Source organism: Corynebacterium sp. HMSC22B11 (assembly GCF_001815965.1).
Classification (GTDB): Bacteria; Actinomycetota; Actinomycetes; order Mycobacteriales; family Mycobacteriaceae; genus Corynebacterium.
The window spans coordinates 1-55,879 of record NZ_KV823473.1 but is presented as its reverse complement, the minus strand read 5'-3'; the positions used below and the strand labels follow the sequence as shown (position 1 = coordinate 55,879).

At 65.2% G+C, this 55,879-nt stretch carries 54 protein-coding genes and 3 pseudogenes (1 of these 57 cut by a window edge); 37 read left to right on the top strand and 20 right to left on the bottom strand.

Features of this window, described 5'->3' with window-relative positions; genetic code table 11:
- From murJ to HMPREF3088_RS01540, 3 genes are all read right to left on the bottom strand, one after another.
- On the bottom strand, positions 1–16 hold the 5' end (the start) of the coding sequence (gene murJ / locus HMPREF3088_RS01550; RefSeq protein WP_070757916.1) for a murein biosynthesis integral membrane protein MurJ. Its footprint begins 4,466 nt before the window's first position; the window shows 16 of its 4,482 coding nt (coding positions 1–16); its start codon is at positions 14–16; its stop codon lies beyond the left edge, outside the window.
- A 107-nt stretch (positions 17–123) separates the two neighbouring features.
- Complete coding sequence (locus tag HMPREF3088_RS01545; RefSeq protein ID WP_070757914.1) at positions 124–3,003, bottom strand: hypothetical protein; 2,880 nt, start codon at positions 3,001–3,003, stop codon at positions 124–126.
- Between the two features lie 9 nt (positions 3,004–3,012).
- The gene (locus HMPREF3088_RS01540; protein WP_210401468.1) at positions 3,013–3,948 is read right to left on the bottom strand and encodes an NUDIX hydrolase; all 936 of its coding nucleotides are present in this window, start codon (positions 3,946–3,948) and stop codon (positions 3,013–3,015) included.
- Positions 3,949–3,965: 17 nt separating this feature from the next.
- On the opposite strand from HMPREF3088_RS01540, the gene HMPREF3088_RS01535 reads away from it, so the two are divergent.
- Both HMPREF3088_RS01535 and HMPREF3088_RS01530 read left to right on the top strand, forming a co-directional pair.
- Positions 3,966–5,531, top strand: a complete 1,566-nt coding sequence (locus tag HMPREF3088_RS01535; protein WP_070757966.1) for a CCA tRNA nucleotidyltransferase — start codon at positions 3,966–3,968, stop codon at positions 5,529–5,531.
- A gap of 168 nt (positions 5,532–5,699) precedes the next feature.
- Positions 5,700–6,272 (top strand): NUDIX hydrolase, encoded by a 573-nt coding sequence (locus HMPREF3088_RS01530; RefSeq protein WP_070757911.1) that lies wholly within the window; start codon positions 5,700–5,702, stop codon positions 6,270–6,272.
- Positions 6,273–6,361: 89 nt separating this feature from the next.
- On the opposite strand, the gene HMPREF3088_RS01525 is transcribed toward HMPREF3088_RS01530, so the two are convergent.
- The gene (locus tag HMPREF3088_RS01525; protein WP_070757909.1) at positions 6,362–7,399 is read right to left on the bottom strand and encodes a bile acid:sodium symporter family protein; all 1,038 of its coding nucleotides are present in this window, start codon (positions 7,397–7,399) and stop codon (positions 6,362–6,364) included.
- A gap of 116 nt (positions 7,400–7,515) precedes the next feature.
- Here HMPREF3088_RS01525 and HMPREF3088_RS01520 point away from each other — a divergent pair, with 116 nt between their 5' ends.
- The 4 genes and pseudogenes from HMPREF3088_RS01520 (at position 7,516) to HMPREF3088_RS01505 (ending at position 11,858) form a co-directional block, all read left to right on the top strand.
- Entirely contained in the window at positions 7,516–9,129 is a 1,614-nt protein-coding gene (locus tag HMPREF3088_RS01520) for an FAD-dependent oxidoreductase (RefSeq protein ID WP_070757907.1), read from the top strand.
- Positions 9,130–9,147: 18 nt separating this feature from the next.
- Entirely contained in the window at positions 9,148–9,711 is a 564-nt protein-coding gene (locus HMPREF3088_RS01515) for a hypothetical protein (protein WP_070757905.1), read from the top strand.
- A 26-nt stretch (positions 9,712–9,737) separates the two neighbouring features.
- Positions 9,738–11,276, top strand: a pseudogene (locus HMPREF3088_RS01510) (aldehyde dehydrogenase family protein); the annotation flags it as partial.
- Positions 11,277–11,282: 6 nt separating this feature from the next.
- Entirely contained in the window at positions 11,283–11,858 is a 576-nt protein-coding gene (locus HMPREF3088_RS01505) for a hypothetical protein (RefSeq protein WP_015382116.1), read from the top strand.
- Between the two features lie 100 nt (positions 11,859–11,958).
- Here the strand turns inward: HMPREF3088_RS01505 and HMPREF3088_RS01500 are convergent, their stop codons facing one another.
- Both HMPREF3088_RS01500 and HMPREF3088_RS01495 read right to left on the bottom strand, forming a co-directional pair.
- The gene (locus HMPREF3088_RS01500) at positions 11,959–13,362 is read right to left on the bottom strand and encodes an MFS transporter (RefSeq protein WP_371441281.1); all 1,404 of its coding nucleotides are present in this window, start codon (positions 13,360–13,362) and stop codon (positions 11,959–11,961) included.
- A 477-nt stretch (positions 13,363–13,839) separates the two neighbouring features.
- Positions 13,840–14,919 carry a nucleoside hydrolase gene (locus tag HMPREF3088_RS01495; protein WP_070757899.1) on the bottom strand — a complete coding sequence of 360 codons (1,080 nt, stop codon included), beginning with the start codon at positions 14,917–14,919 and terminating at the stop codon, positions 13,840–13,842.
- A 319-nt stretch (positions 14,920–15,238) separates the two neighbouring features.
- Between HMPREF3088_RS01495 and HMPREF3088_RS10325 the strand changes: the two genes are divergently transcribed.
- Complete coding sequence (locus tag HMPREF3088_RS10325) at positions 15,239–15,505, top strand: hypothetical protein (RefSeq protein WP_141759416.1); 267 nt, start codon at positions 15,239–15,241, stop codon at positions 15,503–15,505.
- A gap of 58 nt (positions 15,506–15,563) precedes the next feature.
- A pseudogene (locus tag HMPREF3088_RS10320) lies at positions 15,564–15,662 on the top strand (cadmium transporter); the annotation flags it as partial.
- A 37-nt stretch (positions 15,663–15,699) separates the two neighbouring features.
- Here the strand turns inward: HMPREF3088_RS10320 and HMPREF3088_RS01490 are convergent.
- Positions 15,700–16,740, bottom strand: a complete 1,041-nt coding sequence (locus HMPREF3088_RS01490) for a ribokinase (protein ID WP_070757897.1) — start codon at positions 16,738–16,740, stop codon at positions 15,700–15,702.
- 184 nt (positions 16,741–16,924) lie between these two features.
- Here HMPREF3088_RS01490 and HMPREF3088_RS10315 point away from each other — a divergent pair, with 184 nt between their 5' ends.
- Genes HMPREF3088_RS10315 through HMPREF3088_RS01475 form a run of 4 tightly spaced genes read left to right on the top strand, consistent with a single transcriptional unit; the run spans position 16,925 to position 19,822 of the window.
- Positions 16,925–17,341 (top strand): hypothetical protein, encoded by a 417-nt coding sequence (locus HMPREF3088_RS10315; RefSeq protein WP_012361225.1) that lies wholly within the window; start codon positions 16,925–16,927, stop codon positions 17,339–17,341.
- Between the two features lie 11 nt (positions 17,342–17,352).
- Positions 17,353–18,081 (top strand): ATP-binding cassette domain-containing protein, encoded by a 729-nt coding sequence (locus HMPREF3088_RS01485; protein WP_015382111.1) that lies wholly within the window; start codon positions 17,353–17,355, stop codon positions 18,079–18,081.
- Positions 18,082–18,137: 56 nt separating this feature from the next.
- Positions 18,138–19,262, top strand: a complete 1,125-nt coding sequence (locus HMPREF3088_RS01480) for an ABC transporter permease (RefSeq protein ID WP_246817984.1) — start codon at positions 18,138–18,140, stop codon at positions 19,260–19,262.
- Positions 19,262–19,822: a hypothetical protein gene (locus HMPREF3088_RS01475; RefSeq protein ID WP_231837680.1), complete on the top strand. Its 561-nt coding sequence runs from the start codon at positions 19,262–19,264 to the stop codon at positions 19,820–19,822. The genes HMPREF3088_RS01480 and HMPREF3088_RS01475 overlap by 1 nt, the downstream gene beginning before the upstream one ends.
- Positions 19,823–19,853: 31 nt before the next feature.
- Here HMPREF3088_RS01475 and HMPREF3088_RS01470 read toward each other — a convergent pair whose 3' ends face one another.
- The gene (locus tag HMPREF3088_RS01470) at positions 19,854–20,486 is read right to left on the bottom strand and encodes an SdpI family protein (protein WP_083317296.1); all 633 of its coding nucleotides are present in this window, start codon (positions 20,484–20,486) and stop codon (positions 19,854–19,856) included.
- A 40-nt stretch (positions 20,487–20,526) separates the two neighbouring features.
- Between HMPREF3088_RS01470 and leuS the strand changes: the two genes are divergently transcribed.
- Entirely contained in the window at positions 20,527–23,562 is a 3,036-nt protein-coding gene (leuS, locus tag HMPREF3088_RS01465) for a leucine--tRNA ligase (RefSeq protein ID WP_070757893.1), read from the top strand.
- Between the two features lie 117 nt (positions 23,563–23,679).
- Here the strand turns inward: leuS and HMPREF3088_RS01460 are convergent, their stop codons facing one another.
- From HMPREF3088_RS01460 to HMPREF3088_RS01445, 4 genes are all read right to left on the bottom strand, one after another.
- Positions 23,680–24,156 carry a hypothetical protein gene (locus HMPREF3088_RS01460; RefSeq protein ID WP_070757891.1) on the bottom strand — a complete coding sequence of 159 codons (477 nt, stop codon included), beginning with the start codon at positions 24,154–24,156 and terminating at the stop codon, positions 23,680–23,682.
- A gap of 187 nt (positions 24,157–24,343) precedes the next feature.
- Positions 24,344–25,576, bottom strand: a complete 1,233-nt coding sequence (locus HMPREF3088_RS01455) for a universal stress protein (protein ID WP_070757890.1) — start codon at positions 25,574–25,576, stop codon at positions 24,344–24,346.
- A gap of 36 nt (positions 25,577–25,612) precedes the next feature.
- Positions 25,613–26,083 carry a MarR family winged helix-turn-helix transcriptional regulator gene (locus HMPREF3088_RS01450; protein WP_070757888.1) on the bottom strand — a complete coding sequence of 157 codons (471 nt, stop codon included), beginning with the start codon at positions 26,081–26,083 and terminating at the stop codon, positions 25,613–25,615.
- 159 nt (positions 26,084–26,242) lie between these two features.
- Positions 26,243–27,370 (bottom strand): inositol-3-phosphate synthase, encoded by a 1,128-nt coding sequence (locus tag HMPREF3088_RS01445; RefSeq protein WP_070757886.1) that lies wholly within the window; start codon positions 27,368–27,370, stop codon positions 26,243–26,245.
- Positions 27,371–27,637: 267 nt separating this feature from the next.
- On the opposite strand from HMPREF3088_RS01445, the gene HMPREF3088_RS01440 reads away from it, so the two are divergent.
- The 7 genes from HMPREF3088_RS01440 to dnaB all read left to right on the top strand — a co-directional run bounded on the left by HMPREF3088_RS01440 (position 27,638) and on the right by dnaB (position 35,634).
- Positions 27,638–29,878: a transglycosylase domain-containing protein gene (locus HMPREF3088_RS01440; protein ID WP_070757885.1), complete on the top strand. Its 2,241-nt coding sequence runs from the start codon at positions 27,638–27,640 to the stop codon at positions 29,876–29,878.
- A complete protein-coding gene (locus HMPREF3088_RS01435; RefSeq protein WP_070757883.1) occupies positions 29,879–31,375 on the top strand; it encodes a glycosyltransferase family 87 protein in 1,497 nt (498 codons plus the stop codon).
- Between the two features lie 18 nt (positions 31,376–31,393).
- The gene (locus HMPREF3088_RS01430) at positions 31,394–31,582 is read left to right on the top strand and encodes a hypothetical protein (RefSeq protein WP_012361212.1); all 189 of its coding nucleotides are present in this window, start codon (positions 31,394–31,396) and stop codon (positions 31,580–31,582) included.
- A 175-nt stretch (positions 31,583–31,757) separates the two neighbouring features.
- Positions 31,758–32,045, top strand: coding sequence for a 30S ribosomal protein S6 (gene rpsF / locus HMPREF3088_RS01425; protein ID WP_012361211.1), 288 nt, complete (start codon positions 31,758–31,760; stop codon positions 32,043–32,045).
- An 83-nt stretch (positions 32,046–32,128) separates the two neighbouring features.
- A complete protein-coding gene (locus HMPREF3088_RS01420; RefSeq protein WP_012361210.1) occupies positions 32,129–32,746 on the top strand; it encodes a single-stranded DNA-binding protein in 618 nt (205 codons plus the stop codon).
- Positions 32,747–32,842: 96 nt separating this feature from the next.
- A complete protein-coding gene (gene rplI, locus HMPREF3088_RS01415) occupies positions 32,843–33,301 on the top strand; it encodes a 50S ribosomal protein L9 (protein WP_070757882.1) in 459 nt (152 codons plus the stop codon).
- Positions 33,302–34,113: 812 nt separating this feature from the next.
- Positions 34,114–35,634 (top strand): replicative DNA helicase, encoded by a 1,521-nt coding sequence (gene dnaB / locus HMPREF3088_RS01410; RefSeq protein WP_070757880.1) that lies wholly within the window; start codon positions 34,114–34,116, stop codon positions 35,632–35,634.
- A 21-nt stretch (positions 35,635–35,655) separates the two neighbouring features.
- On the opposite strand, the gene HMPREF3088_RS01405 is transcribed toward dnaB, so the two are convergent.
- Positions 35,656–36,297, bottom strand: coding sequence for a MarR family winged helix-turn-helix transcriptional regulator (locus HMPREF3088_RS01405; protein WP_070757878.1), 642 nt, complete (start codon positions 36,295–36,297; stop codon positions 35,656–35,658).
- Positions 36,298–36,454: 157 nt separating this feature from the next.
- Between HMPREF3088_RS01405 and HMPREF3088_RS01400 the strand changes: the two genes are divergently transcribed.
- The 3 genes from HMPREF3088_RS01400 to HMPREF3088_RS01390 all read left to right on the top strand — a co-directional run bounded on the left by HMPREF3088_RS01400 (position 36,455) and on the right by HMPREF3088_RS01390 (position 38,356).
- Positions 36,455–36,967, top strand: coding sequence for a fluoride efflux transporter FluC (locus HMPREF3088_RS01400; RefSeq protein ID WP_246817983.1), 513 nt, complete (start codon positions 36,455–36,457; stop codon positions 36,965–36,967).
- Positions 36,967–37,437 carry a fluoride efflux transporter FluC gene (locus HMPREF3088_RS01395; RefSeq protein WP_070757877.1) on the top strand — a complete coding sequence of 157 codons (471 nt, stop codon included), beginning with the start codon at positions 36,967–36,969 and terminating at the stop codon, positions 37,435–37,437. Before HMPREF3088_RS01400 ends, HMPREF3088_RS01395 begins: the two co-directional genes overlap by 1 nt.
- Positions 37,438–37,540: 103 nt before the next feature.
- The gene (locus HMPREF3088_RS01390; RefSeq protein WP_070757875.1) at positions 37,541–38,356 is read left to right on the top strand and encodes an ABC transporter ATP-binding protein; all 816 of its coding nucleotides are present in this window, start codon (positions 37,541–37,543) and stop codon (positions 38,354–38,356) included.
- Between the two features lie 101 nt (positions 38,357–38,457).
- Here HMPREF3088_RS01390 and HMPREF3088_RS01385 read toward each other — a convergent pair whose 3' ends face one another.
- The gene (locus HMPREF3088_RS01385) at positions 38,458–38,970 is read right to left on the bottom strand and encodes a hotdog fold domain-containing protein (protein WP_041628537.1); all 513 of its coding nucleotides are present in this window, start codon (positions 38,968–38,970) and stop codon (positions 38,458–38,460) included.
- A 153-nt stretch (positions 38,971–39,123) separates the two neighbouring features.
- Between HMPREF3088_RS01385 and trxA the strand changes: the two genes are divergently transcribed.
- From trxA to HMPREF3088_RS01370, 3 genes are all read left to right on the top strand, one after another.
- Complete coding sequence (trxA, locus tag HMPREF3088_RS01380) at positions 39,124–39,510, top strand: thioredoxin (RefSeq protein WP_070757873.1); 387 nt, start codon at positions 39,124–39,126, stop codon at positions 39,508–39,510.
- A gap of 122 nt (positions 39,511–39,632) precedes the next feature.
- Entirely contained in the window at positions 39,633–40,379 is a 747-nt protein-coding gene (locus HMPREF3088_RS01375) for a PspA/IM30 family protein (RefSeq protein WP_070757871.1), read from the top strand.
- Positions 40,380–40,463: 84 nt separating this feature from the next.
- Positions 40,464–41,918: an MFS transporter gene (locus tag HMPREF3088_RS01370; protein WP_070757869.1), complete on the top strand. Its 1,455-nt coding sequence runs from the start codon at positions 40,464–40,466 to the stop codon at positions 41,916–41,918.
- A gap of 278 nt (positions 41,919–42,196) precedes the next feature.
- On the opposite strand, the gene HMPREF3088_RS01365 is transcribed toward HMPREF3088_RS01370, so the two are convergent.
- The gene (locus HMPREF3088_RS01365) at positions 42,197–43,705 is read right to left on the bottom strand and encodes a sodium/glutamate symporter (protein ID WP_246817982.1); all 1,509 of its coding nucleotides are present in this window, start codon (positions 43,703–43,705) and stop codon (positions 42,197–42,199) included.
- 561 nt (positions 43,706–44,266) lie between these two features.
- Here HMPREF3088_RS01365 and HMPREF3088_RS01360 point away from each other — a divergent pair.
- The 5 genes from HMPREF3088_RS01360 (at position 44,267) to HMPREF3088_RS01345 (ending at position 47,506) form a co-directional block, all read left to right on the top strand.
- A complete protein-coding gene (locus HMPREF3088_RS01360; protein ID WP_141759415.1) occupies positions 44,267–44,575 on the top strand; it encodes a hypothetical protein in 309 nt (102 codons plus the stop codon).
- Between the two features lie 18 nt (positions 44,576–44,593).
- A complete protein-coding gene (locus HMPREF3088_RS01355) occupies positions 44,594–44,905 on the top strand; it encodes a hypothetical protein (RefSeq protein ID WP_070757865.1) in 312 nt (103 codons plus the stop codon).
- A 64-nt stretch (positions 44,906–44,969) separates the two neighbouring features.
- Positions 44,970–45,191 (top strand): hypothetical protein, encoded by a 222-nt coding sequence (locus HMPREF3088_RS10310; protein WP_141759414.1) that lies wholly within the window; start codon positions 44,970–44,972, stop codon positions 45,189–45,191.
- Between the two features lie 293 nt (positions 45,192–45,484).
- On the top strand, positions 45,485–46,366 hold the full coding sequence (locus HMPREF3088_RS01350; protein WP_070757863.1) for a chymotrypsin family serine protease: 882 nt from the start codon (positions 45,485–45,487) through the stop codon (positions 46,364–46,366).
- Positions 46,367–46,606: 240 nt separating this feature from the next.
- Positions 46,607–47,506 carry a cutinase family protein gene (locus HMPREF3088_RS01345; protein ID WP_246817981.1) on the top strand — a complete coding sequence of 300 codons (900 nt, stop codon included), beginning with the start codon at positions 46,607–46,609 and terminating at the stop codon, positions 47,504–47,506.
- Between the two features lie 189 nt (positions 47,507–47,695).
- On the opposite strand, the gene HMPREF3088_RS01340 is transcribed toward HMPREF3088_RS01345, so the two are convergent.
- From HMPREF3088_RS01340 to HMPREF3088_RS01325, 4 genes are all read right to left on the bottom strand, one after another.
- Positions 47,696–48,454: a decaprenylphospho-beta-D-erythro-pentofuranosid-2-ulose 2-reductase gene (locus HMPREF3088_RS01340; RefSeq protein ID WP_070757859.1), complete on the bottom strand. Its 759-nt coding sequence runs from the start codon at positions 48,452–48,454 to the stop codon at positions 47,696–47,698.
- 32 nt (positions 48,455–48,486) lie between these two features.
- The gene (locus HMPREF3088_RS01335; RefSeq protein WP_070757857.1) at positions 48,487–49,902 is read right to left on the bottom strand and encodes a decaprenylphosphoryl-beta-D-ribose oxidase; all 1,416 of its coding nucleotides are present in this window, start codon (positions 49,900–49,902) and stop codon (positions 48,487–48,489) included.
- Positions 49,903–50,135: 233 nt separating this feature from the next.
- Entirely contained in the window at positions 50,136–50,510 is a 375-nt protein-coding gene (locus tag HMPREF3088_RS01330) for a phage holin family protein (RefSeq protein ID WP_070757855.1), read from the bottom strand.
- A 30-nt stretch (positions 50,511–50,540) separates the two neighbouring features.
- Positions 50,541–50,846, bottom strand: coding sequence for a hypothetical protein (locus tag HMPREF3088_RS01325; RefSeq protein ID WP_210398566.1), 306 nt, complete (start codon positions 50,844–50,846; stop codon positions 50,541–50,543).
- A 116-nt stretch (positions 50,847–50,962) separates the two neighbouring features.
- On the opposite strand from HMPREF3088_RS01325, the gene HMPREF3088_RS01320 reads away from it, so the two are divergent.
- The 4 genes from HMPREF3088_RS01320 to HMPREF3088_RS01305 all read left to right on the top strand — a co-directional run bounded on the left by HMPREF3088_RS01320 (position 50,963) and on the right by HMPREF3088_RS01305 (position 54,040).
- Positions 50,963–51,649 (top strand): hypothetical protein, encoded by a 687-nt coding sequence (locus HMPREF3088_RS01320; protein ID WP_070757962.1) that lies wholly within the window; start codon positions 50,963–50,965, stop codon positions 51,647–51,649.
- A gap of 69 nt (positions 51,650–51,718) precedes the next feature.
- Positions 51,719–52,561 carry a hypothetical protein gene (locus HMPREF3088_RS01315; protein WP_246817980.1) on the top strand — a complete coding sequence of 281 codons (843 nt, stop codon included), beginning with the start codon at positions 51,719–51,721 and terminating at the stop codon, positions 52,559–52,561.
- A gap of 277 nt (positions 52,562–52,838) precedes the next feature.
- The gene (locus HMPREF3088_RS01310) at positions 52,839–53,495 is read left to right on the top strand and encodes a GtrA family protein (protein ID WP_070757851.1); all 657 of its coding nucleotides are present in this window, start codon (positions 52,839–52,841) and stop codon (positions 53,493–53,495) included.
- Positions 53,492–54,040, top strand: coding sequence for a GtrA family protein (locus tag HMPREF3088_RS01305; RefSeq protein WP_083317294.1), 549 nt, complete (start codon positions 53,492–53,494; stop codon positions 54,038–54,040). Before HMPREF3088_RS01310 ends, HMPREF3088_RS01305 begins: the two co-directional genes overlap by 4 nt.
- Positions 54,041–54,120: 80 nt before the next feature.
- Here the strand turns inward: HMPREF3088_RS01305 and HMPREF3088_RS10455 are convergent, their stop codons facing one another.
- Positions 54,121–54,771 carry a Crp/Fnr family transcriptional regulator gene (locus HMPREF3088_RS10455; RefSeq protein ID WP_070757849.1) on the bottom strand — a complete coding sequence of 217 codons (651 nt, stop codon included), beginning with the start codon at positions 54,769–54,771 and terminating at the stop codon, positions 54,121–54,123.
- 274 nt (positions 54,772–55,045) lie between these two features.
- Between HMPREF3088_RS10455 and HMPREF3088_RS01295 the strand changes: the two genes are divergently transcribed.
- Both HMPREF3088_RS01295 and HMPREF3088_RS01290 read left to right on the top strand, forming a co-directional pair.
- Positions 55,046–55,279, top strand: coding sequence for a heavy-metal-associated domain-containing protein (locus HMPREF3088_RS01295; RefSeq protein ID WP_070757847.1), 234 nt, complete (start codon positions 55,046–55,048; stop codon positions 55,277–55,279).
- Between the two features lie 157 nt (positions 55,280–55,436).
- Positions 55,437–55,879: pseudogene (locus HMPREF3088_RS01290) on the top strand (cation-transporting P-type ATPase); the annotation flags it as partial.

Genomic DNA, 55,879 nt, shown 5'->3' with positions numbered 1-55,879 from the left:
TAGTCACAGGATCCATCTTCGCCGAGATTGGGTGCGTTTCCTAACTAGAAACGCGTTCTATGGGCGGGTTTTCGCTGCCTGTGATGGGTTTTACACGGTGTGTGATGGCGTTTGGCCCCGGCCCTAGCGGCGGCGGGTGCGGCGGCGCCTGCGGTCCAGGAGGAGCTTCCCGCCGATGCCCGCGCCCGCGATGATGGTGAGCAGGAGGATCATTTTATCCAGCGGGATATTGGGGCTGGAGTGCACGCTGACCTGCACGGAGTCGCTGATTCGCTTGTTGTTGGGGCTGGCGAGCCACAGATCGAGGTCGCTGCGCCGGTCGGCGGCGCCGAGGTCGATGGGCACGGTGAGGGAGCCGCGCGCCGGGATCATCTGCGACTCGGATTCCAGGATTGTGGCGGGGTGCCCGGCGTGCTCGTCGAGGGTGTCGCGGTAGCGGATCTTCGCCGGCACGGGCAGCGGTAGGCCGTTTTGGGCGGCGACGATCAGCGGTGCGGCTTCGGAGGTTCGGGTGAAGACGTTGCCGGGTGGCAGCAGGGTCACCGAGTTGCGCAGGGTGTCCGCGGTCTCTGCCGCACCGGCGACGCGGGCGGCGGCGCGCTGGCTGGCCCCGTCCTGCTCGGCGGGGTTGCGGGTGCCGTGGTTGCTGGTGGCTCGCGCGAGATCGGCGAGGATCGGGCGGGTGAATTGTTCGCGGGTCAGGGCGATCTGCCGGGAGTTGGACATCATCAGGGTGAGGCTGCGGATGCGGTCGGCCAGGGTCGCCAGCTGTGGCGCGAGGGCCTCGGTGGGTTTCCCGGGGTCGGCGAAGGGCTGGGTGACCTCCCCGAGTGCCAGTTCGGAGTTCTTCAGGCCGCGGGGGCGCAGCGCGTTGGCGAGGGAGGCCGGGGTGGCTTGCCCGGTGGCGAAGGCCTGTTCGATGTAGTCCAGGAGGGCGGTGGCGTCCTGCCCGTTGACCTCCCACTGGCCCGGCGGGACGGCGAGGATCGGCTCGGGGCTGGCGAGTTCCTGCTGGAGCACGGCCAGGGCGCTGGACATGCGGGTGGCCTCGGAGTCCGCGTTGGCGTCGAAGCGGGACTGGGGGTTGGAGTAGCCCGTGGTGTCGGGGTGGGCGCCGGTGGCGGCCAGGACGGTGCCGAGGTCGCCGGAGTAGCGCAGCGCGCGGAGGCTGCCGGCCTCGTTGAGCTTCAGTAGGCGCTCGTTCCACTGCCGGTCAGACTGCTGGGTGGCCGGGTCGTGCGCGTCCCCGTCCCCTGCCTCCTCCCCCGCAGCCTCGGGGGTCTGGGTGGGCTGCTGGGTGAGCACGGTGTTATTCGCGACGAGCGCGGTGACCGGTGCCTTGGGGTCAAGGGTGGGCAGGAGCGCCTGGCCCTTGAGGGTGTTCTCGAAGCGGCGGGAGAGGTCGGCCCCCTCCGAGGCGGGGTCCACCTTCGCGGCGGCGAGGTACGGCAGGGCTTCGGGAGTGAGGTAGCCGCTGCTGGGGATGGCGATATTGGCCACCGGGGTGGTGCCGAGGATCTCATGGATGGTGGCGGCACCCCGGCCGAGGGCGTGCATGCTGAGCCAGGCCGCGCTGGTGGATTCCTCGGTCACGCTGGTATCTGCTCTAGCGGCACCACCGGCCGCATCCCCGCTGGCAGCGGCGCCATTGGCCTGCCCTGCCGCGGCCTCCGGGTTGGTGGGCCCGGTCGCCTGGGCGGTGGTGTTGATGTCCGCCCCGCCGTAGGGCAGCGCGACGGTGCAGCTCTCCTTGGTGGTGTCGCGCAGGTCGCTGAGCCAGGCCGCGGCGGCCTTATCGTGGGCGCCGGGTTCGGAGCGGTCCTTGGTGTTGAAGATGTCCCCCCAGGAGTCGCGGAGCCGCTTGCGCTCCTCGACGGGCTTTGGGACACGCCCGCCCACGCGGTAGCCGCCGGCCATGCGCTCCACGGTCTGCAGGAGGTCGGGGTCGATCGCCAGGCAGCTGGACTCGCGGATCTTGGTGCCCTGCGGGCCGTCCAGTGCGGTGCGGTAGCTGTCCAGGAGGGTGCGCAGCCGCCCGCCCTCCTTCAGTTGCTCACCGAGGGAGTCCTCGTTGAGGTAGAGCTCGGCGGGCTCGGGGGCGTCCCCGACCGCGCCGGGTGTGGCGTGCGTTTCGCCACCGATGGGCCACAGGAAGGTCAGCGGGGTGCCGGAGGTGCCACTGCCCTCCCCTTCTTCCTTATCTTCTTCCGGGGTGACGACGGCCGTCGCGCGGGTCACCGCGAGCAGTTCCGCTCCCTGCGCTGCCTGTTCCCCAGCGGCCTCTCCCCCACCATCGGCACCATCAGCGGCCCCGGGCGTGCCGCCGAGGGTGAACATCAGCGGGTAGGTTCCGGCCTGCGTGGCGTCCGGCAGCCCGAAGCTCATCGGTGCCAAGGCCCCAGCTGGGCCCGCCGTTTCGCCGGTGGGGGTCTCGGGGTGTGGGGTGGCGTCGTCCTGAAAGGAAGGGTCGCGGAAGAGGCGGACGTCCACGTCGGCGGTTTCGCCCGGCCCCAGGGAAACCTCACCGCCGTTACTGCGTTGCAGCGGGCGCGCCGGGGAGCTGTGTGGGTACTCGCCGCTGTTGGAGAGCAGGGAGGTGCGGACCTGGGCGGGGCTGCCGGCGGCGGGGGTGGTTTTCAGGCTCAGCGTGAGGCCCCGGATGGTGCCGGGGCTGGTGTTGCGGATGCGCAGGGTGTAGGTCTGCGGGTCGGTGTCCTCGGGGCTGAGGAAGCGCGGGCTGATGTTGCGAACCTGCAGGTTAATGCCCCGATTGGGGTCGGTGGAGCGGGCGTTCGGGTTGGCCCAGTCCGTGGCCTCCGCGTGGTGGAAGGTGCTCTGATCGGGGGTTTGGGCGTCCGCGGCGGGCTGTGCATTTGCTGCAGGCAGTGCGGAGGCGGCGGGCAGCGCAGAGCCAGCGAATGGGCCGGGCACGGCGGTGACCCACCCGGCGCAGAGGAGGGAGCCGAGCGCGAGGGCGGTGGCGGGGCGGATTTTGGCAGCCATGCAGCCCTCCTAACGCGGGGTGGCGCGGCCTGCTTCCGCTTCCGCGCGGGCGTGGTTCGGCAGCGTGTCGAGGGCGCGGCGGGCCAGGCGGCGCTCGTCGGCGTAGGCGAGGCGTTCGACCAGGTTATTCACGGGAACCCAGGTGACTTCGGTGACCTCGGGGTCTTCGTCGTTGAACTCGCCGTCCACGTAGCGCAGCAGGTGGTGGTGGACGGTCTTGTGGATGCGGGTGCCCTCGGAGACGAACCAGTAGTCGATGGTGCCGAGCTCGTCGATGACGGTTCCGGCGATGCCGGTTTCCTCCCACACTTCGCGTTCGGCGGTGCTGCGGTGGGATTCGTGTTCTTCGACGTGGCCTTTGGGCATGGACCACAGGAGGCGCCCGCGGCGGTCGACGCGGCCGATGAGGGCGGCGTAGATCTTGGACATGTCCACGCTGCCATTGGGGCGCACGGCTTCGGCCAGGCCGGTGAGGACAAGCCCGCCGGCGGAGGTTTCCACCGAGAGTGGCAGGTCGGAGTGCTCCAGGTGGGTGCGGTTCTGCTTGCCCTGCTTGGCGCGCCGGGTGCCGGTGCGTTTCGGGTTGTTGCGGCCAGCCCCGGAGCGGTTGCCGCGGTTCGAGCCACGGTTGTTGCGGGTGCTGGTGCGGTTGTTTTCGCCCTGCTGGCCCTGCTGGTTGCCGCGGCCCTTGCCCTTGCGGTTGTTCTTCGCGTTCTTGGCGTTTTTGGGGCGGCGCTGGTTTTCGCGCTGCGGCTGTTCGTCGTGCTGCGAACGGCGGCGCGTGCTGCGGGGCGAACCGCTGCTCGTGGTGGCGCTGTCGTTCGTGTTCATTCTGTTTATAGTAGCTGCTTGGCCGGGGCTTGGGGGAACCGCTGGCGGGGGGTTGGGCGTGCCGGTGGTGGCTGCCGGGTGGGTGACCGGCGCGGTGTTGGGGTGTTGGGCCATGAAGTAAGGTATTGCGCGTGACTACGAGGGCGAATGAGACTGCAGATGGCGCGACGGCTGGCGCTGCCGCGGAAGCCGGTGCGACGGCGGCCGGTGCTGGGGCTGGCGCTGGGGCGGGCGCTGCCGAGGTAACCGGGGGCACGCAGGCCAAGGAAGCGGCGATGCTGGGGGCCGCGTGGCAGTCCCTGCGCCGCAATGACGCCACGCTGCGTCGGCTAGCTAAGGCCTTCGAGGCGGCGGGCCACGAGCTCTACCTGGTGGGCGGCTCGGTGCGCGATGCGATGCTCGCACGCCTCAGCCACGACCTGGATTTCACCACGGATGCTCGCCCGGATGTGGTGATGGGGATCCTGGAGCCGATGGCCGAGACGGTGTGGGATACGGGCATCGAATTCGGCACCGTGTCCGCGCTGGTCGGTGGCCTGGAGGTGGAGATCACCACGTTCCGGGCGGATCAGTACGACGGCCAGTCCCGCAACCCGGAGGTCACCTTCGGCGACACCCTGGAGGGCGATCTGGTGCGCCGCGACTTCCGCGCGAACGCGATGGCGCTGAAGCTCTCCGCAGATGGGGAGCATGAGTTCTGCGACCCGCTAGGTGGGTTGGCTGATGTGGCCGCCGGGGTGCTGGACACGCCGGATAGCCCGGAGGTGAGCTTCCGGGACGATCCGTTGCGCATGCTGCGGGCCTGCCGTTTCGTCTCTCAGCTGGGTTTCGCGGTCGCCCCCAGGGTGGCTGAGGCCATGGCGACGATGGCGGATCAGATCCAGCGGATCACGGTGGAGCGCGTGGCCGTGGAGCTGAATAAGCTGCTGCTCGGCACGACCCCGTGGGAGGGCCTGGACCTGATGGTGGAGGCCGGCCTGGCGGATTTCGTCCTCCCGGAGCTGCCGCGGCTGCGGATGACTCAGGACGAGCACAAGCAGCACAAGGATGTCTACTGGCATTCCCTGACGGTGCTGCGTAATGCGCTGGTGCAGGAGCAGAACTACGGTGTGGCCCCGGACCTGGAGCTGCGCTGGGCCGCGCTGCTGCACGACTGCGGGAAGCCGGACACCCGGGCGTTCACGGAATCTGGCCAGGTGACCTTCCACCAGCACGAGGTGGTGGGCGCGAAGTTGGTGCGCCGCCGGCTGCGGAAGCTGAAGTTTTCTAAGCAGTTGGTGAAGGATATTTCCCAGCTGGTGTTCCTGCACATGCGTTTCTATGGCTATGGGGATAGCGCGTGGACGGATTCGGCGGTGCGCCGTTATGTGACGGATGCGGGTGATCTGCTGCCGAAGCTGCACATGCTGGTGCGGGCGGATTGCACGACCCGTAATAAGCGCAAGGGGGCGCGCCTGCGCCGTAATTACGACGACCTCGAGCGGCGGATTGAGGAACTCAAGGAGAAGGAGGACCTCGCCGCGGTGCGCCCGGACCTGGATGGCAACGAGATCATGGAGATCCTGGGTTTGAAGCCGGGCCCGGAGGTGGGTCAGGCGTGGGCGTTTTTGAAGGAGCTGCGCCTGGATCGGGGGCCGCTGGGCCGGGACGAGGCGATCGCGGAGCTGCGGGCCTGGTGGGACGCGCAGCAGGGCTAGCGAAGGTTAGCGTCAGCTCTAGCTGCGAAAACGATCTAGTTTCAGGCCGGATGAGCCCGAATATGCTCCGCCGGGTCAGCGCGTTATAAATTTCCGCCCAAGCTGATCTGCTGCCATGTGTCATTTTTAAGCGCCCAACCGCACCGCCCACCCAGCTACACTGCAGGCATGGCAACCCCCGAGTTCATCCTCAACCTGCGCGAAAAAATCGGCAACGACCCACTGTGGCTCCCCGGCATCACCGCGATCGTCCTCAAGGAAGTCCCGCCCGAAGCCCCACTCTGGGAAGTCCCGAAAGTCCTGCTCGTCAAGCGCGCTGACAACGGCGAATGGACGCCCGTCTGCGGCATCGTCGACCCCGGCGAGGAACCTCACGTCGCTGCTATCCGTGAAGTCAAAGAGGAAACCGGCCTGTACGTCACCGTCGCTGCCCTCGTCGGCGTCGGCGCTACCGACCAGGTCACCTACCCCAACGGGGACCAGACCGCATACATGGATACCGCGATGCGGTGCGTCCTCACCGATAAGGACGCCAACCCCCTCGACCCCACACTCCCCGACTACGATTCACTCGCTGAACCCATCGTCGGCGACGAAGAATCCACCGACGTCGGCTGGTTCTCCGTGGCCCAACTGCCCCCGATGAAGCCGCGCTTCCGCCTCATCATCGCGGACGCCGTCGCGCAGCTGAAGCACCCGCAGGGCTTCCGGCCCCGTATCGGCTACTTCAAGCGCAGCTAGGGCTGCTGCGAGGCGGTGTTCCCAGCGGCGTCCCGGCCGGCGCAGCAAGGCAAGCCCCGCAAGCCCAGCGCAGTCAGGCGAGCCCGGCGCTACCAGGTCGTGGCGCGCTCCGGGGCCTCCTCGTACTTCGCGGCATAACTGGAGGCCCGGAAGGAACAAATAATCAGCTGCACCTGGTGGAAGATCATCAGCGGCAGGATCATCATCCCCAAACTTCCCCCGCCGAACATCACCGCAGCCATCGGCAGGCCCGAGGCCAGCGACTTCTTCGTGCCCGCGAACTGGATCGCCACCTGATCCTCATAATTAAAGCCCAGCTTCCGGGCCGCGAACGAGGAGGCCGAGAGCATCAGGTACACCAGCACCACCGAGCCCAGCACCAGGCCGACCACGCTCACCCAGCTGATCGTCGACCAGATCCCGTCCACGATCCCCTCAGAGAAGGACACATACACCACCAGGCCGATGGAGATCTGGTCCACCTTCTTCGTCGCCTTCGAGGCCGCGAAATCCTTCACCCACGGCCGCAACAGCTGACCCACCACAAAGGGCAAGAACAGCTGCAGGCCGATCTTGTAGAAGGTGCTGGCGTCGATATGGAAACCACCCTCCGCGGTGGACATCAACAACAGCACCAGCAGTGGTGTGAGCACCACACCCAGCAGGCTGGAGGCACTCGCCGCCACAATCGAGGCAGCCACATTGCCCCGTGCGATCGAGGTAAACGCCACCGAGGACTGCACCGTGGAAGGCACCAACGTCATGAACAAGATGCCCAGGTACATCTCCTGCCCGATCAGCCCGGATAGCGGCCGCAGCACCACCCCAACCAGCGGGAAGATCGCGAAGGTGAAGGCGATGATCAGTAGGTGCAGCCGCCAGTGCATCAGGCCCTCCAGCGCCTCCCTTGGATGCAGGCGCGCACCGTAGAGGAAGAAGAGGAAGGCGATGGCGATCGTCACCACCCAGTTGCCGATCTCCGCGCCCTGCCCCCGCAGCGGCACGATCACCGCCGCGATCACCGCAAGCACGATCAACACAATCAAAAAGTCCGGGCGGTAGCCCAGGATCTTCTGCAGGACCGTCTGCTTCTTCGGGGTGGGGTTCTCAGCGCTCATTCTTGGCATTGTAGCCTGCGTCACAGTTGCGTCAGCGATGGGAAGAATTGCACCCCGCGGGCAGCTTTAAAACTTTTTCACAGATATAGAATACACAAAGGGTTTCGTCGGGTTAACTAACGAACATGACGAATAACCGAGGGGACCACAGCACCGGCGCGGCAGCTGCCCGCGCACCACAGAACCCGACCGCCGGACCGCAGGGCACGGCAGGCACCGCGACCGCCGCCACCACGCCCGCCGCAGGCACCACACTCGCGACCGCCGAAAGAATCGACCCGACCGCCGCGGCGCAAGAAACCTACGACGTCATCATCATCGGCGCCGGCACCTCCGGGCTGAACATCGCCCGCGAACTCGCCGCCGCTGGCCTCAGCGTCCTCGGCCTGGAAGCCGGCAAGCGCTACGACCGGCACACCTACCCACGCACCGAGATCGACTCCAGCTCCCAGCTGTTCTGGGGCGGCGGCGTGGAACTGACCACCGACGCCGGCCTCGGCCTACTCCGCCCCAAGGCCGTCGGCGGCGGGTCCATCGTCAACCAGGCCCTCATGGACCGCTTCGACGACGTCGCCTTCTCCTCCTGGCGCGACCAGTCCGGCGTCTCCTGGCTCAACGAGGACGACCTCGCCGACTACTACGATCGGGCCGAGGGAAACATGAGCCTCAAGAACGTGCCCGAAGAGTGGCGCAACGGTAACGCCAAGAACTTCGCCGAGGGCTTCGACGCCAACGGCTACCGCTACGCCCCACTGCGCCGCGGTGAGGCCGACTGCCGCTTCGAGGACGGCAACTGCTGCGTGGAATGCCTCAGCGGCTGCGGCATCGACTCCAAGCAGTCCACCGCCATCACCGCCCTACCAGCAGCGGAAAAGCACGGCTTCCACCTCATCGACTGCGCCGAAGCGCGCACGATCACCGAGCACCCCGACCGCGTCACCGTTACCACCCGCGTGCCCGCGGACCCCACCCCGAAGGGCCGCCGCGGCTTCGGCAAGCCCACCTACTTCGAACCCCACGTGGAGCGCACCTTCACCGCCCGGCGCGTCGTGCTGGCCTCCGGGGCGATCGGTAACACCGCCCTCCTGCTGCGCAGCGGCTACGGCAAGCAGCTGCCGGGCCTGGGTAAGAACTTCTTCACCCACCCGCAGTACATGAACCTGGGCCGCTACGCCGAGGACGTCCGCGCCTTCGCCGGCCCCCTGCAGAACTACAAGTCCGACGACCCGAGCTTCCGCCGCCAGGGCTTCAAGCTGGAGAACGTCTTCGCAGGCCCAGGCAACATCGCCCTCCTGCTGCCCGGCTTCGGCGCCCGCCACGCGGAGATCATGCAGGACTTCCCACGCCTGGGCTGCATCGAGGTCTGCGTGCGCGACACCAACCCCGGCGAAATCAGCATCAACCGCAAGGGCAACCCGGTGATCAAGAAGAAGCTCAACCGGGAGGACGCCCGCCGCCGCGACGCCGGCATGGCCGCCATCCGCAATATCTTCAACGCCACCGGTGCCGAGGAGATCCTCCACGGCCAGTTCGGCATCGGTCTGCACCTCATGGGCGGGCTCGGCATGGGCGCCAGCGCCAAGCAGGGCGTGGTCTCCCCCGAGTTCACCCTCTACGGCAGCAACCGCATCCTCGCCGCGGACTCCTCGATCTTCCCGAACGCGCCGGGCATCAACCCCGCACTCACCATCGCCGCCCTGTCCCTCAAGGCCGCCGACCAGATCATCGCCGCGAGCTAAGGAAGGAAGAAAGCAGACATGAACAGCAATAACCTCAACCCCCGCTCCACCGAGCTGCTCTCCGCCACGCAGATGAAGGGCCTGCTGCGCCTCGGCGACGTCGTCATTCCCGGCGTCCCGGCCCGCAAGACAGCGTCCGGTTCCCTGACCTCCGGCGGCGGGGCACTACCGTCCTTCTCCGAGTCCGGATGCGCGGCCGGCATCGACCGCATGCTCTCCTACATGTACGACGACGACCGCACCGCCTTCCTCGTCCTCGCCTCCGTCTGCGCCTACGCGCCCGCTCCCCTGGTCCGCCTGATCGTGGCAATGGCCAACGCGAATGCCAAGTTCCCCGAGCTACTCGCCGGGCTGATGCGCATGGCCAACCTTGGTATCAAGGGTGTCGTCCACAGCCTCTACTATTCCAACCTCGGGGTACGCCTTGGCGAAGAACTCACCGACTCCCCACTGCTTGCCCGGGGCACCAACCCCAACCAGCTGCCCAATATCCACCAGGCCATCGGCTACGAGACCACCATCAACCAGGAGGCCTACGAGGCCGCCCTCGCCGCCGCCGACGCGCAGAACCCACGCGACTAACCCGCGCTCAGCAACCACAAGGAGCACACACCATGGCAACACAGATCCCAGAATCCGAATACGCCCAGGTCGAGGGCGTCGTCGAACGAGCACGCGAAGCACAGAAATCCATCCGCGCCCTGAGCGTCGAGGAACGCCTCGAACACCTCCGCCTCCTGCGCGGAGTGATCGTCAACCGCACCGAAGAGATCGTCGAGCGCGTGTGGCAGGAAACCGGCAAGTCCCGCAGCGACATCCTGATGTCCGAGATGTTCGGCGCGCTGGACGTTATCAGCTGGCACGAAAAGAACGCCGCGAAGGTCCTGGCTCCGCAGAAGGTCGAGACCCCGCTGACGATGATGGGTAAGAAGTCCGAGATCTGGTACGAACCCCTCGGCGTGGCCTTCATCATCTCGCCCTGGAACTACCCCTTCTTCCAGGCGATTGTGCCGATCGTGGCGGCGCTGGCTGCCGGCAACGCGGTCGTCTACAAGCCCTCCGAGCACACCCCACTGGCAGGGCTGATCGAATCCCTCCTGGAGGAAGCCGCCATCGCCCCGAACTGGGTGCAGGTGGTCTACGGCGACGGTGCTGTGGGCGCGGAGGTCATCGACCAGCACCCCGACCTCGTCATGTTCACCGGTTCCTGCGCGACCGGGCGGAAGATCATGAAGCAGTGCTCCGACATGCTCATCCCCGTCGAGCTCGAGCTCGGTGGCAAGGACGCCATGATCGTCTTCGAGGACGTCGACATCCCCCGCACCGCCGCAGGGGCACTCTTCGGCGGTCTGACGGCGACCGGCCAGTCCTGCACCTCGGTGGAGCGGCTGTACGTCCACGAGAGCATCAAGGAGGAGTTCACCGCCGAGCTGGTCCGGCAGGCCCGGCTGCTCACGCAGGCGGACACGGATTCCCGCAACAACGACCTGGGCCGCATGACCGTCGACTTCCAGATCGAGCAGGTCAACGAGCAGGTTCAGGACGCACTAGCCCGCGGTGCCCGCCAGCTCACCGGCCAGGACTGGGACGGTTCATCTGCTCTGATCCCGCCGATTCTGCTGGTCGACGTGCCGGAGGACGCGCTGGTGGTGACGGAGGAGACCTTCGGGCCGGTGATCCCGGTGCTGAGCTTCAGCTCGGAGCGGGAGGTCATCGACCGGGCGAATGACACGCCCTTCGGGCTGACCGGTTCCGTGTGGAGCGCGGACATCGACCGGGCGCGCCGGGTGGCCGGGGCGCTGCGCGCCGGCGGGGTGTCCATCAACAACGTCATGGCCACCGAGGCCACCCCGGCGCTGCCGTTTGGCGGTGTGGGTGATTCCGGCATGGGCCGCCACAAGGGTGCCGATGGCCTGCGAGCCTGGTGCAACCCGAAGTCCGTGATCGTGGATAAGGACGGCTCCCAGGGCGCTGGCCTGGAAGCGAACTGGTACCCGTACACGGAGAAGAAGTACGAGAAGTTCAGCAAGATGCTGCAGGCCTACTTCGCGGAGCAGCCTGCCCCGGTGAAGCTCGCGAAGTTCGGGCTGCTGGGGACTTCGCTGGAATCCTATGCTCAAAAGGCACGGGAAGAGCGGGAGAAGTAGGCGGGAGTGTTTACCCCCGTCAACGGTTTCATCTCCATCGTCCTGAGAACCGAGCTGAGAAAAGGCTACGCGCCATTCGACCCCTGGATCGTGTTCGATCGGTTTCGGCAGCATGAATTGGCATTAGGATTTGCAGATACTGGAAATCAAGACGTCTACTGGCTGGAAAAGGGCCTGTGGGAGATCAACGATGTCACCACTGAAGAATATCGTGGCCACGATCTGTTGAATCTCCATGTCAACACCAGGATCAGCGACAGTCGGTTCCCCATTCGGGAGCTCTTTGCCGTCTGGGACTTGTCCTTGCCGGTAGGAGCGTTGGTTTCAGCCCAGCGATACATGTTTATCCTCGATCCAGGCAATATCAGCTTCTTTGCTGACCGAGAAAATGCGCCGGCGAAACGGGATCGGGATCCATCGGACTTCATAAACCCCCTCGTGAACCAGCGGTTCTACGATGGTGAGTTTCGTCCATCCTCCTTTTCGCAGTACGCCGATGCTCAGATCAACTTGGATTTAGTGTCACTGCTGCGCAAAAGGAGCGTGACAACTTTCACTTGGGACCGAGCAACTTGGCGCTAGCCTCGGGCGGGAGGCCCCCACGCCTTCCGGGGCCCGCACCTCCCGCTGCGAGCGCCCCCCGCGCTCTCCCCCTGCTCCCCCGTTGAACCCTTTCGGGTGCTTAAGCCGCGGCGTTTTCCTGCGCTGCGGCTTCTTGCTCTGCCGTGGTCGTCTTCGGGATAAACAGGCTGGTCAGCGCAGCCAGGCCCAGAATGATGCCACCCACCAGGAAGGCCGTGGTGTAGCCCGTGGCGGAATCCGAGCCCTCTGGGGAGCCCACCACCTGGAACACCGGCAGCACCGCGAAGGAGATACCCGCACCCAGGTTGAAGGCTGCGGAGTTCATGCCCGGCAGGAAGCCCTGGTTATCCTGCGGCGAGTTCACCACACCCAGGTTGTTCAGCACGATATTGCCGATGCCTGCGTAGGTCACGCCCAGCAGGATCACGCCCACGATCAGCACGATCTTCGAGCGCGTCCCCACGAAAGCTAGCAGGAACAGCAGCAGCATGGACGCGATATTGGAGAGGCGCAGCAGGTTCGCATAACCCACCTTCGGCGCCAGGCGACCTGCGAAGGGGCCCACCGCCCAACCGATCAGTGCGTACGGGGTCAACAGCAGCAGGGACGCCATCGTCGCGCGCATGCCGAAACCAGCCTCCGCGTTCTGTGCCAAGGACGGTGCCACACCGTTGACGGCAGCGAACACACCCGTCATCGTCAGGACGGTGGTCAGCAGCAGACCCCAGGTCTCGCGGCGGCGCAGGTACTTCGGGGCAACCAGCGGAGCCGCACCAGCGGTGTTCTCCTGGCGGGTCTCCCAGCGCCAGAAGATGGCAAACACGATCAGACCAGCGGCCACCAGGCCGATGACGTACAGCCAGTCCGCGGCCGCACCCTTACCGGCCTCATTCGCGGCCAGCGTGATGGACAGCACGGAAACGACGAGGACGGCCGCACCGATCCAGTCCATGCGGACGTTATCGGAAGGCTTGGACTCCGGGGCGAACATCGCGACCACCACGGTGGCGACCGCACCGACGGCGAAGATCAGCCAGAACACGGAACGGAATCCCCAGTGCTCAGCCATCCAGCCGGAGAGCAGGACGTCGATACCAGCAACACCACCGTTGATCGCGGCGATCAGGCCCATCAACGTGCCGAGGCGAACCTCGTCCTTAACCTGGCTGCGCAGGATGATCAGCGTCATCGGGATGGTCGGGCCGGAAATGCCCTGCAGCGCGCGGGCCAGCATCAGCACGCCGATATTCGGGGCGAGGGCGGCCAGCAGGCCACCCAGGGACATCACGGCCAGCATGATGACGAGGATGCGGCGGCGTCCCACAATGTCCGAGAGGCGCGGGAGGAACAGGCCGCACATCGCGCCACCGGTGAAGAAGGCCGTCTGGGTCAGGCCCACCGCGGACTCATCGGTGTTGAGCTCCGTGGCCATCGTGCGCAGCACCGGGGAGAGCATCGAGGCGTTGAGCTGGAATGCCACCGCCGCGGTGATGAGCACGAACATGAGCAGTGGCAGGCCGCCCTTGCGCGAATCCACCGGGTCGATGACCGGGGCCGCGCCGGCGGGGTTATTTGGCCCGCCTGAGCGGGGCGTAGTTGCGTTCATATATGCAGGATAAGTGGGCGATTCGTGCGAGTCCACACTTTTTCCTGTGATGTTGGCTGCACGTGCGCGCCGGGCGGTGCGTGCGCTGGAACCCCGGCCGCGCCGGGCGGTGCGCGCGGGTGGGGGGCGTGCGCGGGAGCCAGACCCCGTTCCCCTGCTTGGACCCCGCTGGCGGTGCCCGGCCCCTCGAGTGTGCCCATTTCCCCGTGCCCTGGCCCCCGATTGTGTGTTTTGCAGAGTTTGTTGCCGGAAATCCGCCCAAAAGCGACATCAAACTCTGCAAAACGTGAAGGGCGGGGGCTCGCTCCCGGGCGCGGGAGGGGGCGGGAAGGCGCGGGCGTGGGGGTGCCCCGCTCCCCCGCCCCGCTCCCCGCGCTAGCTGCGGAAGCCCGTGTCCCCGATGCGGGTCAGCGCATCAACCAGCAGATCCCAGAAGCGATCCACGTCCACGTCCACGCCGACGCGGTGGCGCACCGGCTCCACGTGCTCGCCATAGGTATCCATGCCCGCGCAGGCGTAATCATCCGTGCGGCACAGCGCGGAAGGATCGCCCGGCTGCTCAGCCGTCTGATCCTGCGCGCCCCAGGTGCGCCGCAGGTCAACCACGGTCATGCCGCGGGTGTACTCGCCCTTGGTCTCCACGACGACCGGGGCCGCCACGGTGCGCAGCACCTCCGGGTCAGCCACCGCCGCAACGGCCAGCGGGTCGTGCATCGGCGGCCCCGGGTAGCGGCGCTCCTTCATGTACGCGCCGCCGAAGAACTCCACGAGCTCCGCGATGAACTGCGCGACGTCCGTGCCCACGGCCTTGAGCTGCGCCATGCGGGACGGAACCGCGAGCACCTTGTGGGTGACGTCCAAACCAACCATCGTGACCGGCCATTCCGCGTCGAAGACGATCGCGGCGGCCTCCGGGTCGGCGAGGATGTTGAACTCCGCGGACGGGGTCATGTTGCCGGTGTGGTGCCCACCGCCCATCAGCGTCACACCCGCCACGCGGGAGACGAGCTCCGGGTAGCGGCGTGCGAACAGCCCAATGTTGGTCAGCGCGCCGGTTGGCACGATAGTCACGGTGCCGGGTTCCTCGCGCTTGATGACCTCTGCGATCAGGTCGACGGCGTGAGTGTCCTCCAGCTCCACGCCAGCCTCCGGCAGCTGCGGGCCGTCGAGGCCGGACTCGCCGTGGATCTCATCCGGGATCAGCTGCGGCCCGACGAGCGGGCGGTGCGCACCAGCGGCGAAGGGCACGCCGGTGATCCCGCCGACGCGCGCGAGCGCTTGGGCATTCTTGGTGACCTTCTCCAGGGTCTGGTTACCCGCGACAGTCGTGACCGCGAGCAGCTCGAGGTTCGGGTTTCCCCAGGCCAGGAGCATGGCGATGGCGTCGTCGTGGCCGGGGTCGCAGTCGAGGATGATCTTGCGGGGCTGGGTGTTATTGGCTGCAGAAGTGCTCATACCTCAAGTGTGCCACGCACACCTGGGAGGTAGCGGAGCGAAAGCTAGGATATTCCTCACGCACTTTCACGCCCCGCGCATACTCCGCGCCCGACCCTAGGAAGCCCCCTTGTTCGCAACGATCGCCCAGGCTGTTGGCCGTTTCGCCGTGACGAATATCGACGACATCATCGTCCTCTCGCTGCGCTCATTGTATTAAGGACTGAGAGAGTTGACGCCGCATTTATTTGAAGAGGAGCTCAACGTTAGGTGCTCCCGACAAAGGTTTAGCGTAATCAAGTCACGGTTACTGAGGGCGTTGAAAAATAGTCCCATGGTAATGGAAATAATTGACTGCGTTCAAGGGGTTGACCGAGAGAATGAATATAATTTAGAGCTTCCGACGGGGGATGATGGAAGAAGTCCGGATGCGACTGAGGTTAATACGGTCGCTATCTCATTCAGCGCGAGTGCCAATGTTTCAGATTTAGATGAACTGAGTGACGAAGTATATAGCTGCGTGCTGTATGCGCTGAATAATTCTCAGACATTAGATTTTTTCAGCCTATTATCTCCCCTTGAAGATAAAAGGGATTTAGGCGGTTAGATCGGCATTCTGCTTTGAGTATTTGGGGTAAGCAGATGGCGATTGGGATTGATTGGCTGTCGTCGCCGGTGCGGGTGCCTTCCTGCCGCCCAGCGCGATCCCCTATTTCGGTCTGATTCCGCTGGTCGATCGCCTGAAGGCTGCATGGAAGGCCTGGGCGTGGTGATCCTAGTCCAGGGCTACACTTTCGGCCTCTAGCTGCGGTTTTCCTGTTCTGCCGCCAGGTCGCGGATCTCTGCTTCCGTCGCGTACGACGCCGCCGCGCCGGCCTTCTGGGTCGCCAAGGACCCGGCCGCAACAGCCACGCGGGTGGCGTCCACCAGGGAGGAACCGGTGGCCACAGCCGCCGCGAGCGTGCCGCAGAACGCATCCCCGGCACCGGTGGTGTCCACGATGGTCTCCATCTGCGGGGCGGGCACGCGCGTGACCCCGTCCCCGTCGATGACGGCCGCACCCGCCGGCCCCAGGGTGACCACGCAGGTGCGGGCGACGTCCTTGAGCGCGGCGAAGAGCTCCTCGGTGGGGGTTTCGCGAGGCAGCCCGGTGATGTCCGCGGCCTCCAGCTCGTTGAGGACGATTGGGTCGGACGCCGCGACCAGGTCGGCGTCCTTCGTCGTCACCGGGGCGAGGTTCAGGATCAGCCGGGCCCCGATGGCCTCGGCGAGGGCGGGCAGCTCCGCGGAGTGCTCCGGGGTGAGCTCGCCTTGGGCCAGCACAACCGGGATGGGGCGCTCATCGGCCAGCTCGGTGGCCAGGCCCGTGAGCGCGGACGGGCTGACCAGCTCGTTGGCCCCGGAGGTGACGATGATGATGTTCTCGCCGGACGCGTCGTTCATGATGAACGCTTGGCCGGTGGGCTGGTTGGTGCGGGCGATGTGGGCGGTGTTCACGCCGTGCTCGTCGAGCTCCTTGATCGCCAGCAGCGCCAGCGGGTCGAGCGGCTGGCTGGGGTTATCGGCGCTGGTCTCCCCCACTGCGCCCAGCAGGATCGTCTCGACGCCCATGCGGGCGGAGGCGACGGCCTGGTTCGCGCCCTTGCCGCCGAGACCCTGCAGGCCACGGCGGCCGATGATGGTCTCGCCGGGGTGCGGGAACTCATCGAGGCCCACGAAGGTGTCGACGTTGATGCTGCCGCACACGAGGACGGCAGGCGCAGCGTTGCTGTTCGCGTCGACGGATGCAGGAGTGTTCGCCGCGTCGGTGGGCGCGGTGTTCGGGTTCTTACCGGGGTTCATGCCTCACAGTCTAGAAGACGCCCCGGACTTGCCTGGGGTTGTCTCGGAAGGGGGTGGCCAACGCCACAGGTGCATTACAGAAGCCGCAGATTCCGGGCACGCGCTACCCCTGGTTGGGTAATCTATCAATAGTACAATTGAGGAGTGTTAGAGTTGTGGTCCGTACGATTTCGGAGAGGAATACATGCGTAAAATTATGCAGAACCGGCGAGGGGTAACCGCGGTTGCCGCAGCCCTGGCTTTGTCAACAAGCCTCGTTGCCGCCCCTGCCGACGCTAGCGTCATCAATACACGACTTGAGCGCGTTCGCACCGGTTTTCAATCGCAGCGCGTAAACCATGTGGGTGCGCATGCAGTGCAGGCAGGGTTGATCGATTGTACTTCCAATGCCCCCGGGGCTACCCCGTACCTTGAGTTGATGTTGAAGAAAGTTCGGCGACTCCAGCCAGATGTCAACATGGGGCTTCGAAATGTCTCTAATTGCTTTAAAAAGCCGTACCGAGCGTCGTGGGGATTCCCTGGTCATGCGAAGTATTACTGGCAAGTAAAGTCACGGGATTACCAGACAACCAGCGCCCGCATCATGAACCTCTACTTTTAGATTGCCACTCCATGCCTACAGCCTCTTTCCGCTTCGCCTACCCGCAGAGTACCCGACGGATCGACATCCGCGATCTCGCCATCAACGATGCTGCCACAGTCGTTCTCGGTGTCAACGGAGCAGGTAAAACGACCATGTTGCGCTGCCTCGCTGGACAATTCAAACTGCAACGAGGGAAGCTGCCCAGCGCGGATGGCACCGTCTACGTTCCCCAAAAGTTCATGCCCATCAGCGGTTTTAACGTGGCGGATTACATTTCTTACGTCGGTTGGCTGCAAGGGGCTCCCCTGCGACAGGCCCAGAAGGACGCCCTCACCTGGGCCGAGTTCGTGGGTTTGCAGGGAGATGTAACCCGCCAGGAATGTCGACAGCTGAGCGGTGGGCAGCAGGCGAAGCTCCAGCTGGCCGCCGCCTTGAATTCTCAGGCGCGCTGGCTGTTACTCGACGAACCCAGTGCGACTCTGGACCCAATCGCGAAGCAGGAGCTACGGCAGCTCTATCGCGACGTCATCAACCGAGGCATCCGGTTGTGGGTTTCCAGCCACCAGCCCTTGGAAGTCGGCGAACCATTTGAGCAGGTCATCGTGTTAGATCATGGCTGTCTCGCATTTCAGGGGCGAATCGACGACTTCATTGGCTTCAGTGATGACCGAACTGACGCCTCCGATACGACCTGGCGAGGAGAACCTATCTCCCCCACTGTTCTGCAGTTGTCTGCCGTCCACCGGTCGGAGGCGTGATGAGAAAAGCGTTACTTCGAAATGCGCTAATCGTTCTCGTGGGTTTCGCTGTCAGCTTGTGGCTCAACATCAGCATCGAGGGTGCTGAAACCTACCCGAGTTCCCCGCAAGCCACGCTCCATAAGTCTTGGCAGTTGTTCATTGTCCTGGGGCCCTTGCTTGGGTTCCTGAGCGCGTGGGAGGCGTCCCGGTTTCGCGAAATCCTGACTCAGCTGGGCAGGCCACGTTATGCCGGGAAAGTATGGTTGCGGTCGATTGCTCCACTCCAGCTGATTGCATTTTTGCTCGTCACTCTACATTTTGTTCTCAACGATGGATTCGGCTCCAGGGCCTGGCCGCAAGGCGTGTTGATTATCGCGCTGCATGCGCTCGTTTGGGCTTCACTCGGTATGGCATGCGGCCTCTATCTTCCAAGCCTGATCGCCTTGCCCGTGGCAATGTTCCTGAGCTTTGTTCTGCAGGCTTACCCGCCGGCACTGTCGCAGCCTGAATGGCGCTACATGTTCGGCCAGACTGCAGGGCTGTGCTGCGGTATTGACCGCGAACTGAACTCCTCCTTCGTGGCGGCGAGTGCCACGATGCTCGCCGCATTGCTCATGGCAGCGTGGGTGCTCATTTATGTCGGTAGCTCCGGGTGTCGAGGAACGACCGCCGCCGTGGCCGCTGGAGTAGCCGTTGCGCTGTTGGGAGGGTTTGCTAGCTATTCGCAAGTTGCAGGGGCTGGTTATGACGTGACCGTCCAAAGGTCTGAGAAAGACTTGGTCTGCAGCGATAGCCAGTGTTTATGGCCCGAAACGCCCGAGGAGGTCGTGGCTGCTAATCGTGATGTGCTGAGCTCTCTCGGCAAGCCGCAGGCGTCCCTGTGGGACATACACAGCTCAGCTGCACCGGAAGACCTGCAGAAGGAGCAACCACAGCAATATCTCCTTGTGCGATCCACCGACCCCGACACGGTTGAACTCGTGCTCATCCTGCAGCATCTTCAGGCAGATGACGCACTACGCCGCACCCCGAGCTGCTGGTTCGGCGAGGACGGGCCCGTGCCGGTCGCCGATGCCTTTGACGGGGTCTCCCCTGATGACCTCAAGCGCTTGGTGTTGGAGCCATCGGGTCACCTTCGGCAAGAGCTCGATCATGAGGCGCTCATTAGCAAGGTCAACGAGGGCTGCGTGGCGTCGTGATGACCAAGCTGTACCTTCGCGGCCACCGTGTCCCCCAGGCCTTTGGTCTGATTGCGATCGCTGTATGCGGCGCCATTGTTCTGGGGACAACAGCAATACCCTTGCCGTGGGTTGATGGCACGTACGGCGCTGTTGTGCCGTTCAATGTCGTCTTTGCGTTGCTGTTTCTCAGTGCTGTTGTGCTCTTCTACACCAGCGACCTCGCGGTGTGGGAGGAATACAGCCCCCGGTCGTGGAAGACACAGGATTATGCCTTTCTCGGTGCTGCGTATCTCCCACTGGTTCTGCTCGCCTCGTTCGGAAACGCAGGCTTGTGGCAGTTTAGCGCCTTGAGTCTGGCCTGCTTCTGGACCTTAAGTCTTGTGCAGCCCCCACTACATGCGCTGAGCGCGACACTCTTTCTGGCCTTTGCGCAGTGTCTATTGATCGTGGCCCTACCAGCAAAGTTCCTGCCGCTTTTTTGGAAGCCCACGCTGTGGGTCACGCTTGCCGCGAGCGCCTATTCGCTAGTGATTTTTTCCATCGCGCGACCCAAGTTGAAGCGCGCGAACCTCCGCTAGTCTGCGCGCTAAGGTGTACCCGCGTTAACCCCTAGCGACGGTCCTGTTCCGCCATCGCGCGGCGAGCCGCATCCAGATCCAGTGCAGGCTTCGCTGCCGCCTGCTGAGCGCCCTGCCCAGCACCAGCACCAGAACCGGCGTCCCGACCAGCGTCGAAGGCCGCTCCCCCGCCCTCACATGCGCCATTCAGCGAGCAGCTACCGCACGAATTCCCCGACGCACATTCCTCCGCCGACGGCTCACAACCGCCGGCCGAGGCGTCGTCGTCGGAAGAAGAACCAGAAGAACAGCAACCCGCAGCGGACCGGGCCTCCTCGGCCTCCTGACCACGCAGGTGCTCCAGGCGAGCCATCGTGGACGCCGCCATCGCAGAACCCATCCCAATCAGGAACAGCGCCCCCACGATCAACAGCGCGAAGACCAGCCACATCCAGCCACCGATCCCCGTCGTCAGCAGCGCAGCCCCCAACAGCGCCGCACCCGCACCCATCCACGCCGGGCCCGCAATCTTGTGCGCCAGAACCCAGTTCTCGGGGGACTTCCGAACCTCTGGGATACGCAGCCCAACCACCCCGTTACCAGGCAGTTTCTCCATAAACCCGAGCAGCCCCACCGTCAGGACAGCGAGGGCGAGAATAACCAGCAGGATGGTGAGCACGATCATGCGGTTCAGTCTATTACCCCGTCTACTAGAATGACCAACCATGAACACCCCAGCTGACACGTCCGACCAGACCCCGTACCGCTACTCCCCCGCGCTCGCCGCGGATATCGAGCAGCGGTGGCAAAAGCACTGGGCCGAACACGGCACCTTCAACGCCCCCAACCCCGTCGGCGACCTCGCCACCGACGGGCAGAAGCTGCCGGAAGACCGCATCTTCGTGCAGGACATGTTCCCCTACCCCTCCGGCGCCGGGCTTCATGTCGGCCACCCGCTGGGCTACATCGCCACCGATGTCTACGCCCGCTTCCAGCGCATGACCGGCAAGAACGTGCTCCACACCTTGGGCTACGACGCCTTCGGCCTGCCCGCCGAGCAGTACGCCGTCCAGACCGGCACCCACCCGCGCACCACCACCATGGCGAATATCGAGAACATGGAGCGCCAGCTGGGCCGCCTGGGACTCGGCCACGATAAGCGCCGCGCCGTCGCCACCACCGACCGCGAGTTCTACCGCTGGACCCAGTGGATCTTCCTCAAGATCTACAACTCCTGGTTCGACCCGGAGGCCGACCCCGCGCCGGGCTACCCCGCCAAGCTGAAGGGCCGCGCCCGCCCGATCTCCGAGCTCATCCCGAAGCTCGAGGCCGAGCACGCCGACTGGGCCGAGAAGACCGAGGCCGAGCGCCAGGAGATCATCGACGGCTACCGCCTGGTCTACCGCTCCAACTCCACCGTCAACTGGTGCCCGGGCCTGGGCACCGTGCTGGCGAACGAGGAGGTCACCGCCGAAGGCCGCTCCGAACGCGGCAACTTCCCGGTCTTCCGCAAGAACCTCCAGCAGTGGATGATGCGCATCACCGCCTACTCCGACCGCCTGCTCGAGGACCTGGAATTCCTCGACTGGCCGGAGAAGGTCAAGTCCATGCAGCGCAACTGGATCGGCCGTTCCCGCGGCGCGCAGCTCGCGTTTTCCTCCGCGGCGGGCCCGATCGAGGTCTTCACCACCCGCCCGGACACCCTCTTCGGTGCGACGTACATGGTGCTCGCCCCTGAGCACGAGCTCGTCGACACCCTCGTTTCCGCAGCTGAGGACGCCGCCGGCTCCGCGCAGGCCGCCTACGCAGACGCCGATGAGCGCTGGACCTTCGGCCAGAGCAGCCCGTCCGAGGCCGTCGCCGCCTACCGCGCGTCCATCGCCGCGAAGTCCGACCTGGAGCGTCAGGAAAACAAGGAAAAGACCGGCGTGTTCACCGGCGCCTACGCCACCAACCCGGTCAATGGCGAGCAGGTGCCCGTCTTCATCGCGGACTACGTCCTCATGGGCTACGGCACCGGCGCCATCATGGCGGTCCCGGCCCACGACGAGCGCGACTTCGACTTCGCTACCGCCTTCGGCCTGCCGATCCGCGAGGTCGTCGCCGGCGGCGAGAAGGGCGAGGACGGCCAGCTCATCGCCGCCTACACCGAGTCCGGTAAGGCCGTGAACAGCGCAAACGCTGAGGGTCTGGACATCAACGGCCTCGCCCTGGCAGATGCGAAGGCCACCACCACCGAGTGGCTCGAGGAGAGGGGCCACGGCCACGGCAAGGTGCAGTTCAAGTTGCGCGACTGGCTGTTCGCCCGCCAGCGTTACTGGGGCGAGCCCTTCCCCATCGTCTACGACGCCGACGGGGTTGCCCACCCGCTGCCGGAGGACATGCTCCCGGTGGAGCTGCCGGAGGTCGAGGACTACAAGCCGGTCGCCTTCGACCCGGAGGACCAGGACACCGAGCCGCAGCCCCCGCTGGCCAAGGCCCGCGAGTGGATCGAGGTCGAGCTGGACCTCGGCAACGGCCGCGGCACCCAGACCTACTACCGCGACGCGAACGTCATGCCGCAGTGGGCCGGTTCCTCCTGGTACCAGCTGCGCTACATCGACCCGAATAACGATCACGCGCTGGTAGACATCGACAACGAGCGCTACTGGGTCGGCCCGCGCGAGGGCAACCCCTCCGGTGGTGTGGACCTGTACGTCGGCGGCGTGGAGCACGCGGTGCTGCACCTGCTGTACTCCCGCTTCTGGCACAAGGTGCTCTTCGACCTGGGCGTGGTTAGCTCCTTTGAGCCGTACCACCGCCTGTTCAACCAGGGCTACATCCAGGCCTACGCCTACACCGACTCCCGCGGCGTCTACATGCCGGCCGCGGAGGTCGTGGAGCGTGACGGCGCATTCGTGCACGTCAATCCGGAGACCGGGGAGGAAACCCCGGTCCAGCAGGAGTACGGGAAGATGGGCAAGTCCCTGAAGAACTCCGTCTCCCCAGACGAGATCTGCGATAACTATGGGGCGGACACCCTGCGCGTCTACGAGATGTCCATGGGGCCGCTGGATACCTCCCGCCCGTGGGCGACGAAGGACGTCGTCGGCGCGCAGCGTTTCCTGCAGCGTGCCTGGCGCCTGGTCGTGGACGAGACGTCCGGCAAGGCGGTCGTCGATGAGGACGTCAACACGCTGGCCTCGCTGCCGGATGAGGACCGCCGTGCGGTGAACCGCGCGCTGGCGGGTGTCCACGAGGACTACACCAACCTGCACAACAACACGGCCGTCGCGAAGCTGATCGAGCTGGTGAACTACCTGACGAAGCAGTACGGCGCGGCAGGTGCCGGTGGCGCCCAGGGGGCCGCGGCGGATGCTGCGGTGCCGCGCGCGGCGACGGAGGCGCTGGCGCTGATGCTCGCACCGGTGGCCCCGCACCTGGCCGAGGAGCTGTGGCAGGTGCTGGGTGGTGCGGAGGTCTCCGGCCTGCTGGCTGACGGGGCAGGTCAGGGTTCTGGCCTGACCCAGGACGAGGCCTCCGTGGCCTTCGTGCCATACCCGGCGTGGGAAGAGGACTGGCTGGTCGACGACCAGATCGAGATGCCGGTTCAGATCATGGGCAAGGTTCGCGCCCGCATCATGGTCGCCGCCGACGCCTCCCGGGAGGACCTGGAGGCCGCGGCGCTGGCCGACGAGACCGTGCAGGGCCACATCGAGGGCAAGACGGTGCAGAAGGTCATCGTCGTGCCGGGCCGCATGATCAATATCGTCGCCAAGTAAGGCGAAAGGCCGCCCGGGGAGGGGGCCGGGCGGCCTGGGGCTGGGGTTTTCGTTGGGGCTTTGCCCCTCGAGGCTCGTTGGGGGTGGGCCCCGTTGGGACGTGGGGAGCGCTGAGTTTTAGGCGTTGAGGATCAGCATCGCCGCGCTGTTGACCGACCAGCCGATCGCCACGGGCATGATGAACCAGATCACCGCGATCCACGGGCGCCAGCGCTGGTGGCGCTTCCACTTGTAGTAGCAGATATACGCCGCTCCGAAGAGCCCGAAAAAGCACACCAGAGCAGGGGCGATGTGGAAGAACAGCCGGAAGCCCTCGGTGCACAACCAGGCGGAGGAATCGGCATCGCAATAGGGGCCGCCCACGATGCGGGAGATGATCGCCGTGCCCAATGCCAGGACGGCAGCGATGCCCGGGACGGCGCAGAAGTAGATGATCGCCTGCTTCGTCGAGCGGTTATTGCGCTCCAGGCGGGCGAGGGGATCGGCCTCGTAATCGAGCTCGGTGAGCTTCGGGCGGCCGGCGCTCTGCGGCGGAAGGTCCTCCGGCGGCAGCTCGGCGCGATTCTCCGGGTGCCCCGGGCCTAACGTACTCACGATTACCCTCTCCTTCGGTGAAACTCCTGGTAGCTCCCAACCTTAAGAGATCCCGGCCACAAAGCTAAACCCCGCTGCCACACTCGAGCGGGGAAGAGTAACCCGGGCGGGGTAGTGAGTCTGTGCTGCGGCGCGGCACGCACAACGGGGGAGGGGCAGCTGGACTCGGCTCGCTCGACCCGACCAACTAGACCGTGCTGAGGAATACCGGCACCGGCACGTGCCGCAGAATCTGGTTCGTCGATGGGCCGATGAACACGCGGTTGAAATCACCCAGCACGCTGGAGCCCATGACCATCAGATCGCCCTTACGCCACTTGATTGCGCCGACGGCCTCCTCCCAGCTGGCGCCGATGCCAGTCTTCGTGGTGACCTCCAGATCCGGGTGGCGGGACAGCGCTCGCTTCCGGCCGCGCTCCAGCAGCTCCGTGGCCTGCACCTGCCACGCCTCCGCCAACGGGGCCGCGGCACTGCTAGCACCAGCACTGTCGACACCAGCACCGCCGGCACCCGCAGCATCCACGGCGTCACCGAAAGCCACCTGCGTGGGGTCCAGCGAGACCCCGGCGGGGGAGAAGGCCACCAGCCGCAGCGGCACGTCCCACCGCCGCGCGAGATCCGAGGCATGCCGCAGTGCCTGCTGGGACTGCTCGGTATCCACATAAGCGCAGTTCACGCGCGTCGGCCCGGCCTTGGAGAAGTCCAGGTTCCGCGGCACGAGCATCAGCGGTAGCGGGGAGCAGTGCAGCAGCGCATCCGCGGTGGAGCCCATCCGGTAGCGCCCGTCCGGCGAATCCGCCTGCGAGCCCAGCAGGATCACATCCGCCCCGAACTCCTCACCGGCCTCGATGAGGCGGCTGGTCTCGGAATGGTCGCTGTAGACCATCGCGAGCTGCTCTTCGTCCAGCATTTTCTCGGGCACCCCGGCAGCCAGCAGGGCGGCCCGTGCGGACTCGCCCGCCGCGGCCATTTCTGCCTCCAGCCACGTATTGAAGGCCTCCCGGGCCGCCGTGAAGCTGGTGGGGCTGGCGGAGCCGGCGACCGGGGCGCCCAGCGCCTCAGCCGCGCCCACCCCGGCCCCCGGCGTGCCGTGGCTACCGCTGGTGTCCGGGCTGGTGGGGTAGAGGTCCGAGCTGGCGGTGGGGTAGAGGTCCGCCTGATCCGCCGCCGCGGCGGGGGCGTCCGTCTGCGGCCAGGTCTGGGAGATCACCGTCGCGGTTCGCACGACCAGCGGGTTCTCCTGCGCGAGCCAGGCGACGGTTCGCGCCAAGTCCTCGCCCACGCTCCCGGCATGCGGCGGCCACGCAACCAGCACGCGCAGCGCCCGGTTCACACGTGGCGCGACCACCGGCTTCGCGAGCGTTGGCTGGCGGAAGGCCTTCTTAGCGGTGCGGGACTTCTTCGTCTTCTTCGGTGCCACAGCGTTGAGCTCCCCGTCCCAATTCAGCTTTTAGCGCTACTTCGCGGGATCGGCTGGAGTAGCGCTCTCGTCATCCTCAGAGTACCGCTCCAGGATGGTGTCGATGACCGGGATGAAAGCGTCCACGGTCTGCAGCTCTTCCTCGCTGAGGTTCTCCAGCATGCTGGCGAGCTGGATGCTGCGCGCCCCCTCCTGGTTGTGCAGCTCCTCCCGCCCCTTGTCGGTGAGCTGAACGCGCACGCCGCGGCGGTCGCTGACGTCCCGAACGCGGTGGACCAGCCCCATCGTCTCGAGCTGGTTGACGGCGTTGGAGGCCGTCGGCATGCGGATGGACTCCATCGCAGCGATCTGGGAAATGCGCATGGGCCCCTCGCTGTCCAGGATCATCATGATCGACAGCTGGGCCTGCGAGATGTTCGACTGCTCCGTCTTACGGAAGTACAGCAGGTAGAGGCGCGTGAGGCTCGGGCGAAGATCCCGGGCAATGTCCATTTTTGAACGTGGCATATTGTCCAATCTACCTGAGTGTTGTCGGTGCAAAACTATCGAGTACCAGATAATCCCTTATCACGGGAAAAATTACCCCCGGAGGCTTGTGCAGCATCCCGGGGGTAGCGGTTCGTGACGCCGACTGATCCGAAGCCTCAGCCGACGCACGCGGGCGTTTTAGGCGATCCCGCCGGAGATGAACTCCTCCAGCTGGGTGCGCGCCACGTCGTCCGGCAGCTGCGTCGGAGGGGACTTCATCAGGTAGCTGGACGCCGCCTCAACCGGCCCAGCAACGCCGCGGTCCAGGGCGATCTTCGCGGCGCGAACAGCATCGATGATGATGCCCGCGGAGTTCGGGGAGTCCCACACCTCGAGCTTGTACTCCAGGTTCAGCGGCACCTCACCGAAGGCGGAGCCCTCCAGGCGCACGTAGGCCCACTTCCGGTCATCCAGCCAGCCCACGTAGTCCGACGGCCCGATGTGCACGTTCTTATCGTGCACCTTGCCCGCCAGCGGGGAAGTCTTCAGGTTGGACGTCACCGCTTGCGTCTTGGAGATCTTCTTCGACTCCAGACGCTCGCGCTCCAGCATGTTCTTGAAGTCCATGTTGCCGCCGACGTTCAGCTGCATCGTGCGGTCCAGGCGCACGCCGCGCTCCTCGAAGAGGTGGGCGAGCACGCGGTGGGTGATCGTGGCGCCGACCTGGGACTTGATGTCATCGCCGATGATCGGCAGGCCCGCGTCGCGGAACTTCTGTGCCCACTCCGGGTCGGAGGCGATGAACACCGGCAGGGCGTTGACGAACGCGCAGCCAGCGTCGATGGCGCACTGCGCGTAGAAGCGGTCCGCTTCCTCAGAGCCGACCGGCAGGTAGCTGACGACGACGTCCGCCTCCGCCTTCTTCAGCTCAGCGACGACGTCCACCGGCTCCACCGAGGACTCCTCGATCGACTCCTGGTAGTAACGGCCCAGGCCGTCGTGGGTGGGTCCGCGCTTGACCTCGACGCCGAGGTGCGGGATGTCCGCGATCTTGATCGTCTGGTTCTGGCCGGAGTACAGCGCCTCGGAGACGTCCTTGCCGACCTTGTCCGCGTCGACGTCGAAACCGGCGACGACCTTGACGTCCGCGACGTGGTAGTCACCGAAAACGGTGTGCATCAGGCCCGGGATGTCAGCATCCGGGGCGGCGTCCTTATAAAACTCAAGACCCTCAACCAGGGAGGTGGCGCAGTTGCCGAGGCCGACGATCGCGATGTTGACCGTGCGGCCCTCGGCCGCTGCAGGGGAAGTCGAATTATTGCTCATAGCTGAACAACTTAAGGCCGCTGACCTTGGCGATTGGGGTGCTTAAGGCGGTTGACCGATCAAGAGCCGCCAGTAAACCGATCAAGTGCTGGCCCGGGGCGACGTCCTCAAAGGTAGGGGAGGGGATCCGAGAAAGCGGGGTCATGACGGCGAAGCGCGGACCGTGGCGATGGGGAGGCAGTAAACTTCTGTGACGAAAGTGGCGCGCGAAAGGTGCAAAGCACGGGGGCGACCGCGTAAAGTAATGAAAATCGACTGCCCTTTTCAATGAGGAGACATAGCTCGTTGAGTAAGAACACTCAGCCGCCGCACCGCAAGAACAACGCCGCGAAGCCAGGCCCGAAGAAGAACGGGTCCGGCTCAGGGCGCTCTGTCCGCAGCGGCAACTACGTCGCGCGGGCACGCAAGAAGAACCACTGGCGCGATAGCGAATTCCGCAAGAAAGTCCTGGTGGGCTTCACCGCGCTCATCGCGGTCGCCATCATCGTGCCCGTCGTGGCCTTCTTCACCGCCTACTCCGTGACCAAGGTCCCGGAGCCAGAGGAACTGGTCAACAACCAGGTTTCCTACATCATGGCCAACGACAACGAGACCGAGCTCGCGCGCATCATCCCGCCCGAAGGCAACCGCACCAACGTGGACGTCTCCGAGATCCCGGAGCACGTCCGCGAGGCCGTCCTCGCCGCGGAAGACCGGGATTTCTACGACAACCCCGGCTTCTCCCTGACCGGCTTCGGCCGCGCCGCGCTCGGCCAGCTCACCGGCGACACCAGCGCCGGCGGCGGCTCCACCATCACGCAGCAGTACGTGAAGAATGCCATGGTCGGCGACGAGCTCAGCCTCACCCGTAAGGCCAAGGAGCTGGTGATTTCCTCCAAGATGGCCCGCGAGTGGTCCAAGGACGAGATCCTCGGCGCCTACCTCAACACCATCTACTTCGGGCGCAACGCCTACGGCATCAACTCCGCTGCGCACGCCTACTTCAACAAGGACGTCAAGGACCTCACCGTCGAGGAAGGCGCGGTGCTCGCCGCGTCCATCCAGTCCCCGAGCGTGCTTGACCCGTGGACCAACCGCGAGCGCGCGGAATCCCGTTGGAACTACGTGCTCGACGGCATGCTCGGCATGGGCTCCATCACCCAGGAGCAGCGCGACACCGCGGAATACCCGAAGGCCCAGGACCCGGCCAAGGCAGGGCAGGTGCACCAGGCTAAGGGCACCAACGGGCTCATCAAGCAGGCAGTCATCCGCGAGCTTGAGGAAGCCGGCATCAACGAAAACCAGGTCAACACCGGGGGCCTGAAGATCACCACCACGATCGACCCGAAGGTCCAGCAGGCGGTCGTCGACGAGGTGCACCAGCAGTTCGAGGGCGCGATGGAGGGCATCCGCGGGGCGGTCGTCTCCATTGACCCGAAGACCGGCGGAGTGCGCGGCTACTACGGTGGCGACGACCCGGTCGGCTGGGACTACGCCAATGCGCCGATGCAGACTGGCTCGACGTTCAAGATCTTCGGCCTCGCCGCCTACCTGGACCAGGGCGGATCGATCTACGACAACTTCGACTCCTCCCCGGTGACCACCGGCCAGACCGAGGTCACGAACGTCGGCGGCGAATCCTGCGGCAGCTGCTCCATCGCGCAGGCCCTGAAGATGTCCCTGAACACCTCCTTCATTCGCCTGACCCGCTCCCTCGACGGGGGCGCGCAGGCCGTGGCTGACATGGCCCACCGCCTGGGCGTGGCCGAGGAGCTGCCGGGCTTCGGCAAGACCCTGCAGGAAAACGGCGGCAACCCGTACGAGGGCATCGTCCTGGGCCAGTACCAGTCCCGCCCGCTGGACATGGCCGCTGGCCTGGCGACCCTCTCCAACGAGGGTGTCTTCCACCGCCCGCACTTCGTGGAGAAGGTGGAGAACTCCAATGGTGAGGTCCTGCTCGACAACACCGACCCGGAGGGCGACCAGGTGATCGACAAGGAGATCGCCAACGCCGTCATCGAGGCGATGGGCCCGATCGCGGCCTACTCCAACGGCAACGCCCTGGCCAATGGCCGCCCGTCCGCTGCGAAGACCGGTACCGCCCAGCTCGGTGACACCGGCCAGAACAAGGACGCCTGGATGATCGGCTCCACCCCGCAGCTGGCCACCGCCGTGTGGATCGGCACCGTGGACAACCGCCCGCTGGTCAACCAGTGGGGCGGGACCATGTACGGCTCCGGCATGCCGTCCACCATCTGGAAGAACGTGATGGACCGCTCCCTGGTCGACGACCCGATCGAGAACTGGGGCTCCGGCGGCGAGGCTGCGGCCGGCGTTCCGGACAACGGTGGCTACGTCGCGCCGGAGAACCCGCAGCCGGAGCCGGAGCAGGAACAGCCATCGCAGGAAGCCCCGGCTCCGCAGCCGGAGCCGGCCACGCCACCGCGCCAGGGTGGCGGGAACACCGGTGGCGGGGGAGCCCCGCCGCCGCCGGACCTCGGCCAGATCATCGACGATCTCTTGGGCTAAATGGCCAACCGTGACCGCCACGCGGTGGCGCCCCGGTGGAACCCGCAGCGAGCGATCCTCGCGACTGCGGGTTTCTTCCTCATTCTCGGCTGGTTGCAGAAGGCCCCGTGCCTGCGCGGCAACGTCAATGCTGAGGGCCAGGCTCACCTGGACTGGTCGGGCCGACCGCAGTACACGGCGGCCTGTTACTCGGACCAGATCCCGCTGTTCGGCGGCCGGGGCCTGGATACCCTGACCGTCCCGTACTTCCAGTCCATCACCACCGATGGGGTGGAGCGGTGGATGGAGTACCCGGTGCTCTCCGGGTTCTATCAATACTTCGCCGCGGCACTCGTCCGGCCGGTGCATGCCGCGTGGGATTCCCTGGGCCTGCCGCCGGTTCCCGCCTCCGTGGTCTTCTTCGCCGTCTCCTCCATTGGTCTGGCCCTGTGCTGGCTGATCGGGGTAGCGCTGCTGACCCGGTTGACGGGCGCGCGCACCTGGGACGCGATGCTCATGGCCGCCTCCCCGCTGGTGATCGTCCACGCGTTCACGAACTTCGACCTGCTCTCCATCGTCTTCGCAGTGGGCTGCCTGGCCGCGTGGGCGAATCACAAGCCCCTGCTCGCGGGCGTGCTCGGCGGGCTCGGGGTGGCCGCGAAGCTCTGGCCCGCATTCATCCTGGGGGCGCTGCTGTTGCTGTGCCTGAAGACCCGCGCGTGGCGCGAGCTGGGCCGCATGCTGGGTGGCGCGATCGGCAGCTGGGCGCTGCTCAACGCCCCGGTGATGATCGCCGCGCCCCGCGGTTGGGGCGAGTTCTTCCGCCTGAACTCCGTGCGCGGCTACGAGGGCTCGACGATCTACGCGGTCATCGCCCACATCACCGGCAAGGAGGCCTGGGACGGCGGCTCGCCTTCCAAGGCCATCGAGGGCGTGGAGACGCTCAACTACATCACCACCGGGTTGCTGCTCGTAGCCCTGGTCGCCCTGGGCTGGTTCGTCGTCTTTTATTTGAGGACGACGCCCCGGGTCGCTCAGGTCGCCTTCCTTGCGGTGCTTGCCTTCCTGCTGACCAATAAGGTGTGGAGTCCGCAGTACTCCATTTGGCTGGTGCCGCTGATCGCCCTGGCGCTGCCCCGCTGGCGGCTGTACTTCATCTGGGCCACCATCGAGGCCGGCTACTGGTACCTGCGGATGTGGCAGTTCCTCCCCGCCGAGGAGGCTGCTCCGAATTGGCTGGTCGACAGCGTGACGGTGCTGCGCCTGGGCCTGCTGGTCGCGATGGCGGTGATCGTCATCCGCGACATGCTGCAGACTGACGGGCGCCTGACCGCGCCGGGCAGGCAGGGCGACCTGGTGCGCGCCGCGCATTCGGGAGCAGACCCGCTCGCGGGTATCCTGGCTGCTAAGGAGCCGGGCGCGAGGCGGTTGACGTCGGAAAAAGAAAGCGGCGCAACCACGGTGAAGAAGAAGCCCGCTGGGAAGAACCGCAGCGAGGCAGCGCCCGCAACGGACTAAGGGAGAGTTAGAGCGGCAATGTCGATGTCCTTGTACCTGGGGATGGGCAGCATCCTCATCGGATTCATCTTCTTCGGCACGGCGTTCTACAGCTTCCACGCGCAGAAGCCCAAAAACGTCATCATCCTGCTGTTTTCCATCGCGATCGTGTTCATGACGATCATCCCGGTCACCCTGGCCGTGGGCTGGGCCTCGATCAATAAATAACCCGGCCCCGGGCAGGCCGGATGGGGGAGCGCGGGGAGCAACGGGGGCCACGGTCGCGGATTTCCCATTTCCGCAGGCAGCGGGGTACACTGGCCAGGTTGCTGACGCAACGACCCTCCTGCCATGCCCAAATAAGCATGGCCGAAACACTAGACCACAGGAGGTGATGAGGTCCGTGCGTCAATACGAAGTCATGATCATCGTCGATCCTTCCCAGGATGAGCGCACCGTAGCCCCATCGTTGGACAAGTACCTGAACATTGTCCGCGAGGAAAAGGGCTCGGTCGACAAGGTTGATGTCTGGGGCAAGCGCCGCTTTGAGTACCCGATCCAGAAGAAGGAAGAGGGCGTCTACATCGTTCTCGACCTGACCTGCGAGTCGGACACTGTGCGCGAGCTCGACCGCGTGCTCAACCTCAACGACAACGTCCTGCGCACCAAGGTGCTCCGCAAGGACAAGTAAGAAATCAGCTTCACCCATGCAGCACGGGGCGCAGGCGATTAACCTGGCCTTAACTGCATAACCCCAGCTGAAAGGAACTATCAATGGCACCGGGAGATACCCCAATTACCCTGGTCGGCAACATTGTTGCTGATCCGGAGCTGCGTTACACCCAGTCGGGTGCCGCAGTCGCCAGCTTCCGAGTCGCATCCACCCCGCGGCGCTACGACGCGCAGGCAGGCCAGTGGGTCGACGGCGAGGCACTGTTCCTCACCTGCAACATCTGGCGTCAGGCCGCGGAGAACGTGGCCAACTCGCTGAACAAGGGCGACCGCGTGGTCGTCACTGGTCGGCTGCGCCAGCGGAGCTTCGAGACCCGTGAGGGCGAGAAGCGCACCGTCTTCGAGGTGGAGGCCGACGAGGTTGGCCCGTCCCTGAAGTACGCGACCGCGCAGGTACAGCGCAACCCCCGTGGTGGCGGGCAGTCCTTTGGTGGAAACCAGGGCGGCGGCTCCAACTTCGGTCAGGGTGGCCAGGGCGGCTTTGGTGGAAACCAGGGCGGCCAGGGCGGATTCAACCAGGGCTCCGGTTCTGGGCAGAGCATGGGTGGCCAGCAGAACCAGGGTGGCTTCGGCGGGCAGAATGCCTCCAATGCCGATGACCCGTGGAACTCTGCACCTCAAACTGATTTCGGTGTCGGCGACGAAGAGCCGCCATTCTGAACCAATTGATTGAGCGCTGGTGACCGGCAGACCGGCCGCCAGAAGCAATAATCACTGTTCACGTCAACACTCCATGCACAACGAAAGGGTTGGATCATGAAGCTGATCCTCACCACCGCCGTTGACAAGCTCGGTGTCCCCGGCGACATCGTTGAAGTCAAGGCTGGTTACGGACGTAACTACCTGCTGCCACGCGGCTACGCCATCGTTGCGACCCGCGGCGCAGAGAAGCAGATCAAGGACATCCAGCGTGCCAAGGCTGATCGCGTTATCCGCGACCAGGAGCACGCAGAGTCGGTCAAGGCAGAGCTCGAGGCGCTGTCCGCTGTTCAGGTGCCGGTGCGCACCGCACAGGGCGGCAAGCTGTTCGGCTCCGTGACCTCCGCAGACGTCGTCGCAGCTGTTGAGCGCGCAGGCGGTCCGAAGCTGGACAAGCACGCCATCAAGCTGCCAAAGAACAGCATCAAGAACACGGGTAAGTACGCCGTGGATGTGAAGCTGGTTTCCGGCATGACCGCGAACCTCGAGTTCGCAGTGGTCGACGCCGATAAGTAATCGCAGAAGCAGCCTGGCGTCCAGCGCCGAGGCGGGTGGCAGGAGCCGCGCCGTCTGAGCGCTGTGCGCTTAAGCCCTCGCTGACCTTCGCCGGCCTAGACAACCGGCACAGTGGCAGGTTCACACTTCTACGCCCCTGGCTTAGACACCCAGGGGCCGGGTTGGAACCGCCCATGCACAATGGCGTTGGGACAGGCTCATTTTTCACCGCGTTTTGGCTGGTGTGCAGGCCGCCGCACAGGCGAGCGGCGCTGCTGCGATGAACGCCGGAACGCACACATAGACAACAGCAAGCACGAGGCCCCCGGCCGGGAATGATCCCGCCGGGGGCTTGGTGTATTCAAGGGCCTTGCGCGGTGTGGGCAAGGATGTGGATAACTGCCTGCGGGGCGTCCCAAAACTTGTAATTTCGGGGGGTCTAGCGGTGGGTGAAGGTTGTGGGGGACACGCCATATTGAGCTGCACTTATAGGCATTTTCGCGAGTTATCCACAGGGGGGTCTGCTTCTCGGCAGGTTTTTGGAAAAGCTCTCTACCTGCAGAAATAGGGCGCACAGAGGGTTATGGACAGGCTGATCCACAGCTCATCCACAAGCTGACCTGGGGCTTGTGGATTTGTCCACACATCATCCACACGCCATACACAGAGCTATCCACAATCGCCTGTGGATAACTCCTCCGAAGGGGCGCTGGATCACCCCGGGATCGGTCATCTGAAGAACAAGAATGAGAACGCCATGCGTTGCCGAATCGGGTTTGTCCGCAGCGCTGGCTAGGGTGATAACCGAGCCTGATTAAGCACGCGGAGGCACGATGGAGAGCAACATGGGTGGAATGTCTTTCGACGACGGCGCAGAACTCCTGCCGCCACCACCGGAGGAGGATCACGCCCCGCACCCGAATAACGGTGGGGGTGCGTGGAGCTCCGCCGCGCCCGCGCGCAATGATTTCGGATCCGGCCAGCGCCGATCCGGGCGTTCGGGTGGACGTCGTGAAGAGTTCCAGGACCTGGGCCGCGAGATGCCACAGAACGTCGCGGCGGAGCAGGGCGTGCTCGGCGGCATGCTGATGAACAAGGACGCCATCAGCGAGGTCGTCGAGGTCCTCGTCATGGACGACTTCTACCGTCCCGCCCACCAGACGATCTTCGACGTCATCGTCCGCCTCTACGGGGAGGGCAAGGAGGTCGATCCGGTCATCGTCGCCGGGCGCCTGGACCGGGATGGCAAGCTCGAGCAGATCGGCGGAGCGCCGTACCTGCAGTCCATCATGTCCAAGACCCCGACCAGTGCGAACGTGGGCTACTACGCCAACCTGGTCAAGGAGAAGGCCACGCTGCGCCGGCTCGTGACCGCGGGCACCCGCATTGTGCAGCTGGGCTACTCCGGCATCGAGGGCGCTGAGGTGGAGTCCGTGGTGGACAACGCCCAGCAGGAGATGTTCGCGCTGACGAACTCCGCGACCAGCGAGGACTACGAGGTCTTCGAGCGCCTGCTGGACCCCACCCTGGACGAGATCGACGAGCTCGAGTCCCAGGGCGGCACCGCCAAGGGCATCGCCACCGGATTCCAGGATCTGGACGACCTCACCAATGGGCTGCACGGCGGGCAGATGATCATCGTCGCGGCTCGCCCTGGTGTCGGTAAGTCCACCCTGGCGCTGGACTTCATGCGCTCGGCCTCCATCCGCCAGAACAAGGCCTCCGTGCTCTTTAGCCTGGAGATGAGTAAGTCCGAGGTCATGATGCGCATCCTCTCCGCCGAGGCGGAGGTGCACCTCTCCGCGATGCGCGGCGGCAAGATGGAGGAGGACGACTGGGAGCGGCTGACCCGCCGCATCGGGGAGATCGATAAGTCCCCGATCTTCATCGATGATTCCCCGAACCTCACGATGATGGAGATCCGCGCGAAGGCGCGCCGCCTGAAGCAACAGCACGATATCGGGCTAATCGTCGTCGACTACCTGCAGCTCATGAGCTCGGGTAAGAAGGTCGAGTCCCGCCAGCAGGAGGTTTCCGAGTTCTCCCGCCAGCTGAAGCTGCTGGCCAAGGAGGTGGATGTCCCGCTCGTGGCGATCTCCCAGCTGAACCGTGGTGTGGAGAGCCGTGGCGACGACGCACTGCCGCGCATCTCCGACCTGCGTGAGTCCGGTTCGCTGGAGCAGGATGCGGACATGGTCATGCTGATCAACCGCCCGGATAGCGCAAACCGCGATCACGAGCGCGCCGGCGAGGCGGACATCATCCTCGCGAAGCACCGTGGCGGCCCGATTGGCACCGTGGTGGTGGCGCACCAGCTGCAGTACTCGAAGTTCTCCGAGTACCGCGCGGGCTAGTTCTTCTTAGCCCTGCGCCTTTTAGCTCTGCGCCTTGCCGCGCCTGCGCTTGGCGTCCAGGGCTGTGGCGATGCGCTCCTCCTGGTCCGTGACCTGCGGCTCGATGTGGGCGAGCACGTCCCGGAGGGCGGCGAGCTGCTCTGCGCTCAATCCGTCGAACATCATGTGGCGCACGGCCTCGACGTGCCCGGGTGCGGCGGCAGTGATGGCCTCCAGCCCCTGCTCCTCGAGGATCACGAATGCGCCGCGGCCGTCCTTATCGCAGGCCTCGCGGCGGACGAGCCCCCGCTTGGCCATGCGGGTGATCTGGTGGGACAGGCGGGAGCGCTCCCACTTAATCGCCTCGGCGAGTGCCACCACGCGCTGCCGGTGATCCGGCGCCTCCGAGAGGTTGACCAACACCTCGTAGTCGGCCAGCGAGATGGTGCTGTCGAGCTGTAGCTCTCGGCTGAGTGCGTTGGTGATGCGGGCGCCCAGGTCCAGCCACTGGCGCCAGACCTGTTGTTCCTCGTCGGTCAGCCAACGCACGTCCTGCGCCGGGTTCTGGTGTGCCTGCTGGGTCTCGGGCCGTGCCGTGCCGTCCTTCGGATTGTGCTTCGCTCCCAGGGGCGCCGGTGTTCCCGTGCCCCCCTGGGGCGTCAGCTGTGAATTGTTCCTGGTCATGATGCATTCATTTAAACATATTTCCATGCAGTTGACGCGTCATGCACTCCGGCCCGTGCCTTCGACCGGCACGGCGATTGACTGCAGTGCAGTGAGCCTCTGCCGCTGGCTGTGGGGCGAGTTTTCACATTTCGTGGGCGCCGGTACGCTGAACAGCGTGATTGGCGCTCTGCTCGTGTTCACCGGCGGCCTGCTCGGCACCCTGGCCCGCTGGTTGCTCACCGATGCGCTCAGCACCGGCGGGGGTGGCCTGGCCGGGCAGTGGGGGTTGTTGGCCGCGAATGTGCTCGGCGCAGGGCTGCTGGGGTTTGTGAGCGCGTTCTTTCAGGATGCTGGTGCGGCCGCGGGGTCGGGCTCTCACCCGCGGCGGGTTTTGTTCCTCGCGGGTCGGGAGAAACTCCTGCTTGGTACCGGTTTCTGCGGGGCGTTCACCAGTTACTCTGCCCTCGCGGGTGCGGTCGCTTTTATTAGCGACGACGTCGGCGCCGTTGCCGTCCTCGGCTACTTCGCGGCCACGATCGTGCTGGGCGTGTGCGCGGCTGCGGTCGGCATCGCTGCCGGCCGCGCCGCCAGCCAGCCCGGGAGTGTGACTTCCCGGTCCGTCGAGCAGGGCGCGGGCCAGCGCTCCGGCGGGCAGCCGGACCAGAGCGACCTCGGGGGTGGCGCGTGATGGCTGGCTATAGCGCAGGCGCGGTGATTCTCATGGCCATTGCCGGTGGGCTCGGTGCGCTCACCCGCTGGGGCATGGACACTTGGCTCAAGCGCCACATCCCCGCGCTGGCGAGCCTGACGGTGATCAATACGCTTGGCAGTTTCTTGCTGGGCCTGCTCATGGGCGCGGCCACCGGCGCGGGGGAGGGGCAGGCTGTGCTCGACGAGTTCCCGCTGGGGCCGGTCCCGGTGAGCGGAGCCACCGCGGTGCTCGTGCTAGGCACCGGTTTCCTGGGTGGCTTCACCACCTTCTCCACCGTGGCTGTTGGGCTGGTCACCGACCTTCTCGCGCCCCCTGAGGCCGCCGATCCTGCTGCGTCGCCGCGCCCGGCGGCCCGCCGCTACGGCGTGGCGGCACTGGTGGCCGTGGGCATGCTCGGGGTGGCTTGCGCGGCCTGGTGGCTGGGTTTCGCCCTGACGTCGTCATAAGGAAGAAAAACACCGCGCCCCGGCAACAGAAACGGGCAGTCGAAACGGATAAGGGGACGGGGGTCTGCGGGCGTGTCTGGTCGACGGCGTAGGGTTATGAGGCATGGATCACAGCGACGCGAACACTGCAGCAACGGGGGAGCGGCCGGCGGCGATCGTCATCTCGGGGGTGGCCGTGACCCGCAATGGCAAGGACCTCATCTCCGGGATTGACCTGACGGTCCCCGCGGGCACGCACTGGTCGATCCTCGGGCCCAACGGCGCGGGAAAGACGACCATGCTCAAACTCATGGGGGCGCAGTCCTTCCCCACCACCGGGACCGTCGAGATCCTCGGCGAGCAGATGGGGAAAGTTAACACCCTGGAGCTGCGCAAACGCATCGGGCACGTGGACCCGCGGAAGAATCTGGGGGACATCACGGCCTACGAGGCGGTGCTCTCCGGGGCGTCTGGGTCGAATGGCTACGTGCAGCGCTTCGACTACACCGAGGAGATGAAGCAGCGCACCACCCAGTTGCTGGAGCTGGTGGGGATGGGTAGCCGCACCGATCGGCGGTGGCCGCAGATGAGCCAGGGGGAGCGGGCGCGCACCCTGATCGCCCGCGCCCTGGTGACGGAGCCGGAGCTGCTGCTACTGGACGAGCCCTCGACGGGCCTGGACCTGCCGGGACGGGAAACCCTACTGCATGTCGTGGACCGGCTGCGTGAGGCCCGACCCGAGGTGGCAACGGTGCTGATCACGCACCACGTGGAGGAGATCGCGGCGTCCACGACGGACGTGCTGTTGATGAAGGACGGGCGCATCCTCTCCAGCGGGCCGGTGGACGAGGCGCTGACTGCCGAGAAGCTCGGGGAGCTTTACGACATGGACGTCGAGCTGCACCGGGTGGGTGGCCGCTGGTTCGCCTTCCAGGGGTAGCGGGGTGCCCTTCGGGGACGGGTTGCCTTAGGGGACGGGTTGCCCTCGGGTACAGCCCGCTGGTTGGCGGTGAAGGGGCTGGCCCCAGGGCTGAACCGGGCCTATTTCTTGGCGGTGACCCAGATCTTGATCTCCGCGTAGGTGGACTCCACGCCGGCGGAGTCCTCGAAGTGGATCTTCACCGGGACTTCCTGGCCGCCGGTCTCACGGGTGATGGTGGAGAAGTCCGGCAGCTCGGCCGTTGCGGTGGCGGTCAGCCGGCCGGTGGTCTTCTTCAGGTACTTCGCCTCCATGCCCATCGGCAGCCAGCGGTGGGTGCTCGGCACGGAGGCCTCGGCGAGCATACCCATCGCGACCTCAGCGAGGTTGCAGGCGGCAATGGCGTGGAAGGTGCCGATGTGGTTCTGGACCAGCCACCACTTCGGCGCGGTGACCTGGCAGTAACCCGGGCGCAGATCCTTGACATACGGCAGCACGGTGAGGAAGTACGGGGCCTTGAAGGCAGCGAATACGGAGAACAGGCGGTTGCCGGCCGGCTTCTTAGCCAGCTTCTTCCAGGCCTTATAGGTGGCAGACGGTGCTGCTTCAGCGAAAGATGCGTTCGGGATGCTCATAAAAAACAAAGTAACTCATGTTGTGCGCGCCGACCGTGGAATAAAGCAAACTGCACCCGACGTTGCACCGGACAGAAAGAAACGATGAATACTCGCCGCGCCGGGCGGACACCCCGGGCGGAAAATACAACGCATTCAGCGAAAGGAAAGATCATGGCTACGAAGGAAATCACTGGCGAGAACTTCCAGGAGACCGTCGGCAAGGAAGGCATCGTCCTGCTGGACTTCTGGGCAGAGTGGTGCGGCCCATGCAAGCGCTTCGGCCCGATCTTCGAGGCCACCTCCGAGGAGCACCCGGAGGTCACCTTCGGCAAGGTGGACACCGAGGCTAACCAGGAGCTCGCAGCAGCCCTGCAGATCCAGTCCATCCCGACGATCATGATGTTCCGCGACGGCGTCCTGCTGGCCCGCGAGGCCGGCATGCTGCCGAAGGAGGCCCTCAACGACCTCATCTCCCAGGCCGAGAAGCTGGACATGGACGAGGTCCGCAAGCAGGTCGAGGAGCAGATGAAGCAGGCTGAGGCTCAGCAGGAGGGCTAAACCTCCGCCTGTCCGCACTAAGGCCCGCGCTACCACGCGGGTCTTTTCTTGGCCGCCGCGCGGTCACGGTGAGCCATTCGTGTCTACTCTGGGGCGCACGACCTACTAGAGGAGCGATACTCATGGCTAATCCATTTTCCAAGGGCTGGAAGTACCTGATGGCCTCCTTCGACACGAAGATCGAAGAGAACGCAGACCCCAAGGTGCAGATCCGTCAGGCCGAAGAGGCCGCCCGCCAGCAGCACGCGAAGATCACCGAGCACGCAGCCAGCGTCATCGGTAACCGTAACCAGCTGGAGATGAAGCTCAACCGCCTCCAGAAGGACGCGGCCGAGCTGCAGGAAAAGACCCGCGTCGCACTCCAGCAGGCCGACCAGGCCCAGTCCGAGGGCGACGCCAACCGCGCGACGGAGCTGAATCAGACCGCGGAACTCTTCGCCTCCAACCTCGTCACCGTTGAGCAGCAGCTGGAAGAGACCAAGGAGCTGCACGCGGCGGCGTCCCGGAGCGCGGAGGAAGCACAGCGTCAGCAGCAGGAGTCCGAAACCCGCCTGCAGGACCAGCTGAACCAGATCAACCAGCTGCGCGCGCAGGCCGATCAGGCGAAGATGCAGGAGACCGCGAATAAGTCGATGGCCTCCATGAACGACGCCGCCCTCGCCCCGGATGAGGCCGTCCCGACCCTGGACAAGGTCAGGGATAAGATCGAATCCCGTTACGCGAATGCGTTGGGCGCCCAGGAGCTCGTCGAGGGCTCGGTTCAAGACCGCATGACCGAGATCGCGGAAGCTGGCCGCGACGTCAAGGCCAGCTCCCGACTCGCGGAGATTCGCGCTGACATGGAGAAAAATAAAGAACTCGAACAATAGGAGAAAGCCATTAGCACCGGCGCCGAAAACAGCGGCACACACACCGCCGACACACCCGCACCCAACGCGAAGCTCCTGATCGGCGTGCTCGTCGCCGCGGCCTTCGTGGTCATCCTCAACGAGACCACCTTGTCGGTCGCGTTGCCGGTGCTGATGGGCTACTTCGAGATCACCGCGGATGTCGCGCAGTGGCTGGTCACCAGCTTCATGCTGACGATGGCCGTGGTGATCCCGATGACCGGCTACATCATGCAGCGTTTTAGTCTGCGGCAGGTCTACGCCGCGGCGATGCTGCTCTTCCTCGCGGGCACGGTGCTCGCGGTTGTGGCGCCGGTCTTCCCGGTGCTGCTGGTCGCCCGCATTATTCAGGCTTCCGGCACCGCGCTGGTGATTCCGCTGCTCATGACGACGATCATGCGGCTGGTTCCACTGGAGCGCCGCGGCGGGGTCTTCGGCCTGGTCTCTGTGGTCATCGCGGTGGCCCCGGCGCTGGGCCCGACATTTTCTGGTCTGGTGCTGCACTCTTTGGGCTGGCGTTGGATCTTCATCCTGATGCTGCCGCTGGTGGTGCTAGCCCTGGTGGTGGGCCTGCTGCTGGTTCGTAACTTCGAGGAGCCGACTCGCCCGTACCTGGACGTGCCCTCGGTGTTCCTCTCTGCGGTGGGTTTCGCCGCCACGCTGTACGGCATGGCTGGTCTGTCTGACCTGGCCGATGGGATTCCGGTGGCCCGCGTTGCGGTGATGGTCGGTGGCATTGTGGTTCTCGGGGTCTTTTTCGGACGTCAACGGTCCCTCGCCCGCGAGGCCCGCGCCGGGAAGTCGGCCGCTGCGGAAGAGCAGGGTGCGGGCAAGCGAGTGCGCGAGCCACTGCTGGACCTGGCCCCGCTGGGGGAGCGGAACTACCGGCTCTCCTTGGCTCTGATGTTGCTCACGTTCAGCATGCTTTTCGGCTTCATCATCCTGATGCCGATGTTCGCCCAGCAGGTGATGGGGCTCTCGGAGAGTCAGTCGGGCCTGGCGATCCTGCCCGGTGGTTTGGCGATGGGCGTGATGGGGCCGTTCGTGGGCCGGGTCTACGACGCCCGGGGTACGCGCGTGTTGACCATCCCTGGGTCCATCCTGATGAGCGCCGCGATGCTGGGGTTGGTGGTGTTGGGCCGGGACTCCTCTTTCTGGGCGCTGACGGGGGTCGCGGTGGTGCTGCACATCGGTATCGCGTTGCTGATGACCCCGCTGATGAGTAACGCCCTGGCCGCGGTGCCGGACGCCCTGGCCTCCCACGGGCAGGCGATCCTCAATACTTTCCAGCAGGTGGCTGCTGCCGGCGGCACCGCGATCTTCATCGCGATCATGACTTTCGGCACCCAGCGCGCCATGAATAGCACCCCGGGTGACGCGGTCGGCGGCCTGGCCTCCGGCCTGAACCTGGCCTTCCTGGTGGGTGCGGTGATGTCGGTGGTTATTGTGCTGTTCACCGTGTTTGTGCCTCTGGATGCGAAGAAGCCGATGAAGGAGAAGAAGGCGCAGAGCGACAACTAGACGGGGTCGCCTAGGGGGTAGGTGCCTCACGCTGTGCAGGGGGCCGGTGGCCCACGTGGGGCAAGCGGAGCCGGGGGTTGGTGGCTCGCGTAGCTCAAGCTGTGCCGGGGCCGGTGGCCCACGGGGAGGAGCAGAGCCGGGGCTGGTCACATAGGGCAAGCAGAGCAGGACGAGCAGGGCCGGGGCGGGGCCTGGAGGGGGCAAGGCAAAAGCCGGGTGCTGCGCGGAGAGTTCCGCGCCGAGCACCCGGCTTGAGCTTTGGGGGAAGCCGTTGGGGCTTAGTTCTTGTGCTGCTGCGCAGCGGCGGCGGCCTTCTTGGCCTCCATGTTGGCCTTGTGGTTGCCCAAGGCCTTGGTGCCGCCATTGGCCTTAGAGCGGTCGATGCCGAACTTGCGGCCCCAGTAGAACAGGCCGGTGGCGATGGCGAAGATGAACAGCGCCGTCATGACACCCAAGACTGGGAGTGGTCCGACCGCCATGATGAACGGGATGGACACGGCAGTGATGATGCCGCCGCCGAAGAAGGGTTCGAAGACGAGCTGCTTGTAGCCGAAGGACTCGAAGGCAGGGGACTCCGCCTCCGGGTCGACGATGCGCATGAGGATCAGGCCGGTTGCGGTGACACCCATGGACTGGCCGAAGTCGCCGACACCACGCTCGAGCCAGTACTCCGGGATGGAGCGCGGCGCCAGCCACAGCAGCAGGAAGACGTTCAGCAGGATGCCGCCGAGGCACAGGATCAGGAATGCCCAGAAGTTATCGGCGATGGCCTGCAGGGAGATCGTCGCCAGGGCGGCGGTGATCAGCAGGTCCAGGGCCAGACCCTGGATGCGCAGCATCATGTTCTGGTCGATGAGGTGCTCGTAGCCCAGGAAGTTCAGACCCAGCTGGACGAAGATACCGCCGATCATGGCCATCGGAAACAGCGGGACGTAGCTCAGCAGCTCGATCTTGTCGATCCACAGCATCTGCTCGATCCACTGCAGGGCCTTCAGCAGGATCACGCCGACGCCGATTGCCACGGCGAGGAAGGCGACGTGGAGGGAGAGCGGCTCGACGGAGGACGGGCGCGTCGTCATCTTCGCGGCCATGTACTGCTCGTCGCGGCGGAACAGACCGCGCTGGTCCTCGATGGAACGGTCCTTGACCTCGGTGATCACCTCGGTGCGACCGGTGCGGATGGCCCAATTGATGACGGCCACGCCGATGATGATGCCGGAGAGCAGGCCAACGGTGGCGACGGCGACGGCGAGGTCGTAGCCCTCAGCCCACTCGATGTCTTCGAAGACGGACTGCATACCGGCGGCGGTGCCGTGGCCACCCTCGAAGCCGATCTCGATGAGCGCACCGGCGGCCTCGTTGATGCCGAACAGTGGGGCGAGCAGGAAGGTCACCAGCGCGATACCCACGACGTACTGGCCGGAGGCGAAGGCCACACCCACGGAGAGCTGCGGGCCGGCAAGCTCCACGACTTCCTTCGGCTTCGGCAGCTTCTGGCCGAGGAACAAGGTACCGAAGACCACGGAAATCAGCAGGCCGGGGAGGGTCTTCCACACGGCGAGGGTCTCCTCGCCGAAGAGGCCGCCCTCGGCGAAGCGATCCGTGCCCAGAGCCGAGGCGATGGAGCCGAAGACCTCAGGGCCGAGGAAGAGTGCGAGGAAACCAGCGAGGATGGAGGCAGGGAGGAACAGCTTTTGGGTCCAGCCCCACTTGATGCGCATGGTCTTGCCCAGCAAGACCATCACGCCTAGCAGCACGAGCGCTAGGCCGACTTGATTGGGTGTCAATGTTCCTCCTTGGGTCTGTTTCCGGCGCGGGGATCTCCCGAGCGAAAAGTGCGGGCCCCGGCGAGGCCTGCTCGATCGGGGCGGGGGTGTGGCGCGGATCACGCCGTTTCTGGGAAGAATACGATGTTTCTGGGTGTTTCACCAGCTCTTCCTGAACGCTAGCTTGCTAAAAAGCGTGAAAGCGTGCGCTGTCTCACATTATGGTGTAACGCGCGTTATGCGAAATCGGCGGGCTTCTGGGTGCTGGGATGCGGCCGGGGTGAATGCACTGTGGGGGGGCGACGGGTTAGGTCCCGCGCCACGGCGAGTGGTTGGAGAAAATTCTTTTTGCGTTTTTCGTCGCGTGAGAGGCGCCCGTGCTAGAAATCGAACATATGGCCTATTTTGGCGCCCTGTGGCGATCGTTGACTGCGCGGCGGGATAGTGTCGTCGGCGAACTCGAGAAAACAAGGGGAAGGGAGCGGATATGGAAAACCGCACGAGTTCTTATGTATCGGGCAACTTCGTGGATGCCTGGAAGGTTCGACGGAGGCAGGGGGACTAATGAGTTTCTGGAGTATCGTGACTCTCGCCGTGCTCGGCTGGGTGGCTCTCCGCTCTTATCGAGGGCGCGGGCCGATCTCGGGGACGATCACGGCTGTTTTTAGCTGCATCGGGGTGGTGATCCTGGTCAACGCTGCGGTGTTTTTGGGGATCATCGGCAGGGAGACCGTGAGAACCTACGACGAAAAGACAAAGGGCACCCTTGGAGAGAAGGTGGAGGAGGCGCACCGGCCGTATTTTGAGGAATTGCAGCGCCGTGACCCGCAAGCACCTCGGTTCACGGAGGAAGAGATAGCGAAGATGCCCGGGCGGAACGCCCATTTCTAACAGAGGAGATGAAGGACGATGATTCAGTTAGGGACGATTATTGCCGCGCGCAGCGAGATGGGACTGCCCACAGATGACGAGACGCTGGCTGAGGAGCGCGACAGGCTTGAGAATCTCCTTTCAGAACGGATCGAGGTGATTGAGTCGGAGCTATGGGAGCGCCACAAGCGAGACACGGGCGCGACGTACATGGACGAACACTTCCTCCTAGACTCCGGTAATCGCGCCCGCGTCCAGGCAACCGAAGAAATCCTGGAAGAGGAGATCAACGCGCCCCTACGCGACTACTACGAGCAGAACCCCGAGCTGAGGGAGTGCGATGATTACTAGCTAGCGTTAATCCGGCGCAGGGTGGGGCTGCCATAGCCCTCGCGCACGCGCTGCCTGCGCGCTATTGTCGGTTTTGTCGGGCAAATCTCCCGGCTCCGCGCTCGCTGGCGCGCGGGAGCTCAAGAGAAAAATCGACTGGAGGGCAACAATGGGGATCATCGATAGCCTGCAGGCCTGGGCTGGGGAGCATGAAACATTCATCTTCATTCTCTTCATGCTGCCGTTCGCCATCGGATTGAGCTTCCTGTTTGAGGGCGGAGACGGCGGCGATTACGGCGGGGATTAGCTCCGTTGTCAGCATCGTCGGCGCACTCGACGCGCCGGGCGAAAAAGGAATGCTCCAGCTCAGGTGAATCTTTACCGCGCGACAACGGAACTATGCCGCGCTCGTGGCCTATCTTTGGCCTATCTGACTGCGCGTCACTCGCGTCCCACCGAGGCCTAACGCCCCGGCGTAAGCTGTGGCTGTGCATATGAGTTGCACAATATCTATTGCAATTTTCCTGATAAAAAGTAAAGTGAAGGCTTCTATCCAACTGCGCTACTCGACCCGGGACAGCGCAGCACAGCCACAAGGGGATGACATTGAAGAATGCGGTGAAGCGCCTCGCAACAGCAGCGGCCACCATCCTGGCCGCCACCAGCCTCACGCTGGGCACCGGCCAGCCCATCGCTGCGGCGGCCAGCAGCGGATCCAGCGGTTCCAGTGGCTCGAGTGGCTCCAGCGATTCCAGCGGCAGCTCCCTGGGTAGTTCCCTCGGCAGCTCAGAGGCTCGGCTCGACGGGATGAGCTTCAACCAGTCCCGCATCATCCGTGGTGGCGCCAGCTTCTGGGTCCAGCGCGCCGATGGCTCCGTCAACCCCTGCACGGTGACCAACGTGGTCCGCAAGGGCAACGTCAACTACGCCGTCACCGCAGGTCACTGCATTTCCGGCCATGTCACCCAGATCCGCCACAAGGGTCAGGTCATCGCGGACGCCGCCGACGTCCGAGCCGGCTGGCACATCGTCCAGGGCAACAAGCGCCCCGGTGGGCACTTCATCAACGACTTCGGCTACTTCCGCCTCAAGCCGTACGTCAAGGTGCAGTACAACGTTGTCCACCTGGACCGGGTTCACCCAGTCCACCAGCCAGCCAGTGCTGCGACCCGCGCCATCCATCGCCGTGCAGTGAGCGCACCCTTCGGCGCCCCGCTGCGTGTCCACCAGGGCATGATCGGGCGCATCGCCTGCAAGGAAGGCAACACCACCGGCCTGACCTGCGGCCCCATCGTCCGCGTGAACGAAAAGACCCAGGACGTCTCCGGGCTCATCCCGTCCCGCCCAGGCGACTCCGGTTCGCCGCTCTACCTCCTGGGCCGCGACGGGAAGCGCCACCTTATCGGCCAGCTCGCCGGTGGAACCCACTACGCCTACAAGTCCTACGACGGCTACGTCCACAACCTCGCGCGCATCAAGTAACGCCGCGAGCAGGGACGTCGTCGGCGCCGTCGTCAGCCACGACGTCGCGATGACGGACGCCCTCCCCAGGGACGTCGCCCCTCACGGTCCCCGCCCCTCTACCGGCAGCTGAAGACAAGCCAGCCGGTCAGAGGGGCGTATCATGCCCAGCGGCCTCGAGTAACCAAAATACTCATAATGTATTAAGTTTTACTTGTAGATATCCGGGCATAGTTACCAAAGGACGCAACAACCGTGGGGATGAAGAAGTTCGCAGCAAAGCTGGCCGCCGCCGCACTGACCGGAGTGCTCGCACTCGGCGGGGCAGCCACCATCGGGGGCGGGGCGAATAACGGCCTGCTGGCCAGCGCGGATGCCGCCCCAGTCGGCTCCGGCTTCGCCTTCACCCCAACCGCGCAGGGCGCCTGCACCAGCACCATGGTGGTCGCCATCCCCGGCGGCGGCAACACCGTCGACGGTGTGCCAGACTCCGTCCCGCACGGTTTCCTCGTCGGGCAGGTAGCCAACCAGCTCAGCGGACACGGCATCGCCCAGCGCACCGTCAGCTACCGATCAACCCCCTTCTTCACCCTGAGCTACGACCAGTCCATGCGCCAGGGCTACGCGAAGGCCCGCCAGCTCATCGCCCAGACCGCCGCGCACTGCCCGAATGCGAAGTTCGCGCTCGTCGGATTCTCCGAAGGCTCGGACATCGCCTCCCACATCATCGCGGACATCAACGCAGGTCGCGGCCCGATCCCGGCCAAGCGTTTCGCCACCGCCGCGCTGATCGCCAACCCGCACAACGGGCCAGAGAGCAAGCACAAGGGCGGCACGCTGCGCGACGGTGAGGGCATCCTCGGCGCCATGCGCGGCTACGGCAAGCTCGGCGACCGGGTGCTCGACATCTGCAACATCGACGACTTCGTCTGCAACCGCTACGCCGCCACCCCGGGCACCCGCGCGATCGCCAAGAACGTGCTCCACGCCTCCGCGGCCAACGGCTTCGCCGGCCTGAACCCGATGCAGGTCGTCGGCGAAGCCCCGCGCATCGCGATGGGTACCCGCCAGCACACGAAGACCTACCAGTTCATCAGCCCGATCCCGCACGCCGTCGGCCATGTCCTCGCCCACCGCGACCTTCCGAAAGCCGAGGACTAGGACGTCCAGCCGGGGCGCTGTCTGCGCCAAGGTCACGGCCTAGTGTCGTGTTGTTGGTGACCACGGCCTAGCGTCGAGCTTCCGGTGGCCCCGGCGCAGGCCGTCACCGTAGCTAGGAAACACAAACGGGCCAGCACGCTTACCGTGCTGGCCCGTTTCGCTCTCCGCGGAGCTCCTACGCCAATCCCGTTAGATCGGCAGCTTCCGCAGCACCCACATCGGCAGGTGCTTCAGCACCAGCATGATCGGGCGGAACAGGGGGTGGACCCAGACGATCGTCTTCTTATCGTCCACCGCCTTCGCGATCGCCTTCGCCGCGTCGGTCTTATCGACGGTCAGCGGGGCGTCGTCCAAATCCTTCGTCATATTCGTGCGGACCTGGCCCGGACGGACGGTCAGCACGCGTACACCAGTGCCACGCAGCGCCTCGCCGAGCAGGCGGTAGAAGCCATCCGTGCCGGCCTTCGTGGAGCCGTACACGAAGTTCGACCGGCGCACCATCTCACCCGCGACGGTGGAGAAGGCGACGATCTGGCCGTGGCCCTGCTCCTTCATCTTCTGGCCCAGCAGCACACCGACGGACACCGCGCCGGTGAAGTTCACCTGGGCTGCCTGCACGGCGAGCTTCTGGTCCTGCCACTGCTTCTCGTTATCGCCCAGGATGCCGAACGCGACGATCGCGATATCGATATCGCCAGCGGCAAAGGCCTTGTCGATCACCGCCGGGTGGGAATCGAAATCCACCGCATCAAACGCCAGGGTCTCCACCTCAGACGCACCGGCGGCCTGGCAGCGGCGGGTGGCGTCGTCCAAGCTCTCGCCCTCGCGGGCAGCGAGCACCACGCGCGCCGGGCCACGGGAGAGGAACTCCTCCACCACGGCCAGGCCCATGTCGGACGCACCGCCGAGCAGCAGGATGGACTGTGGCTTTCCAACAGCATCAATCATGAAATAACTCCTTTAAAAAGGCTCGTCGGTGTTTAGTGCAGCTCGAGGCGGCGGGACATATCGGAGGCGAACACTCCGGTCGGGTCGATGTCGCGGCGGGTCTTCAGCCAGCCCTCCATGCCTGGGTACATCTTGTGGAAGTTCTCCGCAGAAGTGCGGGACTCCTTCGCCAGGTACAGGCGGCCGCCGAACTCCATGACGCGGCGATCCAGGTCATCCAGGAACGCACCCAGGCCCGGGCGGATCGGGAAGTCCACGCACACGTTCCAGCCCTTCATCGGGTAGCTCAGCGGCGCGCGGTTGCCCTCACCGAAGAGCTTGAAGACGTTCAGCGCGGAGTAGTGGCCGGACGCCTGGATGTCGCGGATGATCTGCTTAAACGGCTCCACAGCCTCCGTCGGGACGACGAACTGGTACTGCAGGAAGCCCTTGGAACCGTAGCCGCGGTTCCACTCACCGATGAGGTCCAGCGGCTGGTAGAACTGCGTGAGGTTCTGGATCTGGTTCCGCGCAGGCGAACCCATCATGTAGTAGGCCTCGCCGATCGCCATGAGGGAGAGCTTGTTCATCGTCCAGGACGGGAAGATGTCCGGCACGGTCATCAGCTGCGGGGCATTGAACTTCAGCGGGTCCTTCGCCAGCTTCGGGGCGAACTCCTTCAGCTGGTCCAGCGTGGCCAGGGAACCCCGGGAGATGGTGGAGCGGCCGAGCTTCTTGCCGCCGGAGATCGCGTCGAACCAGGCGGAAGAGTACGTGTAGTTGTGCTCCGAACCGTCGGAGTGGAACTCGATAGTCTCGTCCAGCGTGTTCGTGCGGTCGGTGTCCGCGATGAAGTAGGCGGTCTCCGTGCGCGTCATCTCGATGCGGGCGCGCAGGATGATGCCGGTCAGGCCCATGCCACCGACGGTGGCCCAGAACAGCTCACCCTTCGGGTCATCCGGGGTGCCCTCCGGCTCCAGGTGCAGGACACGGCCGTCGGCGACGAGCAGCTCCATGGACAGGACGTGGTTGCCGAAGGAACCCGCGGAGTGGTGGTTCTTGCCGTGAATGTCCGGCCCGATTGCGCCGCCGATGGTGACCTGGCGGGTGCCCGGCAGGACGGGGACCCACAGGCCGTAGGGCAGGGCGGCCTTCATCAGCTGGTCGAGCGTCACCCCGGCGTCAACGTCCACGATCGCCGTGTCCGGGTCGATGTCGTGGATCTTGTTGAGCTCCTGCATATCGATGACGAGACCGCCGGCGTTGTTGGTCGGGTCGCCGTAGCTGCGGCCCATGCCGCGGGCGATGACGCCGCGCTTCAGGTGACTGGGCTTATCCGCGTTATCGTCCGCGACCTGAGCCACGGCCTTCGCGATGGTCTCCACATCTGGCGTGGACAGCACCTCTGCCGTGGTGGCCTGAGTGCGGCCCCAACCGGTCAGGGTCTTTGTAGTTGTATGGATGCTCATGGGTTTCAAGCGTAGCGCCGTAGCCTGCGAATAGCCTGCTAAAACAGTCGGTTCGCTAGTACAAATCCTTGATGTCGCGTATCTCACTACAACGCGCGGATAGCGCGCGGGTGGGTGGGTTCACGCGCCGGGGGATGCGCGGGGCCGCGCCTGGTCGCACCAAGGGTGAGATGACGGGAGAGGTGGCGCGCCGGATGGGGTGCGAGTTGTCCCCGTGAGAGCCGCGGGCGAGGTTAGAGGGCGGAGCGCAGGCCAATCGCCTTGAGCGTGCCCTCCACGATCCAGGTGGCGATGGCCATGAAGATCGCGCCGAAGAACGCCGCCCAGAAGCCACTGACCACCAGGCCGTTGCCGATGCCGTTGGAGATCCAGCCGACCAGCGAGAACAGCAGCGCGTTCACGATCAACGAGAACAACCCCAGCGTGAGGATCCGCAGCGGCAGGCTCAGCAGTCGCACGACCGGGGCGATGAAGGCGTTGACAAACATGAACACCAGCGCGGCCCAAATGAAGGCGCCCACGCCGCCCATCACGGAAACGCCAGGAATAACCAGGGTGACCAGCCACAGCGCGACGGCCGTGGCCACAACGTCGAGTGCAAAACGCATAAGAATCCTTCGTTCTTCAATTCTTGTGTTCTAGTACAGGTCCATGATCTTCCGGATCTCCTCCGGGAGCTCCTCGACGCTGGTGATCTCCGGCCCGTCGTAGTCGCGCAGGATGTCGCGCACCCGCTGGCGGCTCACCGAGTCCATGATCGGCAGCTCCTGGGCCATCATTCGCGTCATCCACGAGTTCAACGGCAGCTGCGTGCGCTCCGCGGCCTCATAAGTTGTTTCCTCCCCGACGCCGCCGACCCGCAGCGGTGGTTCCTTCTGCTCTTTCGGCTGCTTACTGACGATAGTGGAGAGGCCTGTGCTGATTTTTTCGAAGAGTCCTGCCATGCCTAGGGATTCTAGCCGGGGCTGCGGACATGCCTCGCTAGCTGCTGAGGACATGCCCCACCAGCTGCTGCGGTCCATCCAAGGGGGTGTCTGCCTGCCGGGGTAAAATGCTGAGCATGAAGAAACCACCACTCGCGTTTGAAGCTCTGGCCGCTGCCGCAGGAACGGCTGCGTTCTATGGAATCAAGGACTTCCTGCCCGCCGGCCGGCGTCGTGGCTGGCTCCGGGGTGCGGCCCTGGTCGCCGGGATCGCCCCCTATGTGGTGCGTTCCACCGTCGAAACAATGGAATTCGCGAAGGAGGAGTTCTCGCAGGCGAGCAGGCAGACCGCCGAGTTGCGCAAGCTTCTCGACGACGCCCGCGCCCGCCAGCAGGGGTTTGTACCGCAGGACGGTGACGTCGCCGACCTGGCTGCGGGGGAGGACGTCGCCGTCGACGGGGACGCCTTCAACGACGACGTCCTTCCCGACGGTGCGGTCGATGACGGTGCCGTTGGTGGCGGTGCGGTTGACGAGGACGGGGAGGGCGCAGAGGAGATCTGGCCGCCGAACGATCCGAAGTGGTGGGACCGGGTATTCAGCCTGCCGCCTTATGCGGTGCTGCCTGGGGCGGCGGCGGTGCTCGTGCTTGCCGTGACGGTGGGGGTGCGCATCGATCGCGCGATCCAGCGGGCTGGCGTGAAGGCGCTGGAATCGCGGGGTGTGGAGTACCCCAATGCCGCGTGGGGCGTGATCTCCGGGGTGATTGGTGCACTCGCGGTGGTGGCAGACCGGAAGACCCAGGAACGGGCGGTACGCGGTTAGTCGCCGGGTGAGGTGACTGGTGCTGCGCGGTTGAGTCTGTGTGCGGGCGGGGCGTGTCTGGGGCGAGCCTTGACCCGCAAGAACGGTGTGGTTGAGCCGGCGGCCGGGCGGGGCGTGTCTGGGGCGGTCGCTAAGATCGAGGCCATGAGCCCAGCCAGCGAAGCACAGAACCCCAGCGCCGAGGTCCCTGGCGCTAAAAATTCCGGTGCCGAAGTGTCCGGTGCCGAGACCGCGAGTACCGAGAGCTCGAGCGCCGTGGCGTTGACGCCCACCCCGACTCTCGCGGTGGTGCCTTCCGATCGGCCGGAGGATACGCCCGGCCCGATCACGTACTACCCGCCGGTGCTCGTCGCCTGCCGGGTGGGGGAGACGACCGCGATCTGGCAGGTCGAGACCGATCCGGAGCTGACGCGCGGCGACTTCTCCGGTGCCTGGCTGCTGGACCCCGACGGGGTGAAGGGCTTCGCGGGGGAGGCCGAATGGATTGAGGGGCGCGAGGACCCCGCCGCGATGGCGCGGCTGCTGCTCGTGCACCCGGTCTTCCTCACTGAGGACTCGGAGGGGGACATCACCTACGGCGGGCTGGCGGAAGGCGAGCTCCACCTCGTGGACGTCGCTGCCAGCCAGGAAGCGGCCGAGGCCGCGGTTGCTGCCGCGAAGGCCGAGTTCGAGGAAGCCAATGGCAAGAAGTCCACGGGCTGGGGAGAGGTCCGACCCATCGAACCGGTGGAGGGACACCCGCCACAGGGCCTGGACGAGGACGCGGAAAAGGCCGTGACCAGCGTGCTCGCGTTGGCGCGCGGGGTGCGGACCTGGAACCGCGACTGGGCTGCCTTCGAGGCCGTGCGCAAGCGCCGGCTGAAGAACGAGCCCGACCAGCCCCGCTGGGTGCCGATCCGCCTGCAGGGTTAACCGCGGGTGGTGGTCGGCCAGGACTGCGGGCGCTGGTCGACGAGGACTCCGGGAGCAGGGCCGGGCTCCGCCGGGCCCCGCCGGCAGGCGCGCGCGGTGGGGCCGCGCGGTTGTGAACCGTGACATGACCGCGGAGCTGTTGGGGGCGGCGTCGTAAAAAATAGGCATGCGGTCTTCACAACGGGGCGCCTGGCCAGTATCGGAGTGGCCAATCTAACGCCCGAGCAGGCGGCGAGGGAATAACAATCAGGCAGGAAACCCGCGTAATCTAACCTGCGTGCCAGAGACTCCCAACGACCACAATCAGCCGCAGCCGCGCACCGCTGCGAAGCCCACGCCCGAGGGGCGTTTGGCTCGCTCCAAGGCGATCGCGCGGCAGTTTCTGCGCTTCGGCCTCGTTGGCGCCAGCGGCTTCGTGGTCAACCAGGTGGTCTTCGTGCTGTCGAAGAAGATCTTCGACCAGGGCTTTGGCATCGACGACCTCGAGGTGCTCTTCCAGCTGCTGAACACGCAGTGGAACGTGCGCTGGTACCACCTGTTTTCGGTGCTGGCTTTCCTTGTCGCGAACGTGTGGAACTTCGTGCTCAACCGCTACTGGACCTTCAAGGGGCACCACAAGCAGCCCTGGTGGATCCAGTTGCCGCAGTTCATGGCGGTGGGCGTTTTTGGGCTGCTGATTACGTTGGCGGTGTCCACGCTGGTGGTGCACACGAACTCGCCGATCGGGCTGCCAGAGCACATTTTCGATAACTCCACCGGCCTGCGCACCCGCTCCTACTGGGGTAACTTCATCGGCGTGATCGTGGCGGTTCCCGCGAACTTCCTCTTCAACAAACTCTGGACGTTCCGCAACAAGGGGCCGAAGGGGTCGAGTGATTCGGAAGGCCAAGCCGCCGACGTCGTCCCGAAGATCGAAACCGAGGAGCCCAAGTGACCAGCAAGCGCCCAGAACAGCCCGTGACCAGCGACGCGCGCGGTGCGGGCGGAGCGGCGAACGGCTCGGCGGGGGCCGGGGCGTCGGCAAACAGCGAGGCGGGCGCTGAGGCTGGGGCGGGCGACGTCGTCGTGAAGGACAATATCGGCCTGAACCAGCAGATCTTCCGCTTCATCCTGACCGGCGGGCTGTCCGCGATCGTGGATCTCGGCTCGACGCTATTCCTGCGCTTTGTCGTTGGGATGACTGATAGCGGCTCGAAGGCTATTGGCTTCGTCCTGGGGACTCTCACGGCGTACATGATTAACCGGCGCTGGACGTTCAACGCCGCGCCATCGACCAAGCGCTTCGTGATCACGATGGCCACCTATGCGCTGACCTTTGTGGTGCAGGTCGGCCTGTATAAACCGTTGTTAATCCCTCTGCTGGAGAGCCACACGACTTTTTCGCCTCTGGTCGTGCGCCTAATCTCCTTCGTGATCGCGCAGGGGACCGCCACGGTGTTGAACTTCCTGATCCAGCGCTTCGTAATCTTCCGCAACTAGCGGGGGTGCGAGCTGGCTCGTTCCCGTCTCCGTGGTGGACTCTTTGTTAGGACGCCGACCTGCGCGACCAAACCCAGCCATTACTTTTCTGGCAGGGGCTTGAGTAGTTCAATCCGCTGTCGCCCCGGGGCTACAACCCCGGCCTTGATCAGCGTGGACATCTCCCTCGAGGTGGACTCCAGTGTGGTGCCCGCAATCCCCGCGATGTCTTCCCGTCGGATAGGAGCCTCGAGGATCCGGCCGCCGTCGCTTAGGCTCCGCCCGAACTTCCCGTCCAGGTAGTCCAGCGTCTCCAGCACCCGGCTGCGCACCCGAGCCGTGGCATTGTGCACTTTACGGGTCTGCGCCTCCTGCAGCGTGCGTTGCTGCAGGTGCAGCATCGCCGCCCCAACCTGCGGATGTGCGCCCACCATGCGTGTCAGCTTCTCTGCCGGCAAGAACAAGCAGCACACGGTCGTGGTCGCCCACGCCGTCACGGTGGCCTGCACCTCGCCTGGCATCATCGCGCCCAGCACGTCGCCCTCTCCGCACAGATCCACGGTCAGCTCGTGGCCCTGATCCGTGGCTTGGGTCAGCCGCACCACCCCGGACATCACCATATATAGCCCCCGTAGGGGCTCACCCTGCGTGTACAGTGGCTCGCCTTCGGCCCACGCGTGGGCGACCACCTGAGAATCGAATGCCGTACGCCCAGCGGCGTCCAAACTACTGGTGAGAGGGGAGTGCTGCATCACGCGATCCCGCAACTCGGGTGGGCAGACGTGTGGCTCAGAGCAGTGTGAAGGCATGCTCCCGATCCTAACCCGCAAGCCCGCGTTTGCCCCGGTCGAGCACCAATTCCGCTCAACTTGATCTGCGTCAAGGAAGCCCGTGGCAAGGCCCCATAACTTGAGAGTTGGAGCAAGGAAACAACAGCAACCACCAGGAAGCATCCAGGCAATCAAGCCCCTTGCACAGCCCCACGAACGGGGAAACAAACCACACACGAGGGAAAAGGAGACCCCAATGTCCAACGCAAACCTGAAGAACATCGTCCTCCGCTCCGACGAATTCTCTTGCCCGAGCTGCGTCAACAAGATCGAGACAAAACTCAACGGCATGTCCGGTGTGGACAGCGCCGAGGTGAAGTTCAGTTCCGGCCGAATCATCATCGATTACGACGCCGACGCGTTGAGCGTCAAGGACCTCGTCGGTGCCGTCGCGGACGTTGGTTATAACGCCAAGCCGAGCGCTTACTAAGCGCCGGATAGCCAACAGCCAGCATGACCGTAAAGAGGCAGATGTGAGCAAGAAAAACACCCCTGACACAGCGAAAACCGCTGTGAAAAACTGGGGACCAGTGGTGGCATCGGGCATCGCCATCGCCATCAGCTGGATCACCGGCATCGAGTGGATCATGCTGGTTGCTGCCGTCATCGCGGGCTACCGCATCGCCATTAGCGCGGTGCAGGCCCTGCGCGTGAAGCTGATCAGCATCGACCTGCTCGTCGTGACCGCCGCCGTGGGCGCGGTCTTCATCGACAACTATTGGGAATCAGCCGCCGTCACCTTCCTCTTCGCCCTGGGTAAGGCGCTCGAGACAGCAACCCTAAGAAAGACCCGCAAGGCCCTCAGCGATCTTGTGGATCAAGCACCCATGACCGCCCGCGTGCTCCGCGAGGGCCCCAATGGGCCCAGCGAAGAAATCGTGGAGCTGTGGGAACTTGAGCCCGGGGACGTCGTCATCGTCAAAAACGGCGAGCAAGTGCCGGTCGACGGCGCCATCGTCCACGGCGTCGGCGGGCTGGACGAGGCCATGATCACGGGGGCTCTGTTGCAAAGATTGGCGGCAGTCAGAGG

Coding starts and splice junctions, on each gene's coding strand:
- HMPREF3088_RS01490 (WP_070757897.1), bottom strand. CDS start 16,740: ATGAACCCCGGTAAGAACCCGAACACCGCGCCCACCGACGCGGCGAAC.
- trxA (WP_070757873.1), top strand. CDS start 39,124: ATGGCTACGAAGGAAATCACTGGCGAGAACTTCCAGGAGACCGTCGGC.
- HMPREF3088_RS01445 (WP_070757886.1), bottom strand. CDS start 27,370: ATGAGCAATAATTCGACTTCCCCTGCAGCGGCCGAGGGCCGCACGGTC.
- HMPREF3088_RS01325 (WP_210398566.1), bottom strand. CDS start 50,846: ATGGCAGGACTCTTCGAAAAAATCAGCACAGGCCTCTCCACTATCGTC.
- HMPREF3088_RS01530 (WP_070757911.1), top strand. CDS start 5,700: ATGGCAACCCCCGAGTTCATCCTCAACCTGCGCGAAAAAATCGGCAAC.
- HMPREF3088_RS01520 (WP_070757907.1), top strand. CDS start 7,516: ATGACGAATAACCGAGGGGACCACAGCACCGGCGCGGCAGCTGCCCGC.
- HMPREF3088_RS10455 (WP_070757849.1), bottom strand. CDS start 54,771: ATGCAGCACTCCCCTCTCACCAGTAGTTTGGACGCCGCTGGGCGTACG.
- rplI (WP_070757882.1), top strand. CDS start 32,843: ATGAAGCTGATCCTCACCACCGCCGTTGACAAGCTCGGTGTCCCCGGC.
- dnaB (WP_070757880.1), top strand. CDS start 34,114: ATGGAGAGCAACATGGGTGGAATGTCTTTCGACGACGGCGCAGAACTC.
- HMPREF3088_RS01385 (WP_041628537.1), bottom strand. CDS start 38,970: ATGAGCATCCCGAACGCATCTTTCGCTGAAGCAGCACCGTCTGCCACC.
- HMPREF3088_RS01450 (WP_070757888.1), bottom strand. CDS start 26,083: ATGCCACGTTCAAAAATGGACATTGCCCGGGATCTTCGCCCGAGCCTC.
- HMPREF3088_RS10325 (WP_141759416.1), top strand. CDS start 15,239: ATGGAAATAATTGACTGCGTTCAAGGGGTTGACCGAGAGAATGAATAT.
- HMPREF3088_RS01375 (WP_070757871.1), top strand. CDS start 39,633: ATGGCTAATCCATTTTCCAAGGGCTGGAAGTACCTGATGGCCTCCTTC.
- leuS (WP_070757893.1), top strand. CDS start 20,527: ATGAACACCCCAGCTGACACGTCCGACCAGACCCCGTACCGCTACTCC.
- HMPREF3088_RS01475 (WP_231837680.1), top strand. CDS start 19,262: ATGACCAAGCTGTACCTTCGCGGCCACCGTGTCCCCCAGGCCTTTGGT.
- HMPREF3088_RS01440 (WP_070757885.1), top strand. CDS start 27,638: ATGAGGAGACATAGCTCGTTGAGTAAGAACACTCAGCCGCCGCACCGC.
- HMPREF3088_RS01330 (WP_070757855.1), bottom strand. CDS start 50,510: ATGCGTTTTGCACTCGACGTTGTGGCCACGGCCGTCGCGCTGTGGCTG.
- HMPREF3088_RS01545 (WP_070757914.1), bottom strand. CDS start 3,003: ATGGCTGCCAAAATCCGCCCCGCCACCGCCCTCGCGCTCGGCTCCCTC.
- HMPREF3088_RS01525 (WP_070757909.1), bottom strand. CDS start 7,399: ATGCCAAGAATGAGCGCTGAGAACCCCACCCCGAAGAAGCAGACGGTC.
- HMPREF3088_RS01515 (WP_070757905.1), top strand. CDS start 9,148: ATGAACAGCAATAACCTCAACCCCCGCTCCACCGAGCTGCTCTCCGCC.
- HMPREF3088_RS01335 (WP_070757857.1), bottom strand. CDS start 49,902: ATGAGCATCCATACAACTACAAAGACCCTGACCGGTTGGGGCCGCACT.
- HMPREF3088_RS01420 (WP_012361210.1), top strand. CDS start 32,129: ATGGCACCGGGAGATACCCCAATTACCCTGGTCGGCAACATTGTTGCT.
- HMPREF3088_RS01470 (WP_083317296.1), bottom strand. CDS start 20,486: ATGATCGTGCTCACCATCCTGCTGGTTATTCTCGCCCTCGCTGTCCTG.
- HMPREF3088_RS01540 (WP_210401468.1), bottom strand. CDS start 3,948: ATGGCCCAACACCCCAACACCGCGCCGGTCACCCACCCGGCAGCCACC.
- HMPREF3088_RS01345 (WP_246817981.1), top strand. CDS start 46,607: ATGAAGAAGTTCGCAGCAAAGCTGGCCGCCGCCGCACTGACCGGAGTG.
- HMPREF3088_RS10315 (WP_012361225.1), top strand. CDS start 16,925: ATGCGTAAAATTATGCAGAACCGGCGAGGGGTAACCGCGGTTGCCGCA.
- HMPREF3088_RS01495 (WP_070757899.1), bottom strand. CDS start 14,919: ATGAGCACTTCTGCAGCCAATAACACCCAGCCCCGCAAGATCATCCTC.
- HMPREF3088_RS01485 (WP_015382111.1), top strand. CDS start 17,353: ATGCCTACAGCCTCTTTCCGCTTCGCCTACCCGCAGAGTACCCGACGG.
- HMPREF3088_RS01435 (WP_070757883.1), top strand. CDS start 29,879: ATGGCCAACCGTGACCGCCACGCGGTGGCGCCCCGGTGGAACCCGCAG.
- HMPREF3088_RS01350 (WP_070757863.1), top strand. CDS start 45,485: ATGACATTGAAGAATGCGGTGAAGCGCCTCGCAACAGCAGCGGCCACC.
- HMPREF3088_RS01500 (WP_371441281.1), bottom strand. CDS start 13,362: ATGTTCGTGCTCATCACCGCGGCGGTGGCATTCCAGCTCAACGCCTCG.
- HMPREF3088_RS01390 (WP_070757875.1), top strand. CDS start 37,541: ATGGATCACAGCGACGCGAACACTGCAGCAACGGGGGAGCGGCCGGCG.
- HMPREF3088_RS01405 (WP_070757878.1), bottom strand. CDS start 36,297: ATGACCAGGAACAATTCACAGCTGACGCCCCAGGGGGGCACGGGAACA.
- HMPREF3088_RS01340 (WP_070757859.1), bottom strand. CDS start 48,454: ATGATTGATGCTGTTGGAAAGCCACAGTCCATCCTGCTGCTCGGCGGT.
- HMPREF3088_RS01355 (WP_070757865.1), top strand. CDS start 44,594: ATGATTCAGTTAGGGACGATTATTGCCGCGCGCAGCGAGATGGGACTG.
- HMPREF3088_RS01320 (WP_070757962.1), top strand. CDS start 50,963: ATGAAGAAACCACCACTCGCGTTTGAAGCTCTGGCCGCTGCCGCAGGA.
- HMPREF3088_RS01430 (WP_012361212.1), top strand. CDS start 31,394: ATGTCGATGTCCTTGTACCTGGGGATGGGCAGCATCCTCATCGGATTC.
- HMPREF3088_RS01295 (WP_070757847.1), top strand. CDS start 55,046: ATGTCCAACGCAAACCTGAAGAACATCGTCCTCCGCTCCGACGAATTC.
- HMPREF3088_RS01395 (WP_070757877.1), top strand. CDS start 36,967: ATGGCTGGCTATAGCGCAGGCGCGGTGATTCTCATGGCCATTGCCGGT.